Below are 57,316 nucleotides of genomic sequence, written 5' to 3' on the forward strand. Positions count from 1 at the left end.
CTCCCTCCGCAACATGCTAAGCGGTGATACGGTGACCAACATCACGCTCAACGGAAAGCCGACCGATGTGGTTCTGAAGCAGGAACTTCCTGATCTGCATTCCCTCGAGGATCTTTCCAATCAGAAAGTGAGCAACATGATCGGAGATGAAATCCCCTTAAAGGAAATCGGGCAGCTTACCGTTACGAAGCAGCCGGTGCAGATCACCCGACTCAATCAGAAGGAATACATCATGCTCAGGGGGACCATTACGGATCCCAATGCCAGCAAAGTGATCGGGGAAGCGGAAAATGCCTTAAAAAACCTATCTCTTCCGGAAGGCGTCTCTTGGTATAAGGAAGGGGCGTCGGAGGCGATGACGGAAGGGTTCCGGAACATGGGCTATGCCCTCATCCTGAGCGTTCTCTTCATCTACATCGCGATGGTGATCGCCTTTGGCGAAGCGAAGGCTCCCTTTGTCATCCTCTTTGCCATTCCCTTCTCCGCCATCGGAGCCCTCATCGGTCTTCTTCTGGTGCGAGAACCGATCGGAATGCCGGCCCTGATCGGACTCCTCATGTTAAACGGGATCGTGGTGACCAATGCCATCGTTCTCATCGACCGGGTAAAGCAAAACGAGCGTAAAGGGTTTTCCACCGAGGAGGCTCTCTTAGAGGCAGGAACAACTCGCCTTCGCCCCATCCTCATGACCGCCATCGCCACCATCGGGGCTCTCTTCCCCATGGCCCTCTCCACCGATGCAGGGATCATTTCCCGCTCCCTCGCCGCCGTGGTTATCGGAGGGCTTACCACCTCCACTTTGCTCACTTTACTCATTGTCCCTGTTCTCTACAGCCTCCTTCATTCCTCCATGACCCTTCAGACATCAATGAAACAGGGGATGTAGTAATCCCTGGCTCAAAGCGTGCAACCCTTCCTTTTATTCCACGGAGGAAGGGTCTTTCTTTTCCCGCCTTCTCACCTCGATGCCGGCCTCCTCTTCCAAGGGACGGATGAGAGCAGCCATATCCAGGGGCCCGTATCCCGCCTCTTCGGCCTTTCCGATATATTCCCCGGACACCTTTCCGACTCGGAGAGGGATGCCCAACTCCTCGGCTAGGCGAAGGGCGATTTTTATATCCTTATGTAAAAGGCGGATGCTAAAGCGCTGCGTAAAATCCCGATCCTGGATCAGATCAAGGGTCCTGTCGATCATGTAACTGTGACCCGTGCTCGCCTTGATGATTCGACGCATCACCTCCGGATCGATTCCCGCCTTCGCCCCCATGACAAAGGCCTCGCTTAGGGCAACCGTATGAATCCCCACCAAGAGATTGTTGATCAGCTTAACCACGCTGCCGCTGCCGATTTCCCCCACCCGGACGATCAGTTTCCCCATCGCTTCCAGGAGGGGCTTCACCTTCCGAAAAGCTTCCTCCTCTCCTCCACACATGATCGTAAGGGTGCCGGCTTCCGCCCCCATGGGACCGCCGCTCACCGGCGCATCCAAGTAAGAAATCCCTTTCTCTTTCCCTTTCTCGTAGATTTTACGGTTTAATGCGGGACTCACCGTGCTGTGATCGGCGATGATGAGTCCTTCCTTACCGCCTGCAATCACCCCATTCTCCCCAAGAAAAACCTCCTCCACCGTATCCGGCATCGGCAAAGCCGAGAAGAGGAACTCCACGTTTCCGGCTAGATCATAGGGGCTCTCCGCCTCCTTCGCCCCCCAGGAAATGGCCTTCTCGATGGGGCCACGGCTCCGGCTCACCACCCATACCTCATGGCCTGCCTCGATAAGACGCCTCGCCATGGGAAGCCCCATTGTCCCTAATCCGATATAACCCACTTTCACGCAACATCACTCCTTCACCAAATCTCATTTCCTAATTCATGATACCTTTCCCAAAATGAGATGAAAAGAAAAAACCATCCCTCGGATGGTTTCGATTCGAATTTGGTTACATCTCCGTGAGGAGCATCTCCCTCCGCAGGAGAGTAAGCTTTTCCTTCTCTTTCTCGATCTCCCTGAGGTTTCCGTCCGCCAAAGCTTTTGCCAACCGGTCCAAAGAAGAATCAATCTCTTCCCGGAGAAGGGGGATCTTCTCCTCAATATCCCTTCGTTTGAAAGACTCCATCACCTGCTCCATGGTGATGGTGGTCTCTTTATTCATGAGCACCTTCTTATTGGGACCATTTACCTCGGTGATGCGAACCACCTCCCCATATTGGATCTGATGGATATAAAGCACATCGGAGCGAATAATTTTTATGGTCGCATGGCCTTTACACCGCATGATTAACTCTTGAAAGAGATCGGCTACGACAGGGTCGGCAAATTGGATCACTTTATCCATCAGCTTATATCTTCCGGCCTTATAGCGGAAATGAAGAGCGCCTTCTACCAATCCGGCGATCGTAAGCGTTACCTCGGAATCCACCTCCTCCACAGAAAACGAGATGGCGTGCGACTCAAGGGTTTGCAACATTTCAAGCCAATGTTCTCTCGAAAACTGCAGTTCCACACCACTTGCTTCCAAGACATAGGTTAGCATCCCGTTCTCCTCCTTTTAAATAATCTTCCCCCATCCCTCCGATTTATGGTAGAAACCCGGCACGAGTTATTCAGTAAATTCCATTAATTTTAGTAATACCAGTTTACTCTCCTTTCTGAAGAAATGCAACTAGAAAAGAGTGGTTAAAGGGGGAGGACGAGAAAATGTAAGCCCTTACATCTGCGTAGCTTTACCCCCCTTCTTTTCTTGCCCCCCCTTCCTTTCGTCTATTAAGCCCTTAATTCCTCCCGGCGAATCACTGCGGCACAATATTCAATAATCTCTTTTCTTCGGACAATACCGATAAAGACCTCTTTATCATCAATGACGGGAACGAAGTTCTGTTCCATGGCTAAGTTAATCAAATCCTCCATATCGGCGTGGATGTGAACCGGCTGGTTCTTCACATGCTGTTCAATCTGGTCCAAGCGAACCGTATGGGCATTGGCAAACGTAAGTCCAGGCGTGTTCTTCATCTTCCATAAGAGATCTCCCTCGGTGATGGTCCCCGCATACTTGCCGTTCTGATCTACCAAAGGGATGGCGGAGTAACGATGCCTTTCCATTCGCTCCAGCGCCTGCCGCATGGTAGATCGGGGGGAGAGGTAAATCACTTCGTCCTTCGGGAGAAGAAAAAAAGCAATATTCACTGGTCTCCTCCTCTCATCCTGCTGCTACCATTATACTATACGAATCAGTCCATAATAAAGTTTCTATAAACGACTAAAGGGTTCTTTCTCCAACAAAAAAACCCCATAGGGGGGGAAGGAACGATGTTAAACTGCCATATTTCCATATTTCTCAGTAATAATACGAGAGAATTTTTTCCCTCTCTTCATTCGACATTTTCACGGGGGAGTCGAAAGGCATGATCTCTTCTCCGCCCAAATTTTCTTCATGGTAAGCACGCCTTCCTTCTTGTTGAAAGATGATCCCTGTGACCAATCCGCCAAATTGATCGATATAGGAGAGGGCTTCAAGATGGCTCTCAGGACGATAATCGGGCCGTTCGGATAGTTTTACCAAATGGTCTTTGAACCAGTCATAGGTGTTGACCTTATTAAAGGTGACGCAGGGCGAAAAGCTGTTGACGAGGGAAAACCCTTTATGCCGAATGGCCGCCTCAAAGATCTCCGTCATCTCCTTTACGTCACCGGAAAAAGCCTGGGCTACGAAACTTGCCCCTTGGGACAAGGCGAGATAGAGGGGGCGAATGGGATTCTCCGCGGCGCCGTGGGGACTCGTCTTTGACTTAAACCCTTTGGCGCTGGTCGGGGAGGTCTGCCCTGTCGTAAGGCCGTAAATGTTATTATCCATGACGATATAGGTGATGTTCACATTTCGGCGCAGGGCATGAAGGAAATGTCCCAAACCGATGCCGTAACCATCCCCGTCGCCTCCCGCGGCGATGACGGTTAAGCGGGGGTTAGCCAGTTGGACTCCTTGGGCGATCGGAAGGGACCGGCCGTGAAGCCCATGGAATCCATAAGAGCCAAAATGCTGGGAGAGCTTCCCCGAACAACCGATTCCTGTAGAAAGGACGACCTCCTCCGGTTGGAGTCCCAGATTGGCCACCGCTTTTTGAAGAGAAGCGAGGACGGTGTAATCCCCACAGCCGGGGCACCAGGTGGGACGGGCATCGACCCGAAACATCTGCATCGAAGCGTTACGGTCAGCCATGGTAAAGCGCCTCCTTCTCCCCCTGAACGGCGTCCACAATCTGTTGGACGGTAAAGGGAACCCCGTCATAACGGAGAAGGCTCTTGATCTTATCATGGTGTCCCACTTCCTGCCGCAGCAATTGGGCCAACTGCCCTGTCCCGTTGTTTTCGACGACGAGAACCTCCTTTGCTCTTTCCAGATAGGGTTTTACCCGTACAGCCGGAAAGGGCTTCACGACTTTGAGGATCAAAAGTCCCGCTTTTCTCCCTTCCCGTAGGAGCCGATCAAGGGCCTCTTCCAGTTGAACCCTGGGAGAGCCGAAACAAACCAGGAGAAGATCTCCTTCCCTCTCTCCGATCCATTCGATGGATTCAGGCCCGAAATCAAATCCCGCAAGCTTCCTCAACCTCTTGTCAAACATCCTCCTGCGGAGATCGGGGTCTTCAATTTCCACGTCTCCCTCATCATGCTCGTTGCTTAAGGCGACGTAACGACCGTTTCTCTGTCCTGGGATCGACCGGGGGGAAATTCCGTTTTCCACGCCCAGGTTATATCTTTTATACTCCCCTTTTTCCAATCGGTCCAATTCCTCCTGTGTTACCATGGAATGCCGTTTCACCTGATAGTTGGATAGGTCCAGGGAATCGGAGGATTTCTTGGACATCCCCAGATAGAGATCAGTCCCCACGATGACCGGGCACTGGTACTTCTCCGCCAGTTCAAAGGCGTGAAAGGTAAAATGGAGGCTCTCCTCAATCGTCGACGGGATGAGGACAATCCGGGGAATCTCCCCGTGGGAGCCATAAAGCATCTCATTTAAGTCCGATTGCTCCGTCTTCGTCGGCAGCCCCGTACCCGGCCCTCCCCGCTGTACATCGATAATCACCAAGGGGGTTTCTGTCATCCCCGCCAGACCGATCGCTTCCTGCATGAGGGAAAAGCCGGGACCGGAGGTGGAGGTGGCCGCCCGCACCCCGGCATAATTGGCGCCGATGGCCATGATGCAGGCGGCAATCTCATCCTCCGCCTGTACCACCCTTCCGCCGTAATTGGGCAGGAATCGAAGCATCCAATACATGATCTCCGTCGCAGGGGTGATGGGGTACGCCGCCAGGAACCTGCAACCGCCGAGAAGGGCACCAAGTCCCGTCATTTCATTCCCGGAGACGAGGGCTAATTTCTTATTCCCTCGAGGAGGAAGAGGAAAGCGTTCCCTAAAATTTTCCCGATAATACTCAAATCCCTTTCTCAACGCTTGCCGGTTTAATTCCACCACCTTCTCCCCCTTTTTGGCGAACAATTCTTCAATCACCGGTTCAAAGGTGGTGAGGGAAAGATCCATGGCCGCCGCGGAGGCACCGCAAGCAACCATATTTTTTACAATTTCATTCCCCAGTTCTTTCGCCATATGGGTGAGAGGGATGGGAGCCAAGGCGAGCCTCTTATCCTCTTTCGGGGTAATTCCCTTTTTGCTGTCGTCGTAAATGATCAGGCTTCCATCATGAAGCTCGGACCAATTCATTTCAATCGTAAGTTGATCAAAGGCAAGCAGGATATCTAATTGATCCCCGTGGTAATGAACGGGGCGGTCACGGATCCGAATCTTGTAGTAGGTATGACCTCCCTTGATGAGGGACATAAAACTTCGGTACGCAAAAATGTAATGGCCGGTTCGGTTTAATACTTTTGCCAAAATTTCCCCTGTGGAATCGATCCCTTCTCCTTGTTCACCGCCTACTTTCCAAGTTCTCTCCACATGATCCACCTCGCTATGCTAATCTCCCTATATAGCATAACCAAGGCGGGAATATTCATGAGCTATCTTACCATTTGTTTAAGGCGGGCAAATACCTCCTCCGCCTCTTTCTCCATGCGTTCAAAGAGCTCTGCCACGGTGGGAATGTCTTCGATTAAACCGGCCACCTGGCCGGCCCAGCCGAATCCCTCCTCCCATTTTCCTTGATGAATCAATTTTCGATTCGTCTCTCCGCTAATCCAATCTTTTAATCCCTCATACCCTACACCTTTTCCTTCCAATTCAAGAATTTTCTCCGTTACGGGATTCTTGAGCGCCCTGGCCGGCGTCCCCAGACTTCTTTTAATCACCACCGTATCGGTCTCCTTCGCCTTTAAAATCGCCTCTTTATAGACCGGATGGGCATGGACACACTCCTGCGTCGCAATAAAACGGGTTCCCATCTCAATTCCTTCCGCTCCCAAGGCGAGCGCGGCCACGAGCCCTCGTCCGTTATAAAACCCGCCGCTGGCAACTACAGGAATCTTAACCGCCTCAACCACCCGGGGGATCAGAACCACTGTTCCCAGGTCATCTCTGCCCAGATGGCCTCCCCCCTCTTGCCCCACGACCATAACCGCATCCGCCCCCAATTCCTCCGCCTTCCGGGCCTGTCTCACCCCGGCCACGAGAACCAACTTCTTGATCGAGGTGCCCGATAGAAAGTCAAAAAAAGGTTTTGGATTTCCCCCCGTCACCGAAACGATCCCGACCCCTTCTTCGACCACCACACTTAACATCTCTTCAAAGGGACGCCCGTGCTGTCCGATTGCAAAGTTCACCGAAAACGGATGCTTTGTGAGTTCCCTTACCTTGCGGATTTCCTGCCGCAGAGCCTCCGGGGAAGGGAGGGTCATGGCCGTAATTTGGCCCAATCCCCCCGCATTGGAGACGGCCGCCGCCAAATCGGCATAAGCTAAATAAGCTAATCCCCCCTGAATGATGGGGAGTCGAATCCCCAACAATCGGGTTAACCTCGTATCCATTTTTCCTAAATCCTCCATTTCGTCGGAAAGTAAGATTTAAAACAGGGCTATATCCTCATTCGCTCTCTTTCTCTTTTTTCCTCCTAAAAATATTCTTCTCCCCTCATTCTCTCAAAAGTTCATCTTGGTTTATTGCTTTTTTCGCTGTTTTTGATATACTTTTTGATGTTTTAATTTTTTAGAGACAGGGGGGAGCAAAAATGGATCTCTCTCGCCAGCAGGAGACCCCGCTCTTTACAGGACTCATCAATCACCGTAATCGAAATCCCATCCAGTTTCATATCCCCGGCCATAAGAAGGGGAAAGGAATGGATGAAGAGTTCCGCCAATTTATCGGTGAAAATGCCCTAAGCATAGATCTCATCAATATCAGCCCCCTTGACGACTTGCATGCACCCCATGGCATCATCATGGAAGCTCAGAAATTGGCGGCAGAGGCTTTTGGCGCCGATCATACCTTCTTCTCCGTTCAAGGGACGAGTGGAGCCATCATGGCCATGGTTTTATCCGTCGTAAAACCGGGGGAAAAGATCATCGTACCCCGAAATGTCCATAAGTCGGTCCTTTCTGCCATCATCTTTGCCGGTGCGATCCCCATTTTCATTCACCCCGTGATGGATCAAACCTTAGGTATCGCCCATGGAATTACCACCTCTGCAGTAAAAAAGGCATTAGCCCAACATCCTGATGCCAAGGCGATTCTCATGATTAATCCCACCTATTTCGGAATCGCGGCCAACCTGAGGGAAATTGTGCAATTGGCCCATCAACATGGGATTCCCGTCCTCGTCGACGAAGCCCATGGCGTCCATATTCACTTTCATCCGGATCTTCCCGACTCCGCGATGCAGGCAGGAGCGGACATGTCCGCCACCAGCGTCCATAAACTGGGGGGATCCCTGACCCAAAGCTCCATCCTTAATGTGAAAGAGGGGATTGTGAAGGGGGAGCAGGTTCAACCGATCTTAAGTATGCTCACCACCACCTCCACCTCGTACCTTCTCCTCGCTTCCTTAGACACAGCCCGAAGACAGCTCGCCCTCCACGGCAAAGAATTGCTGGATCGAACCATCGCCTTGGCGGAGAAAACCCGTAAAGCGATCAATAAGATTCCAGGTCTTTACTGCATGGGGGATGAAATATTGGGTGAAGAGGCCACCTTTGCTCTAGACCCCACAAAGCTGACAATTCACGTGAGCGAATTAGGACTGAGCGGATACCAGGTGGAAAAGTGGCTCAGGGAACATTATTCCATCGAAGTGGAATTGAGCGACCTGTATAATATCCTCTGCATCTTTACCCCGGGAGATCGGGAAGAAGATGCCGAGATCCTCGTTAGAGCTTTGCACGATCTATCCAAGACCTTCTATACCGAAGGAAAAAGGGCGCATATCGAAATTCATCTTCCAAAGATTCCCGTTCTCGCCCTAAGCCCCAGAGAAGCCTTCTACGCAGAGACAGAGAGAGTCCCCCTGCACCAGGCCGCAGGGAAGATTATGGCGGAGTTTATCATGGTTTACCCGCCGGGAATCCCCATCCTCATGCCCGGGGAGATTATCACGGAAGAGAATATCCGCTACATCGATGAGAATATCGAATCGGGACTTCCCGTGCAGGGCCCTGAAGATCCCACCCTGAAATACGTGAAAGTGATCCGGGAGTTTACCGCCGTAAAGTAGGATTGGTTCTTCCCTAGCCATTTTATAATCGAGTAAGAGGCGGGGGGGCCCCGCCGTTTCCGTGCGATTCTTATTCATAAATTGACAAACCCATCAAACGTGCCGCCGGTCTTTTGGACGACGGTGGCCGAAACCTCATTGGCCAGTTCACATGCGGCTTCCACCCCAAGTCCACTTGCGATTCCACTAATGAAAGCACCCGTATGAGAATCACCGGCACCAATGGTGTCGACAACATCCACACGCTTGGCTGGAACAACACCCAAATTTCCATCCTCCAGGTAATAACAACCTTTTTCACCCAACGTGACGACTACTACCTCCCCGGTGATTTTCTGAAGGGTTTTCATAGCTTCTTCCAGAGGCTTATTGGGAATCAATACCTCGAGCTCATCTTGATTGCAATGAACGATCGTTCCAGATTGGAGCAAATCATTCAAGATAGTTTCTTTTATGAAGGAGACCCTTGGACCCGGATCAAAAACCACTTTTGCATCAGGAGACTTTTTCCGTATCACTTGCTCGATCAATACTTCCCCTGCTGCTTCCAGTTCATAACCTGAAAGATAAATAAAATCATAGTCTCTTACATCGATCTTTTCAAACCAATCCTTTTTCCAATTCGTCTCAATTCCTGGAATCGATAAAAACGTTCGTTCCCCGCCCTTTTCGACAAAGGAAATATTCCAGCCATTATCCTCTGTATCGTCCTCTACGACAATAGGGATATTCCTTTTCCTCAATTCATCACGAATGATATCCGAATATGGGCCTACTCCAATTGGGACAAACATGGTATGCTGCAGGCCGAAATGTTGAATGACCTGCTGTACATTATAGGCACAGCCCCCGACAATCATCTGTTCAAGCCGACCATAAATATCTTCACCCGTTTTCGGCAATTTATCTACGTGAACGACAATATCGATTACTGCAGCACCAATTACGAGAATCCGTTTATCTGACATTGGCACTGATTTCATCTTTACTTCCCTCCTCTTTGAGGAAGAATCGAAGTACGGCAAAACTGATCCAGCTGAAAATAAAGGCAAGCAATAAGCCCAAACTATTATCTCTGAAAATGCCAACCGCAAACGGGCCACTGAAAAAGTCGGTATTCGTAAATAGAAAACCGATGACTGTCCCGATTGCCCAACTGATGACCCCATTTTTATTCATCTTGTTTTTTCCGGAAGAATCAAGCAATTCAAGTGCATACCCATTTTTCCGATTAAAATAGTAGTCGGCAACGAAGACGGCAGCCCAGGCAGCGATTCCGATTCCAAGCAGTCCAAGGAATAATTGAAAATTATACAAGAAATCTCGTGATATAAAAAGTACATAGATCGGTATTAATAACATGATCACTCCGTGAATCGCTAAAGAAGTCCGGTCGGAAACGTTAATATTCAATGTTTCCAAGTTAACCCGTGCCGATTTCAGACTAATAATGCATTGGGGTACCAGTCCACCAACTGCGGTGATAAAATATATAACGGTAATCCAAGATGGAAGAGCAGCACCGATGACATCAATCGGATTGGCGGATGTTGCAATATCAGGTAATGACGTGCTTAATAAAATACCGACAAACATAATAACAAATAGTGGAATAACGGCACCGAAGACAACACTCATAAAAACGGCAGAATTTTTATTACTTGGATTCTGATAGGCACTGTAATCGGCACCAGCTATCGCCCAGCTGATCCCGGTTCCAGCCATAATGATCGAAACTGCCGGAAGGAAACCGCTCAACCAGCTGCCATTAGGCATATCGATCAGCTGTTGCCAATTGGTCTCCGGTAGTAAAATGAGCAATATGACCAGGGTCAGTCCTCCAAAAACGAATGTGAAAAACGTTTGCAATTTAGCCAATTTGTTTTGATCGAGTAAGCCGGATAATAAGATGAGGGCTGTGAAGATGACTAAGCTGATAACTGTCGTTGTATTACTACTTCCGATTTGCAACACATTGGCAAGCGAAAGAAGAATCAATGTACCGGTCACAACGTTAACCGAAAGCCAGCCGACGAGGTTGAGCCAACCAAGAAAATTGGGAATCCAATTCCCTTTCGTCCCGAAAGCGGCCCTTGACAGCATAAATGTGGTAATCCCATTTTTCTTCCCGGCAATACTGATATAGCCAACCAACACAAAGGAAAATGCAGCCACCAATGCAGCAAGTGTCGACTGGATAAAGCTTAACTGAAAACCGACAATCATTGCCCCGTAAACGACACCGAGGATACCAATATTGGCAGCAAACCAAATAAAGAATAAATCTTTCGGTTTACCAACCCGTTCTTCCCGTGGCACAGTGATTTGCTCTTCAATTTTTCGCATGTTCGCTACCTCCATTTTAATGTATTTTGATAAGTGACAATTTGATCGGCATATTTCCCCATGTTTACCGAATTGCTTTGATCAATTTGGCGAATCCATGCTGGATCGATATTTGTTGCACCTTGCTTCGCCCCGCATATCGCTGTTGCCATCGCACCAATCGTATCGGTGTCTCCGCCAATATTGGCGCATAGTAACGCACAGCGCTCCACTGTTTTTGCATAATAGGCAATGCTCAGTGCGGCAGGGACAGATTCACTCGTTGCAACACCAGTACCGATCACATCGTAAATCTGTTTCGTAAAAGCTTCTTCATCATGAGCAAACTCCTCCACGTACGTAAGTCCGAGTTTCAAACGAGCCTTTAAAGAAGGGCTGAATGTTTCGGCACCATACAAAATGGCCGTATCATATACATTCATTGTATAATCGATGATCTCATCCCAATTTCTTCCTTCACAGGCAGCACTCACTGCTATGGCAATCATCGAGGCTCCCGCAATCGCAACATCAGACGTATGTGTGACCTTGCTTACTTTCCACACATAATCTACGAGATCTTTTTCATCTTCAGGGGTGAATAGACAGCCGATTGGCGCAATTCGCATCGCTGCTCCATTGGTTACCGCTCGAGCAGTGACATCGCTTGCATCTTCACCTTTTTTTACCGCGAGTAAAGCAGCTTTCGAACTCGGTCCCAATATATCATTTTCAAATGCATTCGTTTTATCGGCCCAAGCAATTAATTTATTCGCAATTATTCGGTCATCAGGACGAAATTGATTTTCGATTAAAGCATCCAATATTAATAGCGCTTGTGTTGTATCATCGGTGTACTGGCCTTTGGTAAAATTTCGAGCCACTTCATTGGATTCGGGGCCATCCAAAAAAGTATCGATCTTACCGAAATATGCCTTTACTTTTTTTCTGCTCCATAATTCCGATGGCATCCCCATCGCATCGCCAATGGCCATCCCGTAAAGTGTACCCAAAATTTTATCTTTCCTATTGTTCATCGCGTGATCGCTCATGCTATCCCTCCATGATCCAATCTTCGAAACCCGAGATTACATGTTAATAACTACATGTTAATAACAAAGTTGAAATTGGCATCCTGGCTATAAACAACATCAACCTGTTCCATGACGTTGCCTTTAGTATCAAAAACTTCACCTAGCACATTCAGTAAAGGTTGCGGAGATGATAAACCAAAATAATCCATCAATTCATCCGTTGCTAAAATTGCTTTTACACTTAGCTGGGCATTGTCCGGTTTGGTATCATATTCCGTTTTCAATGTTTCGTAAAGCGACCTTGTAGAAAAATCAATTCTATCGAGGCCGGGAAAGGCTTTCAACGACAAAACTGAAGTATCTAACGTGATCCATTGAACGTTATCCTTCCTTTTAAATCCGCGTAAACGCACAAGTTTCAAATACCTTTCATTTTGTTTAAAAAAAGTTTCGTGTGTAATCACTTTTGTAACAGGTGTTTCATTTACCTGTTTCGCATAATCGGAAAAACCGCTGAAATTCCATATATTCTTGCGCACGGAACGTAATTTGACAAACGTGCCTTTTCCATGAACCCGTTCAATAATGCCATCGTTCACCAGAATGTTCAACGCTCGTTGAATCGTCGTTCTTGTCACCCCGTATTTTTTGGTCAACTCACTTTCCGAAGGTAACAAATCCCCTTCCACGTATTTCCCCGCTAAGATCTGTTTTTTTAAATCATCTGCGATCTGTAAATAGATTGGCATAAAATTTTCCCGATTTAGAGTCATTTGTTGCCTCCTTTAACTTGTATACTCGAATAGACAAGTTGGTGTGTCAACGCTCTCATATCTAAGATATAACCTGATCAAAAAAATGTCAAGTAATAAAACGGCTGTTAGAGTAAAATAAACCCTATAGACAGCGCCCATGCCGGGCACACTATAAAAAAGGCTTTCCCGCATGGGAAGCCTTTTTGATGTGAACGTCCCGCACAACCGGGTTGCGACTCAGAGGCCATGGACGTTTGCGCTTTTCAGGATCAGTTCTTTCCTTTTCCTTAATCCTCGTCGTTCTCCCGTTCTTGATCACAGCGATGATCTTCTGAAACCGCATACAAAATCGTTACTTTTTCATCCCGCACATAATCTAACACTTGGTTGCATTTCTGACATACTATAATGCCCATAAAGATTCACTCCCCCTCTTTTTTGATTATATATTATGAAATATCATTAATTGTTGCGTCATATTTAGTTTATTAAGTTATTCTATTTATGTCAACCCCTTGATTTATTCGTCACATAAAAGCCAAAAAAATCCCTTCCACCAGGAAGGGATTTAGGAATATGGAAGGGAAAACGGTTCTCTTTAAGTGATCCTTAATACTGAGGCTCATACGGGAGAGAAGGAATATACTCCTCAAAGAAATGAACCATCCGCTCCACATCATCTTCATGGTGAATCTGGAAGGTCTTTTTGAGCCATTCCTTATTGCTCAGTTCAAAGGGACTGACCAAGACTGCCTTTCCCGTCAGCATGTCGATCACAATCGGCTTCCCGAAAAAGCGGTTGGTATAAAGGATGCCGAAGTCATATCGGGCGTGTTCTGAATGAAAACCGACAAACCGGATCTGCGTCAGCTCAGAATGATCGTACAAACCTTCAAATGCGTGCACCGTGAAACGCCTCCTTTTCATTCAGATGATGGCCATAAGCCTGCTTTACATCCATGCATAGGGGTATGGGGAAACACCTTTTGCGGTAAAGTAATAGGAGGAGGTGATTCTCTGTTGAAGAAAAAGGGTAAGGAAAGTGAGGCTAACAAGTTCTTGGTCAATTGGGGCGAAAAGATTCCTCCGGAGGAGATGGCAGGAGATTCGATCACCGATGATCTCCTACCCTACAATGATGCCGAGGAAAATCTGGAATACCGCTCTCAGCTCCCATTAGGCTACCCCTTTATGCACCCTATGCACGACGCAACCTTAGATACGTACGGCGAAGAGGGAAAATCCAAATAATTCTCGGCAGTGAGGGCTCTCCGAGGAGGAGAACCCTTTTCTATTGTTTACTATTATAGCAATTCATTCATGGGAAGTCAAGATGTTGTCTGAAAAGTCAATTTTTGTTCGTTTTTTAGCCTTTCATGGTGCCGTTCCTACCCCTTCTTGGGGTTCTCCCTTTCTTTCGGTCCTTTTATCTTCTTCCCTCGACCACTCTTCGAGGGAAAGAAAGGGATTGTCACTCCGTTTAAGCCAGGAGAGTTTCTCCTCCCCTTGAACTTCAACGGCAATGAAATCGAGGAGCTCCTTAAAGAGGGCAAGGACGGCATGACTGTACCGGTTCTCCATCGACTTAAGGGCTTTAGCCAATTGGAAGGAATGAAGATTTTGTTGATAATATTGGAGGACCAATTCCCGTCCTTCGTCGGTGATAAACACATTGACGACCCGACCATCCTGTTCACTCTTCTCAATGGTAACCAATCCCTTTTCCATCAATTTCCTAACATGAATCACAATCGATGAAGTATGCCAGAAGGTCCACTCTGCTATGGTGGTGATGCGAACCCCCCCATTACAGTAAAGGATGAAGAGAATGTTTAGCTGAATAGAAGAATCCAGGCCAAGGCGGGTGGCAGCACTTTCAAGGTCTTGTTTATTCGCCGCCGAAATCGCCCGAAATGCGTTTAAAACCAATTGCAAATCCAACCCATGATTTCGCTCCATAATCCCCAATCCCCTTCTTTTTTCCGTAGAATTTTTTATTTCTAAATCTTTATTTAAAATATATTTTATAATAAAGTGAAACGCTTGCCAATACTATTTTAATTATTACGAATTATTTTTTCTGAGATCCTGCCTCTTCTTTCTTGTTCTTCATCTTCCCGTTCTGGTATGATGAAAGAAAGCGAGCGATTTGAATCAGATGGGAGTGATAAAAAATGCCACAGAGCGCTTATATTAAGATCCTTGAACTTTCAAAGAAAGAACGTCTTACCCTGGAGGAATTAAAAGGAGCCATCGAGCATTATATTGAAATGACAACAAAAACGGGGGAACAATTGGATTGGGGCTATGAGAAGGCTGCCTTCCCTTACACGCTGGAAATGAAGGGGGAAGGGGAGAAACATTGGTTTTACCTAAAAGGGAAGAATCCCAATTTATATCGAGTCATTCTGGTCGGGTTAGGAGAGACGGAGGATGGCAAGGATGTGATCCAGATTACGCTTCCCGATCCTTCCACCCACGGAGACAAAGGCAAAGCAAACGAGTTATCCCGCTATCTGGCTAAACATTTTAAAGCAGAGCTTACACTATTTAATGGTCGGATTCAGTCTTTTCTGTGAAAATCCCTTTCATGCCGGAATGGTGTTGAAAAGGCCGGTTCATCAAACCGGCCTTTTTCCTTTAGATGATGATAAAACAAAAGTTCTTCAAACAAAATAGAGATGGCTTAAATAAGCACTTAACGTTCCTATCGTTGCTCCTACGATCACATCACTGGGATAATGAAACCCGAGATAAACCCGGGAAAAGCCAACCAGCAACGCGATGGCGAGAAAAAAAGGAGAGAAGAGCGGGAGATATAAAGCCAGAACGACCATCACCGAGAAAATGGCTGTCGTATGGCCCGAGGGGAAGGAATAATCCTTCATCGGCTTTAAAGTAAAACGGGCATTCTCTAATGCCATATAAGGACGCTGCCTTGAAAAAAGAGACTTAATCCCCTGGGCCAATAAATGGCTTCCCACCAAGGAAAAAAGAGCTTCATAGCCCATCGTGCGGATCCAGCCATGAAAGGGGAGGATCATAAGAAGAACCAACAAGACGGTAAAACCGGTTCCTCCCAGATGGGTAATCCGAGGGAGCCAACGGTCCAGCCATTCCTTTTGCATCCGCTGGTTGAAGAAGCAAAAAAGGGTCTCATCCTTATCTAAAATCCAGACAAACAAGCGATTCATCTTTTTCCCTTCCCCTTTCACCCTATAACAGTACTATTATACTTTAGTTCCAGGAGAAAGAAATAAAGAAGAGATAAAAAAATTGTAAAGAAACATTAACGAGACTCTATTTTCTTCTCTGCAATCGTGTAAAACGTCTCTCCCAACGATGGAATTTTCATCTGCAGGCGAAATTTATAGGAGCCGGCTTGATTAAAACGAGCGTTGCTTACTTGGAAGCTAATCCAGGCATCCTCCCCGCTGTTCTTCACCACACCGGGGGTTACCTTAAACTCATCCTTGCCCGCACTGCCCGGCGTATCGACGTCAAGTCTTAATTCCACGTCTTCATCGGGCAGGTTCTCAACCTCCGTATAGACGTAAAAGGAATCGAGGAATTCCCCCTTCTTCACCTTGCTGAAGGGGCCGGCGATGACGAATCGATCTTCCTTCTTTCCCACCGTCGTGGCGGTTACCATCTGCACATCCGGTTTGATCAAAGAGATGGTACGGTGGGAAGAATCCCATATCAGAACGGCATGGAGGGCATCGGCCATTTTCTTAAAGAAGGCTTGGATGCGATCCAGTTCACGGGTGAGGATAAATTGAAGGGGAGCCTTATACTCGTAAATCACCTCGTTATTCATCTTTAATTGATCCATATCAAAGGTGGGATCGGAGAATCCCCGGGCCTGAGCCAGTCCGGCAAAGAGAAAAGAAAAGAGGAGAAAGAGCAGAAAACTCTTACGCCACACGTCTGGACACCTTCTTTTTCATTTTCGGTCTCATCTGTTTATACGCATTTTTGGGAGAGAAGTTGTGGTTTGAGGGTAGGATGGCTGTACACGCTTCCGCATCGGAGGATATAATAGGGGAGATAATGAGAAAGGCCGCCCCAAAAGAATATACCCATAACAGGGGGAGCGAAAGAGGAAATAGGAGGAGAAGAAGGCAGGATGGAAAATATGGAAATCCGAAAAGTTGTAACCGATGCAGATTGGGATGCCGTCATGGGGATACGATATCAAGTCTTCGTAGAAGAACAACAGGTTCCCCTCTCCATCGAGGTTGATTCATGGGACAGACATCCACTCACCCAATTCCTCCTCGCAGTGAACGAGCGAGGAGAGGGGATCGGATGTTTGCGACTTCGCCCCTATGATGAAACAAGTAATGTGGGGAAAGTGGAGAGGGTGGCCGTAGTAAAAAAAATGCGTGGAAAGAAGATCGGAGCCAAGCTGATGGAGGAGGCGGAAAGGTTAGCCTTAAAGACCGGTTTTATGAAGCTTAAGCTAAATGCCCAGCTTCATGCCCATTCCTTCTATGAAAAGCTGGGCTATGTAAGCGTAGGCGAAGTTTTTGAGGAAGCGGGGATTCCGCACATCGCCATGGAAAAAGAGATCGGTTAAGTTCGGACGTCCGGCATCTCATTCCGCTTCCTTAAGAAAAAGCCTACCTCCTTAAAAACCGCCGTCGTCTTTGTTTGACGTGCGGCGGACAGGAAATTTTCTTATGAACATGAAATCTTTGATTTGAATGTTCCCCTTAATAGCCAAGAATGTGATACCCACTATCGACATGAATGATTTCCCCTGTAACGGCCCTGGAGAAGTCGCTTAAAAGGAAGTAAGCCACATCACCGATCTCTTCCTGGGTCACATTCCTTCGCAGGGGGGCCTTCTCTTCGATCGTATGGAGAATATCGTTAAATCCGCTTACCCCTTTCGCCGAAACCGTGCGAATCGGTCCCGCAGAAATGGCATTTACACGGATGCCCGCCTTTCCTAAGTCATTGGCGAGGTATCGAACGGAAGCATCCAGAGAAGCCTTGGCCACGCCCATGATATTATAATTCTGAACCACGCGCTCACCCCCCAAATAGGTAAGGGTAACAATGCTTCCTCCTTCCTTCATAAGGGGTTTTAGCGTGCGAGCCACCGCGATCAGAGAATAGACGCTCACATCGTGAGCGATATGAAATCCTTCCCTGGAGGTGTTGATAAACTCTCCTTCCAGCTCTTCCTTTTTAGCGAAGGCGATACAATGGGCGATCCCATGAAGTGTGCCGATATCTTCGGACAATGATCGATACAAAGCCTCAATCTCCTCATCTTTCGTGACATCACATGGATAAAGGAGGGAACCTTTCTGTTCCAACGTGGCGACCAGCTCTTCTACGTTCTCCTTCACTCGATCGCCTTGGTATGTAAAGACGAGGCGAGCCCCTTCCCGATCCAACGCTTGGGCAATCCCCCAGGCAATGCTCCTTTTATTGGCCACTCCCATGACTACATATGTTTTCCCCTCTAACGATTTACTCATCTTCATCCTCCCTTTTCAAAAGAAATACCCCTTCATAATCAAAGAGAGTATATCATATGTGGTACTCCTTTTCCATGGGGAGTCGGGGGTCGCATCGGTATTGTAGCCAAGAAAAAACACCTGTTTCCAGGTGGTTAAATGGGGGGCTCTTCTTTATCTGCTCTGTCCGTTCCTTGATTCCCCTCTTTATTCCCAAATTGCTTCACCATCTCCTGCAATTTATCCACAACTTGGGGGGCGAGATCAAGGAGACGATCAAAAAGATGCGTAGAGGATTCCAGGGGAACTAACTTTACACCGGCCGTCCCTACGACGAGAAATCCGATGGGTGTGATAGAGATCCCCCCACCGCTTCCGCCCCCGAAAGGCAAACCTTTTCCCGAATCTTCCCCGCCTCTTCCACCTTCTCGATTTTTCCCGCCATCAGGGTTCCATTCAAATTCCGTACCTCCTGCCACAAAGCCGAATCCAACCTTCGATATGGGGAGGATCACTTCGCCTCCAGGGGTTTCCACAGGGTCACCAATGATCGTAGAAACATCGACCATGTTTTTTATGTTCTCCATCGCGGTGCTCATCAAGCCCTGAATAGGATGCTCTTCCATGATTTTTCACGTCCCTTTCTTAAATTCCAGATCAGAAGGATTGCCGTTTTGATCGCCTGACCTAATGAAAAACGTAAGGTGAGATCGAGATAGGTACGAAATCTTTCTCCTGCGTAATGGGGGATCACCCGGATCTCCGGTGACTCAGTAAGGATCATAAAATGCCCTAAGCCCATGAGGGTAACGCCCTTAAGATTCCAGAGGAGACCCACCAAGATGGCCGTTAAAGCCGCATCTTCCGTTCCCAACTCGGTGTGCCATGAAAAGCGCTTCACTTTTATTTTGGCCAAAAAACCCTGAATGATACAATAAAAATCCCGGATTCGATCGATCCATTCCTTCATTCCCCTACGTATTTTTTGGATCTCCTGATAAGAGATACGGTCCGTCTTCCGGTTTCCTTCCGCAAAGGGGGAATCTGTTTCATGCCGTAGGGTGATCCCCTTTCCCCCGAGTTTTAAGAGGGGAATTTCTTTCCGGATTGGGATGAGGAAAAGAAGGCGAACAAAGATGTTTAAAGAATCGTTCTCCCCGTTCTTTTGTAATGACATATGAATATGTACCGGCGATAACCAAAAAAATATTCCTATCCCGATGATGATAAAAAGAACCAGTATAGTTCCGATCCCTGTTCACCTCCAGGTTAAAGCTCCCTCTTCCTTAGATTACCCACAATATTCCATCCCATCCAAAAAAGAACCTGCTACAATTTCTTGTAGCAGGCTAAGCGAAAGGGAGAAACTTGAAAATGGTGGTTTCAAATGACATTATACGCCATTAGGTATTTTTTTTAAAGTGCAATCATTACAAAGGACAAACTTATTTCACCTTCACCGTAACCGGATCGAGAATATAAACCGTCAACTCCTTTTTAACTCCGAACTTTAGCGCTTCCTCCAAGGAATTCATATAGAGGTCCACCTTAAGTTCCCTGATCTCGTCGCCCCGATCTGCCGCGACGGCAAAACCATAGCCGGGAATATAAAGCTGTGTTCCATACGGGATCACGGTAGGATCGACGGAGACGATTCCCTGCCGCACATCCCAGCCTAAAGCCGTGCGGTTCGAAATTTCCTTCTCTTTGTTGGAGTAGGCGGTCGCCTTAACCTTCACCTTCTGGAAATAGAGAACGGGGATATCGCTAACCTCTTCCTTCTTAATCTCCGGGAGGGATAGGCGTTGATACAAGGTTTTATAAATCAGTTGTACGGCCTCTGCCCTCGTGGCATCCTTCCGGGGATCCAGCTTCAAGTCCCTGGAACCGCTGATGTACCCTTTGGCAACCGCATAGGCGAGGAGGGAACGGAAAGGCGGATCCACCGTTTTTTCATCGGAAAATTTATCTAAAACTTTTAGGTTGGAAAACTTCTGGGCAACCACGCCCTCTCCCAGGCTTCTAAGCAGAAGATCGATCATGTTCTCCCGGGAGAGGGGAGAATCGGGATAGAAATATTCTCCTTTTCCATCGATCCACCCCATTTGGTAGGCGGTCTCAACATAAGGGCGATACCAGGCATCGGAAGGCAGATCTTTGTAAGAAAGTTGACGGGCACCAGTTGGGGTAATCCCCTTCACCGTAAGCAATATGTAAATATACTCAGCCCGGGTAATTGCTTTTTCAGGCGAAAAAACGGTTTCGTCTTTGAAGGGGAGGGCTCCCATATTGTAGAGGGCTTCCGCCGCCTCTTTTGCCCAGTGCTGCTGAAGATCCTCAAAAATGACGGCTGTGGTTTGTATTTCTTCGCCGTCTGCGGCAAAAACCGGATTGAAGGACAATAGGATAAAGAGGAGCGCTGTGATCATCATCCATCTCTTTTTCATTCTCAATCCCCCTATTGGATGAAAATAAAAGAAGCCTACAGAAAGAGAAGAAACTCTTCCCGTGGCTTCTTATCAAAAAACAAACAAGCGCATCATTTTACCTACCACGACAATCGTATCCTCTCCAGGACGCTTACGAGGTTAGCTGACGGGTTAGGACGTAAGAGTGGCCCTTCTCTAAATGAGATTCACCCCGAAATTGGATCCCCCGCTCCCAACGTATTGGGATTCAGCGATCTGACACGAAAGAAACCTTTCTTCGATTTTCATTTATTATAGCCGATTTCTCGACCTATGTAAATGGGAAAATGGCGGTTCACAAACCGCCATTTTGGAAGCAAGGTATGAAATTAGAAGCTTTTCCCAGCCATCTGTTGTTGGGCGTAGCTTACAAGACGTTTCGTGATCTCTCCCCCGACAGAACCGTTTGCCCGGGAAGTGGTATCGGCGCCTAGCTGAACCCCAAATTCGGAAGCAATCTCATATTTCATCTGATCGAGGACTTGAGATGCTTGAGGAACCAGCAACTGGTTGGTGTTACGGGAGCGGGTGTTTTCAGCCAAAATGGTTCACCTCCTTATTGATGGTGTACTATTAGAATGATCTCTTTTTCTTCTTTCATGCTAGAAATTTATACTAACTCCAGGAGGGGAGGAACTCATAAGATCGGACGAACTGCCTGAGGGTTCGTTACTGGGTGATGACGGACCCTGCCATGTGTTGTTGGGCATAGCTGACCAAACGCTTGGTGATCTCTCCCCCGACGGAACCATTGGCCCGGGAAGTGGTATCGGCTCCTAACTGAACCCCAAATTCTGAGGCGATTTCGTACTTCATTTGGTCCAAAGCCTGTGCCGCTTGTGAAACCAACAATTGATTCGTATTATTGGAACGATTCTCTTGAGCCATCGTTATCACCTCCTCTACTTGGTGTATTCATAGGATGCCCTCTATTTACAGGTTGATACTATGGAAAGATTGGAGCTTTAGGAAAATGAAAGAATCATCTCCTCCCATTCCTTGGGGGCTCCGGTAAACGTTTCGGCCCCCTGTGCAGTTACGATCACATCATCCTCAATGCGGACTCCTCCAAAGTCCGGAATGTAAATGCCCGGTTCTACCGTAAAAACATTCCCCACTTCCACAATCTCCCCATTATGACCATGGACCGAAGGGAATTCATGCACGTCTAGCCCCAGTCCATGACCCAAGCGATGGATAAAGTAAGAACCGTAACCCTCCGCCTCAATCACGCGACGGGCCTCTTCATCCAAAGATCGATACAGGATACCGGGTTTAACCATGGAGATGGCGCTTTGCTGAGCTTTAAGGACCGTTTTATAGACCATTTCATGTCTTTTTGTAGGCTTGCCTAAAAAAAAGGTGCGGGTTATGTCGGAATGATACCCTTGATAGGGAATTCCCAAATCGAAGAGAAGATACTCGCCCTCAAGAATCGGACGATCCTCCGGGATCCCATGGGGAAGGGCTGACTTCGGCCCGCTTAATACCATCGTATCAAAGGACATTCTCTGAACTCCTCGCTCCTTAGCCAGTCCCTCCAATAGGGTAACCATTTGTCTCTCCGTCATCCCCTTTTTTAATGAGCGTATCCCTTCCATCAAAATTTCATCCAGCATTTTGCCCGCTCGGCGGAGAAGATCCTGTTCTTCCCGGCTTTTTACCCCCCTCAGCTTTGCCAGAAAAGGATGAAGAGAGCGGAAAATGAGGGATGGGCTGATCTCCTTAAGCCATTCCACCCGCTCCAGGGTAATCACCTCTTTTTCCACCCCGAATACACCTTCCGTTAGATCGGTCATGATCTTTCGAATCAGAGGCAAAGGACCTTCATCATCGGTATAACTTACCACTTCTTTTAGATAGGCGTTTGCCCTTTCCCGTTCCAACTGAGGAACCAAAAATACCTCCTCAGACGATCGGAAAAGAAAAAGACCCATAAACCGCTCGTGGGGATCGGCCAAGTAACCGGTTAAATAATAAATGTTTGTGGGGTGAAGGACCAAAGCGCCCTCCATCCCCTCCTCTTCCATCCTCTTTCTTACCTGCTCCCGCCTTTTTTCAAATATTCCTTGCATTTTTTCTCCTCCCATGGCATCATTTTCATAGATAAATTCGCCGTGGCCCCCCGGATTCCCTCCATGATTCCGTTAAGCATAGTATCGGTACAGTTCCGCTTTTGACATGAAGACACGTCGGACCATGAGGGGTTCCGCTTGTCGATCCAGCCGATCTTTCCCTTGGGGGTGGACCATGCGCATCATCCACCGGAGATACCAATTTTTTATCCTCACTTTGAGCGTTAGAGGGGGAGAGTAGACGGTAAATCCCAAATTCTCCGCCCCCCGGTAAAGAAACGTGGTTCCCACAATCCCTTTGATTTGCTCGCGATTGGGGTGGTGATCAATAAAGCGGACGAGCCCCGGCAACGATCGGCGAATCTCCCTTAAAAGAATAAGTCCTAAAGCATGCGCCCCTTTTCGTTCAAATAAGATTCTGGCCAATTTATAGTTATGGATATGAAGCTTTACCACCAAATCTCCTTTTCTGATCATCGTTCCACCTCGGGTGTACAGGGGGGTTCGATCCCAGTAAGGCATTAAGACGACGCGGAAAAGATTTTCCCCTTTTTCCACATACTGAAGTCGGCTTGAATAGTAATAAATCCGGTCCCATAATCCCCAAACGCGCAATAAATAGGAATTCATCGCTTTGCCCCCTAGCCTAAACCAAGTTTAAGACGGAGAATGAACCCTGGAGAGGTGATATCCCTATGCTGATCTTACCTTTTGCAGAAAAGAATCCATTGATTCATCCGACAGCCTTTATCGCCAAAGGGGCGGTCGTGAGCGGAGATGTAGAGATTGGGGAATATACGAATATTTGGTATAATGCGGTGATTCGTGGGGATATTGCTCCCACACGCATCGGCAAGAAGGTAAGCATCCAGGATAATTCCACGTTGCACCAGAGCCCCCATCTCCCCCTGATCATCGAAGATGAAGCGATCATCGGCCATAATGCCATCTTGCATAGCGCCATTATTCGTCGGGGCGCCCTGATTGGTATGGGAGCCATCGTTTTGGACGGTGCGGAGATCGGAGAGCGTGCGATGGTGGCGGCCGGTGCCCTCGTCCCCCCGGGGAAGAAAATTCCTCCCCATACACTATGTGTCGGTTCCCCCGCCAAAGTGATTCGGGAACTTACGGAAAAAGAAGACCTGGAATGGAGGAGGATTGTTTCTTCTTATACAGAAAAAGGACAAATTTATAAAGAGTTGGAGAAAAAAATTCAGGAATGAAGATAAATCTGGTATAATGAGAGTGTAAAAAGGATTTTGAAAATGGGGAGGGTGAGGGAATTGTTTAAGAAGATTTTGGTCGCCTATGATGGTTCCGGTCCTTCAAAGAAAGCGCTTGATGTTGCCTTAGGCTTGGTTAAAGAGGAACCCGGCACAGAACTTTATCTCGTCCATATCGTGAAATATGAACCGGTCCCAGCCAATGTATACGGGGAATTGGCCGTAGCCATCTCCCAAACCAATTTTCAAGAGGCGGCACGGAAACATGGGGAAGAAATATTACAGGAGGCGATTGATATCGCAAGCAAGGAAGGGCTGCATGGACATTCAGCCCTAATCGAAGGGGATCCTGCCTCTTCCATCATCGAATATGCCAATGAGAAAAAGGTAGATCTCATCGTGATGGGGAATCGGGGCCTTTCTCCCTTCCGGGAATTCTTCCTGGGGAGTGTAAGCCATCGGGTCACTCAGATGGCCGAGACGTCTGTGTTAATCGTAAAATAATGGTAAATCCCGGAATTTAGGACGGGTTCCCGTGTTGAGGAACCCGTTTTTAAATCCTTGCTAGAACCACTCGGCCGATTTCTCATCCTCCTTTTTCTCCACATCAATTTCTAAGGTCTCCATTCCACGAATGGCGTCCCGGATCAGACGCTCCATGTCCATCCCGGATTTTTCCTCCACACGCTCCACCACTTTCGCTTTCGGCTTCGTCCTGGGGCTTTTTGGGGTAAAGATGGTGCAACAATCTTCATAAGGGAGAATGGAGGTTTCATAGGTGCCTATCCGCCTAGCCTGGTCGATGATCTCCGTTTTATCCATCGCGATCAGTGGACGCAGGATGGGCAGATGGGCGACTTGATTAATCGTGTACAGGCTGTCCAGAGTCTGGCTGGCCACCTGACCCAGGCTCTCCCCTGTGGCCAATGCCTTCGCCCCCATTTCGTCCGCCACCCGTTCAGCAATTCGCATCATATAGCGCCGCATGATGGTAATCAAGAGGTCATCAGGGCAGGTGCGGCGAATCTCGGTTTGTATCTCCGTAAACGGGACGATATGAAGGCGCATTTTCCCTCCCCATACGGAAAGGATGCGCACCAGGGAAATCACCTTCTCCTTCGCTTGCTCACTGGTGAAAGGGAAGCTATGAAAATGGATCGCCTCCACCGTTACACCTCTTTTTAGCATATACCATCCTGCCACCGGACTATCGATCCCGCCGGATAAAAGGAGCAAAACCTTTCCGTTGATTCCAACGGGGTACCCCCCCGCGCCGGGAATCACCTCTCCCAATACATAAGTTCCCTCTTTCCTTACTTCAATCTTAATTTCCAAATCAGGATGGTGAACATCTACCCATTTTTCACTCGTATGGGCCAAAAGATATCCTCCAACATGTTGGGGGATTTCCATCGAGTTCAAGGGAAAACTTCGGTCGGTTCTCCGAGCCGATACCTTAAAGCTTTTTGCCTGGGGGGTCCTCTCCAAGATGGAAAGGGCCGCTTCTTTTATTTGGCTTAATTCATTTTCCACCCGTATGCTTGGGCTAAAGGAGATGATCCCAAACACCTTTTTTAAACGGGAGGTCACTTCTTCGACAGGAGTTCCATGTAATTCCACATAGAGGCGGCCAAAGGTGCTCTTTAAGGAGACATCGGGTAAATCATGCAAAGACTTGCGAATGTTCCGCCGCAATTGTTCTTCAAAAAGCCGCCTGTTTTTCCCCTTTAACGCCAACTCCCCCAAGCGAATCAGGATCGTATCGATCTTCATCTCTTCCCTCCCAGCATCTTCACCATAAAAGGAAGTTTCCTCTTTAAGATCTCTATCGCCTTCTCGATCTCTTCATCTCGATTCATCAAAGAAAGGCTGAGGCGGATGCTGGCCAACCCCCTCTCCTTCGTCAATCCCATCGCCTTCAGCACATGGCTCATCTCTTCCTGCCTGCTGGAACAGGCAGACCGTGTAGAGACATACATTCCTTCCTCTTCTAAAGCATGGAGGAGGGTCTCCCCCTTCAACGGCGGGAGACTGAAGTTTAAAATATGGGGGGCTCCGTTCGCAGGACTATTGATCATAAGCCCGGGAATGGTTAAAAGGGCCTCACACAAACGTTTCTTCCATTCCTCCGCCTTTTGAACAAAACCGGCCTTCTTTTCTAAACTTAACCGCATGGCTTTTACCAATGCGATGATGCCGGGCACATTTACCGTTCCGGGGCGAAGCCCCATCTCTTGGCCGCCCCCTAAAAGAACGGGAGAAAGACGAACCTTTTTATTTTTATACAAAAGGCCTGTCCCCTTGGGGCCGTGAAATTTATGACCGGATAGTGAAAGGAGATCAATTCCCCATCCCTTGATGTCTAACGGGAGCTTTCCAAAGGCTTGGACCGCATCCACATGAAAGAGGACTTTCGGATATGGTTTAAGAAGCTCTCCGATTTTCGCAACAGGTTGGATGCTCCCCACCTCATTATTGACATACATCATGCTGAGTAAGATGGTTCCATCGGTGAGGGATCTTTTTACATCTTCCAGGGAGACTTCCCCTTTTTCCGAGACGGGTAAATAAGTAACCTGAAAGCCCTCCTTCTCAAGCTGCTTAAAGACCCGGAGAACAGATGGATGCTCAATCGAGGTGGTTACCACGTGTCTCCCTCGCTCCCTGTTTGCATGGGCGGAGCCATAGATGGCTAAATTATTGCTCTCCGTACCCCCGGAGGTAAAGACGATCTCTTCGGGAAGGACAGAAAGAAGGCTTGAAGCCGTCTCCCTCGCCTTCTCCAGCATCTTCCCCGCTCGTATTCCGAGGGGATGGAGGGATTCCGAATTGGCATAAAACTCCTCCATCGCCCTGGCATAGGTTTCAATCACCTCAGGGTAAGGACGTGTCGTAGCGCTATTATCCAAGTAAATCTCCATATCGAATCACCGCTCCCATCATACCACAGAGACCGCCTATAAAAAAACCCTGTACGGGCCTTCCATGCGAAAGATTCCCGTACAGGGGGTATCTAGGTGAAGAACGGAACAATAAAAAGGGCGATGATGATGGAGAGGGCGCCAATTCCCATAGCCCACATTCCCAGGCCTACACTTCCCCGCCTGTAGGCAAAAAAACCGGTGATGATTCCCGCCGCTCCGAGAACAACGGGCCAGAAAAGGAGAGAGAGAAGGGAAAGAACCAAAGCCGTAATCCCTAATCCGACTCCTCCCCTTTCTTCTTCCTCATCTCGCTCGATCCCAACCGGCCTTGAAGGAGCGAGACGCTCCGTTGAACCGGGAGGAGCAAGCTCCGCGCCTACCTCCGCATCGTTTGTCCCAAACTCTCTTTCCCGCTCATCCCTTTCCTCCCGGGAAGCCCTCACATTGACCGGATTGGGGGTAAAAGCAGGGTTGGGGTTGGTCACCGTATAGGAAGGCGCAGGCACATCCTCTTCGTCGCGATCTACCCCTGCATCATCTGCTCCATGAAGAGCCTCCGTCTTTTTCCTCTCTTCCTCCAACCTGATCCCTCACTTTCCTAGATTTACAGCGGATTTTGGTTTAAAGGTATGGCAACACGTATCGGAAGACGTCCGGCATAGGTCGTGATGTTGCGAATCATACCCAATGTCCCCGATTTCAGCATCAAATTTCTTTTTAGCATGTCGGTCAATCTCCACCATGATGATGTCCGCAGTGCAGTTGTTCCCTGCCGACCAGTAGGTGCAATTGGAGACACTACATTTGACGTCAGGCATTTCCATCCCTCCTTATTCTTAAGATGAGTTAATCTTCTCCACCTATCCCTGTTAAATTCTGAGAAATCCTCCATCCGGTAAGGGGTGAGTTTTAAACCGGAGAAAGGTGAGAAAAAGAAAAAGATGGTTCTGACCTATTCGGTCAGCCCATCTTCTAGAATAGCTCCAAACAGCAAACTTTACTCCTGGTACTTCACGCTAGACGAAAGACGATCCCATACCCGCCTTCAGGGTATTCCCATTTAATGTTCTGATAAGGGCAACCAATCCGGCAACTTCCGCACTCATGACATCCTTCATACCCGACGTGCATCCGTGTCCCTTCCCATTTATATACTTCAGCCGGACAGAAAATGGTGCAAAGTTTATCCGGACATTTGGTCGCGCAGATCTCCGGATCGAGGACGGTAAGGTGGCTCTTGTCCGACGCCTTAAAGCGGGTCAGATATTGCTTTTCCTCCAAGGTGGTATCCAGCTTGCTCATTTCATCACCCTCCAAGCCCTATACAAATCGCTAGCCGCAGCAAGCATGCTCTTTTTCCCCAAGACCGCAGAGATCATCTTCTTCTGTTTTTCCCGTTTCGGAACGCCATCCACGGTAAAGAACTGGCTCATGGCTTTATTAATTCCCGGGAGATATTCCTTAAAGTATTGGGGATACTTCTCAAAGGTATGGGCAGCATCTTTATATTTCTTTAAGTCTTGGCCGATGAAGCTCTCCATTACTTTCTTCCGGTAGGTGTCCAGCATATTCTCGGAGAAGTCTCCCGCCTGTTTCGCCAGGATCACGGTTTCGGCGGCCAGACGTCCCGAGGTCATCGCCATATTGGAACCTTCCCTATGAATTCCATTTACAAATTGGGCGGCATCCCCTACAACTAGCACCCCATTGCCTACAATCTTTGGAATCGAATGATATCCCCCCTCCGGGATCAGGTGAGCCAGATATTCCTGCGGTTCTCCATCTTTGATGAGAGGGCGAATCATGGGATGTTTTTTCAGACGGTCAAGAAGGTCGTAAGGACGAAGCTTCTCCCGAATAAGTCCGGACAGAAGCGTCCCTACCCCCAGACTAACACTCTCTTTATTGGTGTAGAGAAAGGCGGTTCCCAGAATGCCGTGGGTAGCATCGCCAAAGATTTCGTAGGTTACCCCTTGGTTCTTTTCCACGTTAAAACGTTCCTCTATCTTCTCCGCAGGGAGGTTGATCACCTCCATCACGGCAAGGGCTACCTCATCGGGGCGAAACTCTTTATGAAAACCAAGCTGTTTGGCGAGGAGAGAATTGACCCCGTCGGCCAGAATCACCACGTCGGCATAAACCTCTCCCTCCGGGCGATCCGTCCTTACCCCTATGACCCGGTTATCCTCAACGAGAACTTCCGTGACCACGGTTTCCGTAATGAGAAGAGCTCCCTGTTCCACCGCTTTATTGGCATACCATTGATCAAACTTCGCCCGGAAGACGGAGAAGCAGTTATACGGCTCCTGGGCAAATTCCAACCCTTTATATCCCACGGTGACGGCCGATTCCTTATCCATGATCATGAAACGTTGCTCCACGATGGGCCGCTCCAGGGGAGCTTCCTTCCAAAATTCAGGGATGATCTCTTCCATCTGTTTCCGATAGAGGATGCCTCCCATCACGTTCTTCGCCCCGGGGTATTCGCCTCTCTCAATCAAAATGACGTTTAATCCCGCTTTTGCCATCTCATACGCCGCCGAGGTTCCAGCCGGCCCCGCACCGACCACAATCGCATCAAATTTTTCAGGCATGTTGAACCACCCCGTATAATCTAGTTTTAAGTTCCTCAATCAGTTTCGGGACGATTTCGAAAGCATCTCCCACGATTCCATAGGTGGCCACATCAAAGATCGGCGCGTTGGGATCTTTATTAATTGCAATAATCATTCCCGAGTTTTGCATCCCCACGATATGTTGAACCGCACCGGAGATGCCGATGGCGATATAAATTTTAGGGGTTACCGTAATCCCCGTCTGTCCAATTTGATGGGGATGGGATATCCAACCTGCTTCCACCACATCCCGCGTGGCCCCCACACCGGCTCCCAGAACTTCCGCGAGTTGGTGCACCAATTGGAACCCTTTTTCATCACCCAATCCTTTTCCTCCGGCCACGATGATATCCGCTTCTTCCAGATTCGCCTTCTTATTCGATTCAAGGATGATATCGATGATCTTGGTATGAATCTCCTCTTCTTTCACATCCACCTCTTCCCGAATGATCCGTCCCTGGCGGGAATAATCGGGCTCTAACGCCTTCATCACTTTCGGACGAACGGTTGCCATCTGGGGACGGTTTGTCTTGCACAGAATCGTGGCCATGATGTTTCCGCCAAACGCCGGACGGCTTGCTTCCAAAAGGCGCTCCTCCACATTGATATCGAGGATGGTGGTGTCGGCGGTAAGACCGGTCTTAAGATCGGTGGCCACTGCACTGGCGAGGTCCTTGCCATTCGTGGTAGCTCCAAAGAGGACAATTTCCGGTTTATATTTCTCCGCCACATGGAGAAACGCTTTCATAAAAGGTTCTGTCCTGTAATGATGATAGATCGGCGCGTCTACCACATAGACGAGATCTGCCCCATAGGCAAATAGGGTAGGGGCGAGTCCCTCCACTTGATCTCCAATCAGTATACCGGCTAATTCCACTCCCAGCTTATCGGCTAAAGTTCGTCCTGCCCCGAGAAGCTCCAGGGAGACGGGCTCTACCTTACTCCCCTTCGCCTCTATGAAAACCCAGACCCCCCGATACTGTGCCAACAACTCTTGTATTCTCTGTTTCTCTAATTCCCGCTGGCGTTTCTTCTCTTCCATCGCATCCATTTCTTCTCCCTCCCTCTCCTAGGCCCGTTTTTTAATCCATTCGGGACGTTGCAATAGAATCTCCGTTAATTCTTTCACTTGATTCTCCACAGGTCCTTCCAGTTTCTTTCCACCGGTTGGCTTAGGCGGCGGAAAGATTCTTCCCACGACCGTGGGGGAACCTTTAAGTCCAAGCTGATTACGATCAATTCCCTCCAGGTCGTTAACGGACCAGATGACCGGCTGATACCGAGCCGCCCTAATCATGTTGGGTAAAGAAGCCCGTGACACCTTGTTAATCGATTTATCGACGGTGATAAGCGCAGGTAGGGTGGATTCTAAAATCTCATATCCTCCTTCTATTTTACGATGAACACGAATCTTTTTCTTCTCCACATCGATTTCTTCCACTTTCAGGATGCCTGTAAGCGGCGGAATATCAAGCCTGCGGGCAATCCCCGGTCCGACTTGTCCTGTGTCGCCGTCGATGGTCATCTTCCCTGTAATCACCAGATCGATGGGTTCATATTCCCTGGCGATCTTCTCGATCGCTTGGGATAAGGCGTAGGAAGTAGCCAGCGTATCGGCGCCGGCAAAGGCTCTGTCCGAAATCATAAATCCCCGATCGGCCCCCAATTGGACACAATGGCGCATGGTAGCAACCGCCTGAGGGGGACCCATCGTTAAAACGCTTACCGTCCCCCCATACCTCTTCTTCAGGCGCACGGCTTCCTCCACCGCATGGGTGTCATCCGGGTTGGTAATCGCAGTGGTGCTGCGACGGTCCAATGTATGCGTTACCGGGTCAAGCTTCGCATTTTTTGTATCCGGTACCTGCTTGACACAGACCAGAATGTGCATGTTTCCACTCCCCTTTCTCTTTACACTATTTCCACGTTTGAAATGATATTATTCTTAATAATATTGGGAAAAATCTCTCTTACTTCATTATACCAGCTAACAGGAAGAATTTCACCCCCATTTGCGATAAATTTCACAAAGAAAATTTTCCATCGCTCCCATCGATTATGAATGCCCATAATAAAAAGCGCCGGAGAAAGACCCCCGGTGCAAGATATCTTGACGATCCAATCTTCGATTCGTTCACTTCAAACCAAGTCCGGTACCATGGAGATCTCCCCATGATCGTACCCTACATTTAGGGTGATTACTCTCTTACGAGCTCTACAACGTCTCCGTTTTTCAACCCCGCCGCGTTTGCCTCGTCTATATCTACATGGAAATCAAGCGCATACGAAGGAGAGACCCTGGCAATCACTTCGTCAAAGATGAGGCTGCGCTCTCCGGTGGTGCGAAGGCGGATCTTTTCCTTATCTTTCACTCCAAATCTTTCCGCGTCCTGGGGGGAGAAGTGGACATGCCGTTTTGCCACGATCACCCCTTTTTCCAGCTGCAATTCCCCTTTCGGTCCGATCACCGTAATACCGGGAGTCCCCTCTATATCTCCCGACATGCGAATGACAGCCGGGACTCCCAGAATGAATGAATCGGTGATGGAGATCTCCACTTGGCTTGCTCCCCGGACGGGACCCAAGATGCGCATCTTTTGTTCTCCTTTTGGTCCACGAACGATCACCGTTTCATTGGCGGCAAATTGTCCCGGCTGCGACAACGCCTTCATCACCGTGAGCTGAAAACCTTCCCCAAAGAGATAGGCCAGGTGCTCAGGGGATAAGTGGATATGACGGTTCGATACTCCAACCGGTATTTTTAGTTCCATGTATGTTCCCTCCACGTTCTTTTTCCCCATTATTTTACTCCTCCGAATGGAATCCGACAACCCATCCTGTGATCTTACATTGGGAAGAGGGATGAACTTCTCTCTTCTTCCGGTTCGTATGGAGGAGGGACATTCACCTTTTCCCCGGCCTTGAATAGGATAGAATGTAGACCAATCTTTGTTCACCCATCTACCCGGAACCGTAGACTTCCGATTTTTTCTCCCCATGGGGGAGATTTTTTTTAGACTCGTGTCCGCCTAAAAAGACTTGTCGGCGGGATACTCCTATCTTTTCCCACATAAAATATGGTAAACTAGACAGTAGACATAGATAGGAGGAGAGAGCTTGTCCCAAGGCTATAAGATGGTTCTCATCGATTTAGACGGAACAACCCTGACGGATGACAAAAGAATCACCGCCAGGACTCAGAAGATCTTGGAACACTTGGACGCGCATGGAATACCGGTGGTGATCGCCACCGGCAGGGCGATATACTCCATCCGGGATCTCTTCCGACACATTTCCCTCCGGTCGCCGGTCATCGCGTTAAACGGATCGATCATCTATAAAGGAGTCCGCGGCAACGTTTGGGAGTATGAGGAATTTGGAAACGAGCTGTTAACCGAAATCCTTGATACGTTGAAGAAGCGTACTGAGATTGAGAACATTCTCCTCGAAGGAATTGGAGAATATTATGTAAAAAAATATGATCAAGAAATCGAGGAAACCTTCGTCCATTACCGCCACACCCTCCCCATCGAGTTCCATTCGGAAAAAGTGCCGGAATCGGTAACCAATCTCCTCATCCTCCCCAGAGAAAAGAAGGATGAGATCCATGATTGGTTGAATGAGAGGTTAGCGGGGAAAATCAAGATGATTAAAACCTCCTGGCACTGGTTGGAGGGGATGCGGGAATATGTGAATAAGGGAAGTGCCATGAAAAAAGTGGCCGATCTCTACAGGATCCCTCTCCATCAGGTGGTTGCGTTCGGGGATGAGTGGAATGATCTGGAGATGCTGGAAGAGGCGGGTCTGTCCATCGCCATGGAAAACGGCAGCGAGGAAGCAAAGGCAAGAGCGGATCTGATCGCCCCCTCCAACGACCGGGAAGGCGTCGCCGTGATGCTGGAGGAGATTTTTGCCGATCTGCTCGTGGAGACAAAATACGCTTAAGAATCCTTTCTATTTTTTCAATAAGAGATCCAAATCCCCTTTCCAGACCTTCTCATCCAAGATGATTTGGAAAGAGATGCGACGATTCTTCCGCAAGTCCTCCGGGGAATCCCCTTCCACCACAGGGTGAAACTCCGAATATCCTGTGGCCGCCAGATACTTGGCGAACTGAGACCTTCCCAAAGTGGGATTGGAAGAGAGCATCTCTTTCACCACCGCCACCGCCCGTTCGGTGGATAGGCTCCAGTTATCATAAGGAATCTTATCGGTATGCCCCTCTATCAAGATCATATAGATATATCGGCGATACTCCTCCTTTTCCAGCACCTTCTGCAAGGCAACCGAGATCTTATGAGCCACCCTCTTCCCCGATTCGCTCAATTCAGCGCTGGCAGATGGAAAGAGAATATTCCCTTCTATGGCGATGCTGTTGTTCGGTCCTCGGCTTACCTGATCTTTCCCTACCATCTTCTCCAATTCCAGTTGAAGGAGGTCGGTGATCTCCTCTTTTACTTGGCTCACCTTCCCAATCTCTTTTGTGATTCTCAAATTCTCATAGGCATCATAGATGCTTTGGATGAAGGCGATCACCGTCAAAAAGAGCATCACCAAAAAAAAGGCGGTCATCATGTCGGTGAAGGAAGGCCAGTAGCCGGTCTCCTCCGTTGCGAAATTCCCTCGCATTCTCCTCATCTGCTCTCTCCCTCATCCCTCTATCTTTCCTCATAAAACTCCCGCTCGCCCCGGACAGGCATTCCCCTGCCTTCGATCACCCGCGTCTCCGACCTGCGCAGGGTGTTGCGTCCCGTCTCATAGATGGCCTCCACCAATTGTCGTATTTCATGGGCAAAGCGATGGGACTGGTAAAACTCCCTTTCCAGAAGGACCCGTACCGACTCCATCTCCCGGGTCATCTCCCGCACACCCTTCAGGTCGTCCCGCACGGCCGACTCCCTCTCCCTGAAATGTTCCCGGGTGAGAGTGGTCATCGCCTCTCGGCGGAATCGTTCCAAGAAGTCTTGGAAGCTGCGGTCCAGATTTTCTATGCTGCGGGTAAACTCCTCCGCAGTTCTGGGCAGGGCAGGGAGGCGTTCGATGAGATAACGGTGGCTCTCCAGATTCTTCTGTCCCACCTCCTGCTGTTGCCTTAAAATGCGACCCAGTTCACCGAAGATCTGCTCCATTCCCTGGACCAACCCTCGCATCTCTTGCTGGGCCGCCTGTCTCTGTTTTTCAAAGACCTGATCGACCTGCCGGATGATTCCTTCATGGATTCCCTGCAGACGCCGCCGATCCTCTTCCCGGATGGCTTGAAACTCCCTTTTTAATCCATCCCATTCCTCCTGTTTTTTTTCCCCATCCTTCATCATGATTTGAATCCAGTTTTCCAACGAAGAGTAGCTCTCCCTGTTCTTCTCTCCCACTTCTCCGATGGCGCGGCGCAAGGCTTCTACTACTTGGGAGATACGGTTCATCTGTGAGGAGAGGTCCAGGTGATTGGTGACCAGAGCCTGAACCGTCCTCTCCATCTCTTCACCGAAACGAAGAAGTCCCTCCGCCCCATTTTCAAAGGAGGATATGATTTTCCCTTCTTGGGCGATCAATCGGTTAACCTCTTCCACATTTTCAGCCACTTTGCCGGTCATCTCGATAATGCTCTCTCCAAAGCGGGAAATCGACTGGGAGAAACTCTCCTTTATCCGGTCGACGAAGCGGTCCATCAACCCTTCGAAGCTTCCCTTTGGCTTTAGGCTGTCTACATAGGAGCGGTAATGATTATCGAGAAAATTCTCGCACTCGCTGAGAAATTGATCCCGAAGAGCTTGTGGGTTCGGAGCGATCCCTCCGCCCAGCCAGCCGGAGCTTAAACCGGTTAAGAGGAAGGAGGAGCCGAGGCCCACGATACTGGTGAGAAAGGCGAAACTCATTCCTTCAAAGGGATGGCTAATGGAAGTGATGATTTGAGAGACGAGGGGCGTCCCGCTCTGAGAGGTGAAATTGGATAAGATGGTTTGCATGCTGTAAATGGAAGAGGTGAGCCCGATAAAGGTTCCCAATAATCCCAACATCACCATCCCCCCGTTAAGGAAGGAAAAGAAACGTTCCCATCCCCCTGCGAAAACGGGAAAAATTCCCAACACTCGAATGGCTAAGCGGTGGTAGTGCCGTTCCACCAGCGCCTGGGTATTGATCTCTTCCACCCCTTTAAGACGCTGTTGTTTATACTCCCCCATCACCTCCAAAAGGAGAGGATGAGTAGATCCATAGGGCCGGCTCTCCCACTCCTTCTCTCTTCCCTCCAAATTTCGCAAGGAGGAGAGCAACTCCTGCAGATGGCCGCTTAACTGCCAATTCCCGACTAACCCCATCAGAAAGAGGAAGAACGTCCCTCCTGCAAAGGAAAAAAATAGAGGACTCATCCACATCTTGATCGATCCCTCCTTCAGCCTCCTAATACATATGTGGGAGGAAGACAAAATATGGATTGTCCTGCGAAAAAGAGAAGCATCCGCCTCTCATGATGATCATCGGTTAAATCGTTTCGATCAAATAGATGTAGAGGGTTCTACGCAAGCATTCTTTCTTTCGGATACCCTCATCATGATGAGACCTGCCCATAAGATCGATATCCCGGAGACGATGAAAAGGGAGGGAAAACCGGTTCGATCAACAACCCAACCAAACAGCGGAGGCGAGAGGATCGCTGCGAGGGAGGAAAAGAAATAATAGAACCCGGTGTAGGTTCCCACCTGCCTCTCGTTCGTGAAGCTAACCACCATGGGATAGGAATTGATGGTAAAAAGGGCGTTTAGAATCCCCGCCACGGGGAGGAGGATTTGGATCAACGTAAAATTATGTACAGAGGAAAAGAGAAGGATGAGAAGCCCCAGGAGAAGTGCTCCGGTTGTCATCGTCTTCCGTTTGCCGATGCGCGCACCGATCCAACCTGCGGGAAGGGAAAAGATCAAAAAAGAGAGGGCATAAAATCCCAAGGTAAAAGAGGATGTCCCTTCAGGAATGCCTAAAACAAGCTTGGCATAACGGGTAAAGAAGGTTTCTACGGCGCCAAAACCTGCGATCATGAAGAAAATGGCCAGCAGGGTGAAGAGGGGGACTTTCTCTTTCGCCGACACTAACCTGCCCAGAGAGCGAAATAGAGGCTCTCCCCTCCGGGTCTCCTTCTCTTTCCTATAGGCGGCCACAGGCTCCCGGATGGTGAAGAAGAGAAGGAAAGGAATGAGGAGAGAGAGAATCCCGACTAAGAGGAAAGGAGAAGAGGGTTCCATGTTGTAGAGCTGGGATCCGAGAAAAAACATAATAAGCGCCCCCAAACCACCCATAAAGTTAATAATCCCGTTCGCTTCGCTTCTCCTCGCTTCCGGCACGATATCCGGCATGAGGGCGACAACGGGGGAACGGTAGAGGGCGACGATGATGGTAAAAACCAAATCCATGGCCAATAGCCCAAAAATGGTAGGCAGCGTCGCCATATGAGGGAGAAGGATGTAGAGGAGCCCTGCGAGTGGCATCCCAATCACGATATAAGGCATCCGCCTTCCCAACCGGGTATACGTACGATCGCTCAAAGCCCCGATGATGGGGAGAAAAATAAGGTTAGCTGCATTATCCCACACCATCACAAACCCGATAAAAGTGTTACTGTCGGTATATCGCCCTAAGAAGATCGGCATATACGAGTTATAGGCGGCCCAGACCATTGAAATGACCATGAAGCCGGTCCCCAGTATAAAGATTTTCCCAAATTGAAGCCGCTCTCTCATCGCTTTTTCTCCTCGTTAATCAGGATAATAAAAGAAAGACATAAAAAAACATACTTTCTGTTTTATTGTATCATTCTAATATGAATAAATCGTAAGTTTTTGATCTCTTTTTTGTAAAAAAATCGGGGAATTCATTAATAAATGTGCAGCAAAAAAGGCCAAGCTCATCTCCGCTTGGCCCAAATCGTGATCCAAAAGGGATCGGACTATCCTACAATCTTCACCACCACACCACCCTCCACATAGAGGGTCACTTCTTCTCCAATCCGCAGGTCTCCAATTCCTTTCACCGCTCCATTGATGCGAACCTCCGCCTTGGGATCCAGTTTTAAAACCAGATTTTGACCGTTCTCCAGTCGGAGTGTCAAGCTCCCCGTCCCATTCGTCCCCACCAGGATCATGCTCTGAATCTCACCCTTATACACGATCTGCGGGTGAGAGAGAAGATCGATCCTCTTAACCAAACCGTCAAAGGTGGTGATCTCCACCGTATCCCCTTCTTTCACATCGGTAAAGCTTTTCTCCTTTCCTCCTTCAAAAACGGAAAACTGGTGAGCCAGGCCATAGGCTTTGTACACCTCTTGACCTACGCTTAAACGGATCGAGCCGCTTTGGGAGGAATCAGGTGCTTTCGTCTGTGCGACAATCCCTTTTTGTTTGGCCACGACCCCATATACCTTAATTTCCGTCACCAGCTGATCCTTTACCTTAATCTCCGCCCTCTGGTTAAGCTTAAGATCGGTCAGATGAAGGGCAAGGCCATCTGTCTTTACCACCGTCTCCCTCGTCAGGGTGAAGGTCTTATTGACGGCTCCCAAGTCAAGTTTTAATACCCCGTCTGCGGTCGCGGTCGGCAGAGTTAATTCATCGATGCTTCCCTTAACATCGACCTCTCCCCCCGTCTCATCGGAAGAGCCGTTCGAACGAAGATCGACTAAGAGGACGGAGCCGTCCTTATCGTAAATGACGGTGACCCAGTATCCTGCTTTGAGCTCGCCGTTGGTAATCAAATGCCCGTCCAGATAAAGATAAGCATCTTCATCCAGATTCACCGTGACGAGATCGCCATTCGCCTTCTTTACCACGAAGGAGTTGGCATCGGGAGCCACCAAGTAAACATTCCCCTGCACGCCAGAGATCACCCCTTCGTCGAGCCAGTCCATCCGGTCCAAAAGTGTGGCCATCTCCGCCCGGGTAACGGGTTTGTTGGGTTGAAAGGTTCCATTGGGGAAACCGGTTACGAGCCCCTTTTCTAGCGCAACCGCCACATAGCCCACCGCTCCGGCTGAAATCTTATGGGCATCCTTAAAGGGGAGGGAAGTATTCATCTTGGCGAGGGCTTCATCTTCATAGCCTAATGCTCGGACCAACAGGGTCGCCACCCATTCCCGGGCCGCCGGTTTTTCAGGCTGGAACTGATCCAAGTTGGCATCGAAAAGCCCCGACTCCAAGGCAACGGCTATGTAGCCTTCCGCCCAGCCATATTTCTGGTCGATCAAACGGGCGTCCCGGAACTGGAGGATCACATCCCCTTTGCTCTTTGCCTCCTCTTCTTTACCCATCAAACGGACGGCGGCCACAACCGCCTCTGCCCGGGTTATCGATCGGTTCGGCATGAAGTAACCTTGCCCATTGCCGATGAAAATCCCTTGCCCAGCCAACTTAATGATGGACTTGATCGCCCACTCCGCTTCCATCTCATCCTTAAAGAAGAATTTCTTCCCCGTAAGTTTACCCCCCTGCTTTAGGGAAAAGCCAACCTTTCCTTTCACATCTTTCTCCCCATGATCCTCATCCTTATTCGAATCTGCGAAAACGGGTTGAGCCAACAAGCCCACCGCTAAAGAAACAGTGAGCACTGTGGTTCCTACTCTTTTCCAAACCATCTTCTCATCTCCCTTATCCATGAATTTATGGCTCCATCATTGAATACGGATGGAGGAGAGATTTGGGGGGGGAATTGAGATCTTAAACGTGATAGAATAGAGGGGAGAAAGAAAAAAGGATCGGAAAGAGATGAACGGAAGTAGGGACAACAAAAAGGTAACAGTAGCCATCATCGGAGGAGGACCTGCGGGAATCTCCTCCGCCATTTGGTGTAAACGGTTAGGAATGGTGCCCCTCCTCTTCGAAGAAAAGGAGAGAATCGGAGGAGCCCTCCATCAAATCCATGGCCCCCTCATCGATTATCCGGGCCGATGGGGAAAAAACGGGGAGGAGTTCCTCCATCATTTGGAGGAACATCTTCACCTGCTGCAAATTCCCGTTCATAACGAGGAGAAAGTGACCTCCCTGGAAATGAGAGATAAAGGGGGAAGCATCACAACCGAGATGGGCCTATACGAAGCGGACTATGTGATTCTTGCCACCGGCACCCGGCCGCGCCGCCTGCATATTCCCGGAGAAGAAGAGATGTTTGCCAGGGGAGAGATCTACTCCACCCATCGGAATCGGGAAGCGCTCCGGGGAAAACGAGTTCTCATCGTGGGCGGAGGAGACCGGGCCGTAGAAACCGCTTTAAACCTCCTTCCCTATGCGGAAGCGATTCATCTCGTTCATCGAAGAGAGCACTTTCGGGCCCGTTCGGAATGGATGGGGAAATTGAGGGAGTCAAAGGTTTTAATCCATACGAATACGCGGCTTAAGGCGATTTTAGGAGAGGGAAAGGTAGAGGGAGCCCTTCTCAGTACTTCTCCTGCCCATGAACAACTCCTCCCCGTAGATGCCGTTCTGATCCGCATTGGGAATGAACCGGTTGTGGAGTTAATCCCTCCTTCATTGCGGAAGGGGAACGGGGCGCCACACGTGGATGAAAACGGGGCAACCCGCCATCCCCGCCTCTTTGCCGTCGGGGATCTGGTTACCCCGCCGCCCTTCTGCAGCATCGCGGTCGCAGTGGGACAGGGAATGCGCGCAGCAAAACAAATTCTGGAACAGGAGAAGGAGATCGAGCAAAGGGAAAGACCGACGTAGATTGGAGTCGTAGCGTATGTAGAAGTTGCAGCCGGCAAATGGACGGGAATGTTCAACCTGCCATAAGGTTGATTGGTTTTATATGTAAGTTTAGATTTCAGCCGGCAAGTTCACAGGAATCTCCAACCTTCGATAGGGCCGGTTCGGTTCGTTACGTAGGTGGGACTTAAACCGGAAAATGTCCGAGCAAAAAAGAAACCAAAAGAGAAAGGATAGAATGGAATGGAACGGTATGAAGACCTTCAAGGTTCTCCCCTCTTCCTCACCTTCACCCCTTCCGAATTCAGAAAACCGGGGCATGTCCTCATCCTCCCCTATTATAAAGGAAATCTCCTTTTTATCCGTCATCGGATAAGGGGCATCGAATTTCCCGGAGGAAAGATCGAACAGGGGGAGACCCCCATGGCCGCGGCAGTCCGGGAAGTGTATGAAGAAGCAGGGGCATCCCTCCGTGAAATTCATCTGATCGGACAGTACATCCTTCCGGCATACCGACCGGAACTGATCAAATCGATCTATGTGGCGACGGTAGAGCAGCTTCTTCCTCTCCCAGGGATGACGGACTCCCTGGGACCGATTCAGTTCGATCCCCTTCCCCTCGATGTGAAAGAAGACCCGCGCTTCAGCCCATACATGAAAGATGCGGTCTACCCTCGTCTCCTCCAAGTTTTGGGGATCACCGCACCCACACCGACGGAAATCTCTTGCCTGGAAGAAGGAGATGCCTAGTTTTCTTCCGAGAAAGTCTTTTCCAAAGCATAGGAAGCGGCCGCCCGACCGGCCAGGTACCCACTGGAGAAAGCAACGGTGATATTATATCCCCCTGTGTGGCCGTGCACATCCATGATCTCACCGGCAAAGTATAACCCCCGAACCAGCTTGGAAGAAAAGGTTTTCGGATCAATCTCTTTGACGCTTACCCCTCCTCCGGTGACAAACGACTCCTCCAGAGAGAGAGTTCCGGTGATGCGGACGGGCCAACCCTTAAGAAAGGAAAGAAGGGTATCCACCTCTTTCCTGGAAAGTTGGGCTCCGACCTTCTCCCCTTCAATCTCTGCATACTGAAGAAAGAGGGGAATCATCCGTTCCGGTAAAAACCCTTTTAATGAATTCTTCACCGTCTTTTTCCCATCATCTTTCACCCTTTTCCATATTTCCCGGGAAAGAATCTCCCCCGTTGACCGGGGAAAAAGATCAATGCGGGCGAGGAGCCTCTCGGAAGGATCCTTCATCAAAGCGCGGGAAACATAGTGGCCCAGCCGGAGGGCGGCAGGGCCGGAGAGTCCAAAATGGGTGAAAAGGAGATCCCCCTCCTGGGTCGTTATCCTCTTCCCATTGTGAACATATAAGGAGATCTCAATCTCCCGGAGGGAGAGTCCTTGGAGCATGCCTTTCCTGATCCACTCCTCATCGGATCGCAAAGGCACCTCGGTGGGATAGAGAGGAGTAATCGTATGTCCAAGCTCTCGGGCCCACTCATATCCGTCACCGGTAGAGCCTGTACGGGGAACCGATTTCCCACCGGTCGCCACGATGACCGCTCTTCCCGGGATGACTTCCCCATCGCGGAGCCGCACTCCCTGAATCGCTCCCTCTTTCGCCAGCACCTGCCCCACCGGCGCTTTGGTGCGCAAGGTGACTCCCCTCTCCCGGATGAAGGCGATGAGACTCTTCGCCACGGTCAAGGCACTGTCCGTCACCGGAAACATCCGCCCATGATCCTCCTCCTTCAAAAGAACCCCTAATCCTTCAAAAAAACGGATAATTTCCCGGTTGCCGAAGGTAGAAAAGGCGGAATACATAAAACGTCCATTCCCTGGGATATTGGCGATAAGGGCGTCGATCTCCTTTGCGTTGGTCACGTTGCATCGCCCGCCCCCAGAGATGATCAACTTCCTTCCCAATTTTTCCCCTTTCTCCAAGAGGAGAACTTTGGCACCCTGTGTAACCGCCCCAACGGCTGCCATCAAGCCGGCGCTCCCTCCCCCCACCACGATCACATCATACAACCGGAATCCCTTCCTTTGCCCTTTCCGTCTGCCCAACCTCCGTTCCGCACATTACGTTCTTTTTAAGAGTTTCCTGAGGCTTCTTCTCGCTTTGCGGAAACGGGGGAGCAGAACCTCCCATGCATAATAGAGAGGTTTGTGGATGATCAGATCAAATTCACCGAGGAACTCGGTAAATTCTCCTCCAAACCCTTTCTTAAACCGGTATAATCCGTACAAAGGATTCTCCGGGGACAGATCTCCCGAAATCCCTCGGAAATCATAAAGCTTGGCTCCGTTTCTCTTCGACCAGCGAATCATTTCCCATTGAATGAGGGCATTCGGCATCAAATTCCGATAGATGTTATCGCTCGCCCCGTACAAATACCAAGCCTTATCCCCAAAAATGAGGAGGATGGCCCCGGAGACGATGATGCCTTCCGGATGTGCGTTCCGTTCCTGGAGGAGGTTTCTTTTTTTCTCTTCCAACTCCTTTAACTTCTCCTCCAAAGAAAGGAGCTGGGACGAAATCTCTCTCTCACCTTCCCCCTCGTCGAGTCGCTCTTTTTTCTTTTCCAATCTCCCTCTATCCTTCAACAGGCGCTCTCTCTCCTCCTCCATCTCCGTCAACGCCTGATCCGAATTATAGCGGGCAAGGAAGAGTTTCATCATCCCCCCCGGGACAAGGGTGTCATACATCTCCTGAAAATAACGGAGGGGGCGGGTGATAAACCCATCCCGTTCGCCGGTCACCTTCATGATCTCCGTGAAGCGAACCAGATCTTCCCGTTTTCCTTCGATGATCTCAATCCCTTTTCTCTCCGCCAGCCGGATGTTATACCGGGTTTTCGGATGAAAGTGCTTAAAGATCTCCTCTTCCGGAGGGGTGATATCCAACCGAAAACAGAAGCGGGGCTGGATTCCGTCGAAATCAAGGGCGAAACCTTTGTGACGGTACCCCAATTCCCCCATCGTCCCAATCAAGTCTTCATGATTCTCCCCGCCGGGAATGGCGTTCCCCTCCGGATCCCGATCCATCCGCTTAACGTCGGGATCGATTTTCACGAAAACGGCCCCCATCTTCTTCGCCATCTTTTTGATCTCACGGGTAAAGGCTTCCAGCAAAGGGCGATCGTAAAAATCGATCACAAACCCCCGCGGGGCATAGAGGATCGGCTTTTTTACCAAAGGAAGGCTGCGGCTTAAAAGCAAGGCACACGCCTTTAATTCCCCCTTCTCCTCAAGGCCCACCCTGTGCATCTTCCATTCATGGAGGCTCTTAAATTCCCCCCATTCGCTGGATTGCAGGACATGCCCTTTCGGATGGGATGCTACAAATTGATTAAACCTGGACTTTTCCACGTTCTCGATAAAGTTCATTCTCTTCCTCTTTCCTCTTCCCAATGTAGTATCGCTCGACTTGTTCACTTACCGTTAAGATGGAGGAAGGCTTGATGAGGAGGATGCTCCCCCTCTTCACCTCCTCTTCCCGGGTCACATCAACCAAAACAAAGTTCATGAAGGGCTTTCCCACAACCTTTAAGGGGCGTCCCTGATAAAAGAAAGTGGGGGGTGGAAAAAAGGCATGGTAGAAGAGACGAAGGAATCCTTTCACTTTTTCCCTCCAATTCCCTTCGACTCTGCTTCGAATCCATCCATACCCATCCTTCGTCCCATAGGGTAATACGGCAAGGCGCATCCTTTGGTTCGCCCTGAAGGAAGCGCCATATCCCACATATTCTCCCTTTGGAACCTGGATGATCTCCAAGACCCTCCCCTTTAACTGATATACCCTGGCGAGTCCAATTCTTTTTTTGGTCGCCACCGGTCCGTAGAGGGCATTACCGATTCGCACCATATTGAAGCGGGCTTCCGGATAGTCGATGGCCATCTCGCTATTGGCCATATGTACGAGGGGGATCTCGAGTCCCTCCTTCTTAAAAGTGGAGAGGGATTCTTGAAAGATCTTTAACTGATGTGCTGCAAAACTCGCATTTTGTGCTAAGGTTACGGCAAAATGAGAATAAACCCCTTCCAGGGTGAGCTCCCTTTTCTCCCGGATAAGGGGAATCCAAGAGGGAATCTCCTGCAGGCGGATGCCGAAGCGGTTCATTCCCGTATTGATCTTCAAATGATAAGAAATACCTCTCCCCAGCAGGACCGCCGTCCCATGGAGGGAGAGGAGATCCTCTTTCTTATCGACGGTAGGGGTGAGGTTATATTGAATGACGGAAAAGGGATCAAAATAGGGGCTTAAGATAAGAATGGGAGCCCGGATCCCCTCTTTCCGGAGCATGATGCCCTCCTCCATAGAGCTCACTCCCAGATAGAACACCTGATGCTCCAGGAAACGGGCCAACTCAACCATCCCTAGCCCATACCCGTTCGCCTTCACCACCGCCATAATCTTCTGCCCAGGCATCTCCGCTTTGATGCGAGATAGGTTCTTAGCGACGGCATTTAGATCGACCTCAAGCCATAACGTTAATTTTTCCGTTTCTTCCACGCGAATGACCCGCCTCTTTGATGGATAAAATTAGTCTAACCATTGTTTGAGTATAACAAACCCAATACCCTTTGGAAACCAAATGGCAAAATCTGCTTCGATATCTTTTTTCATTTTTCACCACGTGTTGATGATCCCCGCTTCTTATACCGTCGATCCGTCCACCGACCATCATGGCTCGTTCCGAATGGGCTCCCTGCCCCTTTTCTTTTGATCCATTCGTTGATGCAATAGCTCCTTCGCCTTCCTCGCATGCTCCACCGCTTCCGTGAAGTTATTGTCCCGATAACTGTTCTCCGCCATCATCAGAAGCTGCCCGATCTGCGGATCCTGATACCTGTAAATATTTAAGTTCCGGATGATCTCTTCCGTCTCTTTCGCATGCTCAATGGTGGTGAGAATCATCTTTTCGGAGGCGGCCACCATCTCCTTCGTCTCCTCCAGTCGATGGGCAATCTTATGGAGATGGATGGGGAGCTGGTCGAATAAAACCTCCGTTCCCAAAATCATCTCTTGGCCTTCTTGAATAAGCCGATATAGTTCTTCTTGTTTTCCCGGCAAAAGGGAGCGATCCAGTTGCTGCCTAAGGAGCAATAGTCGACTTCGCAACCGTTTAATCTCTTGGGAATATACCTCTTCCTCCAGGGAAAGGTGGGAAACGCGCTGATGATAGGCGAAGAGCTGCTCCTCTACCCTCTTAACCTCATTGTATAGGGATTTCGCTCGTTCATAGGCTTCCGCATACTCTTCCCTCTCCATGCAGGATAGAATCTCCTGATATTCCCTTTGCAGAAGATCCAATTCTTTTCGGAGATTTTCCTTTTCGTCGAGGATCGGATCCCCTTCCAATTGATATTTTCGCCGCAATTTTTCTAAGAGATGGAGATCTTCTTGAAAACCTTCCTCCATCTTATTCGTCCTCTCTTCGAATTTCCGGAGAAGAAAGACGATTTGAGAGCGTGCCTCCTGTTCCAAGGTGATGATTTTCTCTCCCTCGTTGAGGAGCATTTTCACTTGCCGGATCCTTTCTTCCAGGGTGGCCAAATCTCCTTCATCCCAGAGGGAGATGAGGGAATTCCAAATCTCTTTTGATTCTTTCAAGATGGCCACCAGTTGTTCATGGTGCCCCACGCTGCCCTGGGAATGTAGTTCTTTTAATTCCTGCTCCAACGCCTTGATCCGGTTGGGCAAAAGTTCCTCCATTTCTTCCACCCAGGCTTCGCTCTTTTCGATGCGCTCGATTAGTTCTCTCATCTCGGTCACACAACGTTCCATCTCCCCTTTTGGAAAGTTTTCCTCTTCTCTTTTCAACCTTTCCTTAAAGGATTTCAGTTTCAACTCCAAGGAGGCAATCAATTCTTTCAGAGAAGAGAGATTGACCCCGAACCGGGAAGAAAGATCGTTTACCGACTTTTTTAGTGAAGAGAGGAGGCGTTCCCCTTCCATGATCGTCAGCGGAATCTCCTTCTCTTTTCTCACCAAACCCTCCTGTGCTTGCTGAAACTGATCCAAGACTTCTCCCATATCCTGTAAAGAATGATCCACATAGTGGAGGATCTCCCCGATGGAGAAAAGGCGATATCGGGAAAGCCTTGCTTCCGCCTCTTTCAGCTCCTCTTCCACCGAAGGAATGAGACGTTCTTTATAATCCTCATAGATTTTTTGCATACTGTTCTTCCGAAGATGGGATCCCTCGTCATGGGTTCGGATGGGGTGGGTTAATTTTAGTTCTTGAAGCCTTTTCTTCAAGGCCTCTTTCCGCTCAATGAGAACCCGGTACCTCGCAATAAGTCTCTTTCGCCACTGTAAATAAACATAGATGAAAAGAGCGATGACGGCGAGGAGGAAAAGCATGAAGGAGAGAGTCCCCCACTGAATCGAAGAGGTTGCTTTCCCTTCCTCCTTACTGCCGGGAGTAGTCGAGGCCGCTTCGGCAGGCGAGTCGAGGGGCGGAACCTTTATGTCATTCTTTATCTCCCTGAGAAAAAAGATAATCCCAGAAATCTTTTCCCCTTGTTTTGCCTGTGGGAGGTAATATCCGTCAATCTTTTCCTTGATCTTTTCCGGGGTAAGCCCCCCTTTTTCCAGGGCGGGACCTGGAGTGACCGAGATTCCCGTTCCTTCAGAGGAAGCAAGGATGAGCATCTCATTTTCTTTTAAACCGTTCGTAGAAAAAACGGTTTTTCCCATTTGGACAAGATCTGCATCCGCCTTGGCGGCCGTGATTAAAACTTTGACCGGAACCGGGAAAGACTTGATCTCCTCCCGCAACCGATCCAGTTCCGCAGGGGAGGTAAGCCCGGTCTCATCCTGAACGGAATCTCCTTTCCACCCTTCTATCCCTTTCGCTTGCCCCTGGGAAGGAGAGAGAAACAGCCCAAGGGCGATCAGGTAAGATAGGATGAGAAAGAAGAAGAAATGTTCTGTTTTCCGGTTTATGCATTGGAGCTTCACAGGCTTTTACCCCTCCCGCCTATTCAGGTACGTCAGTCTCTTTCTATCTCTCCCTATTATAGCAGAATGATAGACAATTTAGCACGAAAAAAGAGGGAAAACGACAGAAAACCCTCTTGATTCCGTTAGATCTCTCTTTTTCCTCGACCGGATTGCCGAACCTCTTCCCGATAAAAAGGATCATGATCTGGACGCATCATGATCCAATCGATATGACCCGATGAGACGGTCTTGACCGATTTCTTTCCTGCCATTGGTTCATCATTAAGACGGGATATCTCCCTTCAATTTCAATGTCTCGGAACGTCGTTAGGTGTAGCCTCTCTTCAACCTATTCTTTCCTGCCGCTGCCTTTGATCCCGATCCGATCCGGAATCTCTTCATCGGTGCCAAAATCCCGGAGAACCATGTCCAACTCGGAGGTTTCATAATTGGGTTCCCCTTGATCCGTATAATTGATCTGCTGACGGTAAACCAGGCGGGTAGGAAGCCCCGTCTTATTGTTATAGGAAAGAATATACTTTCCGTCGATGTTGAGGGTATTTTCAATCTGCTGAAGACCTTTGCTTGCCTCTTCCTTAAGAGACTGCAACTCACGGGCAACGCCGTCATCGCCGGCATTGCCGGTGGAGAGGCGTTCTAAGCGGGAAGTGCCGCCCCTTTGATCTTTCGACGCAAGGCGGTTTCGCACATTATCGAGAAAATCTTGTTCCAACAGTCGTGAATCCAACTCAACCACCAGGGTGGATAGATCCCCGGGCCCTTTTCGGTCATAGTAGATGCGGTGAGCCAGCCTCTTCATCCGATCAAAATGGGCGAGGGGATTCCAATGGTCGATCTCTTCATCGACAAAGGGGGTGCGGTTCGCCACCGGTTTCCATTCCACCTCATCGGCAAAGCGCATGTAAAGGTTCCGCCCGGAGGTGAAGAGATCATAATCCTCCATCGCCCCATTCGCCTCAGGTGCCGTGGCGATATTCATGTAAAGATCCCGGTTCTTCTGTACCAGTCCCGTTACCATCGCAATATTGTCCGCATAAAACTTCTCTTTTCTCAGTGAAGCGGAGCCGTCAAAAGCGAAACTGTTCTCCAGCACCTTCCGGTGCAGTCGGTCTAATTCTACCGCGGCATCCCCGGCATTCTCCCCCTGAACCCTTGGCGCACAACCGCCAAGCACGATCATGACGCAAAGGAGAAAAGAGAGGCTTTTTACCGACCTGATTCCATTTGGCACATAGCGACATGTTACCCTCATTGCAACATCCTCCCTGGTCACATCTCTTCTTAGTTAGGTTGACCAGCGGAGGAAAAAATATGCGATCGGGTTGTACATAATGTTGATTTTTCTTTTGCCGCCACTTATTTTAATGTTTCAATCCCCTTGATCGGGTCTTGGTGTTTGGAACAGGATTATCCTAAGAAACACTGGATCGACGCCGCCTGCGTGTTTCAATCCCCTTGATCGGGTCTTGGTGTTTGGAACTAATGGTTCATGGATGGATTACACGGGTCCTGGAGGTTTCAATCCCCTTGACCGGGTCTTGGTGTTTGGAACTACCCTAATGCAGTTTATTGGATGAGAGATATTAACAGGTTTCAATCCCCTTGATCGGGTCTTGGTGCTTGGAACCCCTCCGGATCCCTCCCGGTTCCCCCGTATTGGGAGAGGTTTCAATCCCCTTGATCGGGTCTTGGTGTTTGGAACTCGAAGGCGGGAGGGATGATTGCGTTTGATAAGAAGTTTCAATCCCCTTGATCGGGTCTGGTGTTTGGAACTTTAATTTTTTTACCTTTTCTTCGTGGGTTAAATTGTTTCAATCCCCTTGATCGGGTCTTGGTGCTTGGAACTATAAGCTGAAACAGCAGTATCACCGTAATGCGAGAGTTTCAATCCCCTTGATCGGGTCTTGGTGCTTGGAACTATAAGCTGAAACAGCAGTATCACCGTAATGCGAGAGTTTCAATCCCCTTGATCGGGTCTTGGTGCTTGGAACGTTCCTGCCAATATCAAGCAGGGGGTGAATATTTTGTTTCAATCCCCTTGATCGGGTCTTGGTGCTTGGAACTCACATTCCCTCGGAGATAGCCCAGGTACTGCTCCGGTTTCAATCCCCTTGATCGGGTCTTGGTGCTTGGAACGTCCGGATCTCGCGGTACGAATGATGCGCGGAAGTGGTTTCAATCCCCTTGATCGGGTCTTGGTGCTTGGAACTTCCAAACCACGGCGCCATCTGCCGGCCGGTGATGGTTTCAATCCCCTTGATCGGGTCTTGGTGCTTGGAACGGATGAAATCATCCATGTAAAAGCCATGACGCTGGAGTTTCAATCCCCTTGATCGGGTCTTGGTGCTTGGAACCGTGGTGGGGCGACGAGGTAACACCAAAGCAATTTTGTTTCAATCCCCTTGATCGGGTCTTGGTGCTTGGAACGGTCGGCGTACACAACCGCCAGCGCGGCTTCGGCAAGTTTCAATCCCCTTGATCGGGTCTTGGTGCTTGGAACGCTACCGTATCCAGGCTTCCAAAGTCGATCTTTTTAGTTTCAATCCCCTTGATCGGGTCTTGGTGCTTGGAACGGAATAAAAGGGGTAGACAGCGGGAAGGATTGGTACGTTTCAATCCCCTTGATCGGGTCTTGGTGCTTGGAACTACTTCACTGTTTATTGTGCCTCCTTCATGTTATAGTTTCAATCCCCTTGATCGGGTCTTGGTGCTTGGAACGTTCTGCGCCTGAAGTGCGTCGTTCATGATATCCTGTTTCAATCCCCTTGATCGGGTCTTGGTGCTTGGAACTGTTTGTAGCCGCTCAGAATGAGCCGCCTCATTGGGTTTCAATCCCCTTGATCGGGTCTTGGTGCTTGGAACCAGCCCCGCGGCAGCAGCATTGTAAAATTCAGTGGTTTCAATCCCCTTGATCGGGTCTTGGTGCTTGGAACCGTGATTTTTGGGATTGCTGAAGGTTTTATAGCGTTGTTTCAATCCCCTTGATCGGGTCTTGGTGCTTGGAACTTCGTCATACAGTTCTCTGTTTCGACGACTTAAACCAGTTTCAATCCCCTTGATCGGGTCTTGGTGCTTGGAACCAAATGTGTAGGATCACTTTACCGTTGTTTTCGACTGTTTCAATCCCCTTGATCGGGTCTTGGTGCTTGGAACGTGTTGAAATCACCTTCGATAATTGGTAAAATTAGTTTCAATCCCCTTGATCGGGTCTTGGTGCTTGGAACGCGACTGACTCCCGGCGAATACCTAGAGATGGTTGAGTTTCAATCCCCTTGATCGGGTCTTGGTGCTTGGAACTAATACAACTGAGGTGATAAACATGTTTCTTCCATGTTTCAATCCCCTTGATCGGGTCTTGGTGCTTGGAACGGAATATGGTTCCAGCAGATCAAGCCGGGGAAGGGTTTCAATCCCCTTGATCGGGTCTTGGTGCTTGGAACCGCGTTTCTTTTTCACTTAAAATATGAGTATTCGTGCCGGTTCCAGAACACTCACATGTAGACACTCAGCCGTTTTTTTTCGAAGATCGATGTTTTGCTCAAATTGGCAAGTCAGCCACGAAAACATTTTGATTATACCATCTCTTTCCTGGAACTTGTCAAGATTTCCTCTTTCAATTCGTACATCCAGGCCTTTTAGAGTAGAATCATGCTTTCACCGGTTTCCAAATATTTCTTCGATCCACACTCTCTCCCTTTCTTTCTGCTCCACCCGGCTTGGGATATCTAAATCATTACAATAACGGCGAAGCTCACAGGTCCAACATCTCTTCACAGATCGCGGATTTGGAAATATTTCCCCTTCCGCAATTCGACGGATCATCCGAATCGCCTTTCGCACATACTCTTTTGATTTGGGGGTAATCTCAATAAGGACCGCCTTTTCCTCAGGAATCAGATAAATAAATCCCTTTTCCACATGAGTTCCCGTCATCTCTTCCAAAGCCAAGGCATACCCAACCAGCTGATACTTTATGTTATTTCTAACACCTCGTAAGGTGTCTTTTACTTCGACCGGATAAAAGCGTTGCCCTTCTTCCGCATGGGTGTCGATCAGAATATCGATTTTACCACGGAGATTGAGGCTTTCTGCGAACACCGAATATCCGTAGAAACGTTCCCCCTCCACGAGCCGATACCTTCGTAATCCTCTCCGCCTCTCCTTTTTTACATTCTCCAGATGAGTTTCACGGGCATCTTCCATTTTAAAGGTGGGTACTTTTTTGACGGGTTGAACATATGTAAAATAAATGTAACGTGGACAGAAAATAAACTGTTTTAAATCGGTCATATTTACCTCAAACACTAAAACGTCTCCTCCAGCTCCTTAACTTCATAGAAACTCTCCATCTTAATGGTCTTCTTCACATCATCATCACTTAAAGTAAAAATAATGACGCTCCATCGTTCTCTGTCCTTCAATAACCTTTTCAACTTTTTCTGCAGCTCTTCCAGATGATTCCTGTTTAAATCGCCGAAAAAAGCGCTATACTGTACCCTCACCAACCCGTAATCTTTACAGATGCTTGCGACTTTGGTGCGTATCCGATCTTCGCTAATATCATAAATCAAGAGTCGATTCAAAAGATTTCCTCCCCTTCAAAACATTTAGCCTCATAAACCTACCTAAGTCATGCTTTCACAGGGTTATTTTTTTCTCCTCTTCACTCAAACATACGATATTACCACTTGGCGATAAACGCTTTATACGTTTTTCCCTCACGAAAATAGGAAGCAAGGCTGCGGGCTTGCAATTGAATGATTGTTTTAAGCAGATAATCCTTTCCCTTATATTTCTCCCTCGCATCGAATCTCTTAAATAGCTTTTCTTTAAAATGTTTTCGGGTTTCCATCACAAGTCCCTTTCCATCCCCCCACTCTTCCACTTCAGGTTTAAATCCCTTGGATAGCAAACTTATGACAACCCGGTCCACGATAGGTGCGCGAAATTCTTCGACAAGATCAAACCGCAGGGAGGGTTTCCCGGATCGATCTGCATGAATAAACCCTGCATAAGGCTCCAGCCCTGCCCGTACAATGGCACCAAGAACTTTTGCTCCCAATACTCCATATCCATAGTTTAGCATCATATTGACCGGGTCCTGAGCATCCCATTTCTCCCTGCCCTTAAAAGAAGGAATTTTATCCTGAATCAGCCGTTCTACCCCCCGCCAATAGTGGTGGGCCGCATGAGCCTCCAGGCTTAAAATGGTTTGCCTTACCTCCTCCAACTTTCTCTCTTCGATGCGCTTCAATTCTTTTAAATACCTCTCCATTCCTGCGATTTCAGACTCGATTTCTTCCCGTTCCATTCCTCCCCTGCTGCGAAGGAAATACTTGAGGTTGTTAATCTGGTTTTGCACCTTTCCGACGGCAAACTGCTTCGCGATATAAACGCCCCGCCCATCTGAGAGACTGGCAAACTGCTCTCTCCTCGTCTTTACGGTTCCATGGAGATAAGGGGAGTACAGCATTGCATAAGGTTCTTCCCGGTAGTCGGTGAAGTAGATTTGTATTCCATTTTCCAGCAACAACTGCAATACATCGGAGGAGATCGTCACCCCCTTTGTCATGACAATCACATCTTCCATATCCAGAATGGAATACTCTCCCAGCACTTCACCCCTTTTCTTTAATACAATCCGTTCACTCGTCTTTCCGATGGAGACGCCAAACTGGTCAACTACCAATTCCTGGAGCAACAAAGAGATTCCCCTCCTATAAACCTTCCTTCATAACCTCCATCCTTCCCAAAAAGAAGGTGAATTAGTCTCCTTCGTCTTCATTCTTCACATCCAGACCCAATCCATTCACATAATAAACATTGACAACATGAACATCCTCCAGCCCAACCGGTTTCTCCTCGGACTTATATTTATTATAAAAATATCTCGAAACAGGAACGAGCAATTGGTCCGCTTCCAGGTAAGAGCGGTTGGCAAGCGTGATATACTCCTCCATAAGATTGACGGCCAGGACAGGGATGCTGTCGAATTGTTCAAAGAACTCATCAGAAAACTCTTTATCGGCGGAATACGGGGCGAGCGAATCCAGGATTGCCCGCTTAAACCTTTCCGCCTCAAAACGATACCGTGTCAGCCAATCGTCACGCAAATCTCCGGAATAGATCCAATCAAGCCACTCATTTACCCTGCCTTCATCCAGAATGAAGCTTTCGCCGTTTTTTCGAAGAATTTCTAAGGATCGAAGGACCTCTTCCTCCCTGTATATCCCTTGAAAACGGGTAGGTGAGGTACAGATATAAAAATCACAAATCTTTTCGGGTGGAAATGGTTTCCGATTCACTCTTCCCAACCGTTGGAGCATCGCTTCTAAGGGAGCCGGATCGCTAAACCCGACCTCAAAGCTAACATCCAGGCTAACTTCAACCGCTTGGGTCGCTACCAAAACGGTAGGTATCTTTTGGGAGGAAGGCTTGTTCATTCGTTCCAGGATTTCTTTCTCCACCTGTAAACGATCCCTTCCATGCAATTTCCCATGAAGGAGCAGCAAAGTAATTTTTATTTTGCCCGCTTTTAATCGCCTGTACATCTTCATCGCCCTAGATATTGTGTTGCAGACGATCAGCACTCTCTCTCCTTTTTCTATACGGCTTTCGATGATCCGGATCGACTCATCGTCGAGCAGATCGCGGTGAATGAAATGAATATGATGCCTCCGCACTTTCTGATAAAACTCGGATGCCGGTTTAATCAATGCCTGAAAGCGAAGCTCTTCTTGCAAAACCTGCTGAAGAAGTTGTGGAAAAGTAGCTGTCATGAAGAGGAACTCAACCCCCCATTCCCTCTGCAAATACCCAAAAGCTTTTATCAACATGGCGGTCCGAACCACGTCATAAACATGAATCTCATCGACCACGATGCGATTATTGGATAGCCGGACGATTTCCGCTTCATACCCTTTGGTCCGAAAAAATACTTTCAGGATCTGATAAGGTGAAGAAACGCGAATGGGGAAGAGATGTAGGTTTACAACGTTCCGTATTTTCCTCGCTTCTTTTTCCGCGCTCTCAGTCCCGATCTCCATTTCCATCAGCCGATAATAATAAAATTGCAAATCCCTCCCATGCTTTAGAGAGACAGCCCCAGGGAAGATGGAATGAAGGCGCAAATACATGGCATTCATGCTGGCCTGATAGGGGAGAAGATAGATGAAATGTGAAAAGGATGAAGCAAAAGCCCAAAGTAAGGCCGCTTCTGTTTTCCCGCTTCCTGTGGGGGCGATGAGAAGAGCGGATCCCTTTACCTTCATCACTTGCCGTTGATGGGGATAGAGGTGATCCTCATCCAGATGAAACCGTTCCATGATCTCTCGTTGGGAAGAGACCTTTAGGGGTTGTATCTCAATCCTTCCTGCCGAAGCACGATGATCACTTGCCAGTAGGGCCCCTCGTAGGAGTATCCCGATCTTGGCTTCCGCTTTATCCAGTTTCCGCATTCCAAACTTTTGATGGATCTCACGGTCAGTTTGGTGAATTGCGGTCATAATGACATGGACTGCACGGGGGACGAAGTCTTGGAATCTGGGTGCGCGATTCCTCTTATCCCTCCATATCTCTCCCCAAAGGATCTCACCAAATCCCAATTCACGTTTCCAGACCGGCACCACCTCACGGATGAAATCCCATAGATCAGGAAAGAGATGACCGGGAAGTTCCCTCACCTGCTCCTCTATATGTTTCTCACTTACGGAAGAATAGGGAGGATAACGTTCGATCAGTTTTTCCCATTCTTTGTGATGGGTAAGAACTGCAGTAATCACATGTTTCCGCAAGATCTCTTCCGAAGGAGGGATGACCCAGTCAAGGAAAGAGAGGGAGAGGACTTCATGTCTCTCTCCCCAAGGTTCGTCAGTGGTTAACTGCCTCTGGAACCCATTAGCCATCTTGCCAAAATCATGGAGTAGTGCCGCCCAAAAAAGCTCTTCTTTAAATTCCCAGACATGCGGATGGCGATCAAGCAAATATTTTAACGCTAGGATCACGTTAAATGTATGATCCAGAAGAGATTCGGATCCTTCCGACCTTCTTTCCGACTTGGCAAGAATGGATTCCAGGTGAAGTACGGAGGGATGCGTGCGCCAATTATTGAGGGAAAAACTCATGAAAGATTACCCCCCGCCCATACCCTTTCTCTTCATCCATTTCAGGATCAAACCAAAATTTCCGATGTTGATGACCGATCTGCATCATCACATGCTTATTCGACAGACTCCTCTCCTCATTTTGAAGGGAATAAAGCCTTTGCTGGAGGATGATAAATCGGGCAAATGTCACTTGACGTTCATTGGCAGTGTCGATAAATTGAGGCATCATGACCGTTATGCCCATTCTCGTCAAGGGCCTCCATTCCCAGGGGAGAAGCGTATGTTCAAAATATACCTTATCCGACTCCTGCAGCTTTAGGATCTTGGCCGATAGAAGGGTAATCAGATCCTGGGAGCGGCCAAGGACGAGGGGGTAACGCGGCTCAAGGAATGGTTCCCTGAAATCCAGACGATCCAAGTAAAGGGTTAATTTCGGGTGATAAAGAAACTCCCTTTGAATCGGATTGATGTTTCCATCAAGATTCTTCGGTACCTTCTGTCCTTGGTAGGGAAAACTGCCACCGGAAGCGGAAACGGCATGGACATGTTCCAAATCTTCACTTTTGCTTTCATATTGAAACTGATAGGCAAACTTCATGGTGTGGGGATCCACCCAGTTCCCGATGGCCGCACTAATGAGCCCATAAATGGTGGATGGTGGCGGCATGAAATAGGTAGGTTGCCTACCCCATGTGTAATGGGGGTAGCGAAAAGAAGCCGTCATCCCTTCAAACTCAAGTTTAAGGACTTCCATCTTCTTCTCTCCTAATCAAGCCATTTGTAATGACTCTCATCGTTAAACGATGCGGCAAGTTGCAAAACCACTTCCCGGGGATGGCCGATTACATAATCTTCGAGGATATGGTTCTCCCGCAATTCATTCAGCAGGGAGACGACCTCTTCCCTTTGTCCATCCATATATCCACGCGGCCAACCCACATACAACGGAGAGAGGATCTGATCATGATAAACCCGTAATACTTCTCGCAGGGCTTCCGTATGGATAATGGGGTCTCCATCGCGATTCGCTTGTACCACATAGTTAAAAGGATGATTTCCTCCTTTGGTCACGGCAAAGAGGACAAAGCTGGGGGTTACATCGGTATAATGAAGGGATTGTTTCGCCCCGCCTTCCAAAGCCGCAATTCCTTGTAAAAGAGAAGCGATCCGCGCTCCTCTTTGGCGATCGGAAAGGCGGTATGCCTCCATGGAATCTACCGTCACCTTTTCAAGCCCGCTTTCCTGCGCCTCTTTGATGCGGACTTCATCCAAATTCTTAAAGCCCGTCTTTGAGACCGTCCAAAACGTCCCGGCGGATCGAAGGTCGAGGGATAATAGTCCTTTGAGGGTAGACCGGTAAAATTGATGTTCATGGGGAACAGGATCGCCTTCGTGACGGGCCATCACGCCGAAATCGTCCACCACGCGGGTCGGAGCTATAGCGACTAATGTGCTGACCCGAAAGGGAGAGACGCGGGTTAAGGTCGCGGTCGTTGGGGTTTCCTCCCTTTCTTCTTCCTTTTTCGCACCTTTTTTCTTCGATTCTGCGCGCATATATCCGAAGAGATCATCATCCCAATAGCGAATCGGATTGGAGTCCGTGTAAGCGATCTTCGCTTCACGGAAAATGGGGGCGTTGTGCCATTCAATCTCTCCGGAGGTTTCCAGGGTGGTGCGGAGCCAGTAACGGAATGCCTGGGCGGAAACATAGGGATAACTTTTGCTGCCAACGAAGATTTGCTTTACGCCCACCTTGTTGTCTGTCCTTTCCCCCGTTAGCGTTCCGAGATTATTTAACGCGGATGCCGATGCATCGATTAACAATAAACCTGTTAAATGGGACATTTACGCTTCCTCCTTTTCCAATTGATTTTCATCCTCTTCCGGCTCACTCTCCTTGAGGATTTCCCGATGACGGGTAAACCACTTCTTCTCATACAATTGTTCCATCATCCGTATGAGAATGAGGTCTCTTCCCACCTGCCAGTTTCCTTCATAGGGATCCTCCCAT

58 protein-coding genes, 2 CRISPR repeat arrays and 1 riboswitch (2 of these 61 only partly in view) are annotated in these 57,316 nt (G+C 48.7%); of the genes, 10 read left to right on the forward strand and 48 right to left on the reverse strand.

Annotated elements, in window-relative coordinates; genetic code table 11:
• A protein-coding gene (locus tag THEAE_RS20905) for an efflux RND transporter permease subunit (RefSeq protein WP_169729989.1) crosses the window boundary here: on the forward strand, window positions 1–886 show its 3' end. It extends 2,540 nt beyond the left edge of the window; the window shows 886 of its 3,426 coding nt (coding positions 2,541–3,426); its start codon lies beyond the left edge, outside the window; it ends in the stop codon at window positions 884–886.
• Between the two features lie 33 nt (window positions 887–919).
• Here THEAE_RS20905 and THEAE_RS0112515 read toward each other — a convergent pair whose 3' ends face one another.
• From THEAE_RS0112515 to THEAE_RS0112540, 6 genes are all read right to left on the reverse strand, one after another.
• Window positions 920–1,834, reverse strand: coding sequence for an NAD(P)-dependent oxidoreductase (locus THEAE_RS0112515; protein WP_028987714.1), 915 nt, complete (start codon window positions 1,832–1,834; stop codon window positions 920–922).
• Between the two features lie 106 nt (window positions 1,835–1,940).
• Window positions 1,941–2,534: a hypothetical protein gene (locus tag THEAE_RS22140; RefSeq protein ID WP_005581900.1), complete on the reverse strand. Its 594-nt coding sequence runs from the start codon at window positions 2,532–2,534 to the stop codon at window positions 1,941–1,943.
• Window positions 2,535–2,764: 230 nt separating this feature from the next.
• Complete coding sequence (locus tag THEAE_RS0112525; RefSeq protein WP_005581901.1) at window positions 2,765–3,184, reverse strand: CBS domain-containing protein; 420 nt, start codon at window positions 3,182–3,184, stop codon at window positions 2,765–2,767.
• Between the two features lie 151 nt (window positions 3,185–3,335).
• Window positions 3,336–4,214: a 2-oxoacid:ferredoxin oxidoreductase subunit beta gene (locus tag THEAE_RS0112530; protein ID WP_028987715.1), complete on the reverse strand. Its 879-nt coding sequence runs from the start codon at window positions 4,212–4,214 to the stop codon at window positions 3,336–3,338.
• Window positions 4,207–5,952 carry a 2-oxoacid:acceptor oxidoreductase subunit alpha gene (locus tag THEAE_RS0112535; RefSeq protein WP_052330251.1) on the reverse strand — a complete coding sequence of 582 codons (1,746 nt, stop codon included), beginning with the start codon at window positions 5,950–5,952 and terminating at the stop codon, window positions 4,207–4,209. The genes THEAE_RS0112530 and THEAE_RS0112535 overlap by 8 nt, the downstream gene beginning before the upstream one ends.
• 62 nt (window positions 5,953–6,014) lie before the next feature.
• Window positions 6,015–6,977: an NAD(P)H-dependent flavin oxidoreductase gene (locus tag THEAE_RS0112540; RefSeq protein WP_005581903.1), complete on the reverse strand. Its 963-nt coding sequence runs from the start codon at window positions 6,975–6,977 to the stop codon at window positions 6,015–6,017.
• A 200-nt stretch (window positions 6,978–7,177) separates the two neighbouring features.
• On the opposite strand from THEAE_RS0112540, the gene THEAE_RS0112545 reads away from it, so the two are divergent.
• Window positions 7,178–8,656, forward strand: a complete 1,479-nt coding sequence (locus tag THEAE_RS0112545) for an aminotransferase class I/II-fold pyridoxal phosphate-dependent enzyme (protein ID WP_005581906.1) — start codon at window positions 7,178–7,180, stop codon at window positions 8,654–8,656.
• A gap of 74 nt (window positions 8,657–8,730) precedes the next feature.
• Here the strand turns inward: THEAE_RS0112545 and THEAE_RS0112550 are convergent, their stop codons facing one another.
• The 6 genes from THEAE_RS0112550 to THEAE_RS0112580 form a co-directional block, all read right to left on the reverse strand.
• Window positions 8,731–9,639 (reverse strand): PfkB family carbohydrate kinase, encoded by a 909-nt coding sequence (locus THEAE_RS0112550; protein ID WP_028987717.1) that lies wholly within the window; start codon window positions 9,637–9,639, stop codon window positions 8,731–8,733.
• Window positions 9,614–11,002 (reverse strand): purine-cytosine permease family protein, encoded by a 1,389-nt coding sequence (locus THEAE_RS0112555; RefSeq protein ID WP_028987718.1) that lies wholly within the window; start codon window positions 11,000–11,002, stop codon window positions 9,614–9,616. Before THEAE_RS0112555 ends, THEAE_RS0112550 begins: the two co-directional genes overlap by 26 nt.
• A gap of 5 nt (window positions 11,003–11,007) precedes the next feature.
• Window positions 11,008–12,033, reverse strand: coding sequence for an ADP-ribosylglycohydrolase family protein (locus THEAE_RS0112560; RefSeq protein ID WP_245605556.1), 1,026 nt, complete (start codon window positions 12,031–12,033; stop codon window positions 11,008–11,010).
• Between the two features lie 50 nt (window positions 12,034–12,083).
• Window positions 12,084–12,788: a GntR family transcriptional regulator gene (locus tag THEAE_RS0112565; RefSeq protein WP_005581913.1), complete on the reverse strand. Its 705-nt coding sequence runs from the start codon at window positions 12,786–12,788 to the stop codon at window positions 12,084–12,086.
• 269 nt (window positions 12,789–13,057) lie between these two features.
• A complete protein-coding gene (locus tag THEAE_RS22645) occupies window positions 13,058–13,186 on the reverse strand; it encodes a GapA-binding peptide SR1P (RefSeq protein WP_084213544.1) in 129 nt (42 codons plus the stop codon).
• Window positions 13,187–13,379: 193 nt separating this feature from the next.
• Window positions 13,380–13,676, reverse strand: a complete 297-nt coding sequence (locus THEAE_RS0112580; protein ID WP_028987720.1) for a DUF3055 domain-containing protein — start codon at window positions 13,674–13,676, stop codon at window positions 13,380–13,382.
• A gap of 114 nt (window positions 13,677–13,790) precedes the next feature.
• On the opposite strand from THEAE_RS0112580, the gene THEAE_RS0112585 reads away from it, so the two are divergent.
• Entirely contained in the window at window positions 13,791–14,021 is a 231-nt protein-coding gene (locus THEAE_RS0112585) for a hypothetical protein (protein WP_028987721.1), read from the forward strand.
• A 123-nt stretch (window positions 14,022–14,144) separates the two neighbouring features.
• Here the strand turns inward: THEAE_RS0112585 and THEAE_RS20915 are convergent, their stop codons facing one another.
• On the reverse strand, window positions 14,145–14,729 hold the full coding sequence (locus tag THEAE_RS20915; RefSeq protein ID WP_028987722.1) for a MarR family winged helix-turn-helix transcriptional regulator: 585 nt from the start codon (window positions 14,727–14,729) through the stop codon (window positions 14,145–14,147).
• A 215-nt stretch (window positions 14,730–14,944) separates the two neighbouring features.
• Between THEAE_RS20915 and THEAE_RS0112595 the strand changes: the two genes are divergently transcribed.
• Complete coding sequence (locus THEAE_RS0112595) at window positions 14,945–15,349, forward strand: DUF1885 family protein (protein WP_028987723.1); 405 nt, start codon at window positions 14,945–14,947, stop codon at window positions 15,347–15,349.
• An 87-nt stretch (window positions 15,350–15,436) separates the two neighbouring features.
• On the opposite strand, the gene THEAE_RS0112600 is transcribed toward THEAE_RS0112595, so the two are convergent.
• Together THEAE_RS0112600 and THEAE_RS0112605 are read right to left on the reverse strand one after the other, a co-directional pair.
• Entirely contained in the window at window positions 15,437–15,964 is a 528-nt protein-coding gene (locus THEAE_RS0112600) for a phosphatase PAP2 family protein (protein WP_028987724.1), read from the reverse strand.
• Between the two features lie 95 nt (window positions 15,965–16,059).
• Window positions 16,060–16,698, reverse strand: a complete 639-nt coding sequence (locus tag THEAE_RS0112605; protein WP_028987725.1) for a hypothetical protein — start codon at window positions 16,696–16,698, stop codon at window positions 16,060–16,062.
• A gap of 201 nt (window positions 16,699–16,899) precedes the next feature.
• Here THEAE_RS0112605 and THEAE_RS0112610 point away from each other — a divergent pair, with 201 nt between their 5' ends.
• Entirely contained in the window at window positions 16,900–17,352 is a 453-nt protein-coding gene (locus THEAE_RS0112610) for a GNAT family N-acetyltransferase (RefSeq protein ID WP_028987726.1), read from the forward strand.
• Window positions 17,353–17,488: 136 nt separating this feature from the next.
• On the opposite strand, the gene fabI is transcribed toward THEAE_RS0112610, so the two are convergent.
• The 8 genes from fabI to THEAE_RS0112650 all read right to left on the reverse strand — a co-directional run bounded on the left by fabI (window position 17,489) and on the right by THEAE_RS0112650 (window position 23,417).
• Window positions 17,489–18,265, reverse strand: coding sequence for an enoyl-ACP reductase FabI (gene fabI, locus THEAE_RS0112615; RefSeq protein WP_028987727.1), 777 nt, complete (start codon window positions 18,263–18,265; stop codon window positions 17,489–17,491).
• Between the two features lie 134 nt (window positions 18,266–18,399).
• Window positions 18,400–18,870 (reverse strand): GerW family sporulation protein, encoded by a 471-nt coding sequence (gene ytfJ / locus THEAE_RS0112620; RefSeq protein WP_028987728.1) that lies wholly within the window; start codon window positions 18,868–18,870, stop codon window positions 18,400–18,402.
• Complete coding sequence (locus tag THEAE_RS0112625; RefSeq protein ID WP_028987729.1) at window positions 18,843–19,421, reverse strand: DUF2953 domain-containing protein; 579 nt, start codon at window positions 19,419–19,421, stop codon at window positions 18,843–18,845. Before THEAE_RS0112625 ends, ytfJ begins: the two co-directional genes overlap by 28 nt.
• Window positions 19,422–19,689: 268 nt before the next feature.
• The gene (locus tag THEAE_RS22145; protein WP_052329995.1) at window positions 19,690–20,691 is read right to left on the reverse strand and encodes an S-layer homology domain-containing protein; all 1,002 of its coding nucleotides are present in this window, start codon (window positions 20,689–20,691) and stop codon (window positions 19,690–19,692) included.
• A gap of 115 nt (window positions 20,692–20,806) precedes the next feature.
• Window positions 20,807–20,936: riboswitch (cyclic di-AMP (ydaO/yuaA leader) on the reverse strand.
• 105 nt (window positions 20,937–21,041) lie between these two features.
• The gene (locus THEAE_RS0112635) at window positions 21,042–21,254 is read right to left on the reverse strand and encodes an alpha/beta-type small acid-soluble spore protein (protein WP_005581931.1); all 213 of its coding nucleotides are present in this window, start codon (window positions 21,252–21,254) and stop codon (window positions 21,042–21,044) included.
• Between the two features lie 127 nt (window positions 21,255–21,381).
• Window positions 21,382–21,600, reverse strand: coding sequence for an alpha/beta-type small acid-soluble spore protein (locus tag THEAE_RS0112640; protein ID WP_005581932.1), 219 nt, complete (start codon window positions 21,598–21,600; stop codon window positions 21,382–21,384).
• Window positions 21,601–21,677: 77 nt separating this feature from the next.
• The gene (locus THEAE_RS0112645) at window positions 21,678–22,787 is read right to left on the reverse strand and encodes a M24 family metallopeptidase (RefSeq protein WP_039944458.1); all 1,110 of its coding nucleotides are present in this window, start codon (window positions 22,785–22,787) and stop codon (window positions 21,678–21,680) included.
• A gap of 72 nt (window positions 22,788–22,859) precedes the next feature.
• Window positions 22,860–23,417 carry a YkoP family protein gene (locus tag THEAE_RS0112650; protein ID WP_028987731.1) on the reverse strand — a complete coding sequence of 186 codons (558 nt, stop codon included), beginning with the start codon at window positions 23,415–23,417 and terminating at the stop codon, window positions 22,860–22,862.
• A 65-nt stretch (window positions 23,418–23,482) separates the two neighbouring features.
• On the opposite strand from THEAE_RS0112650, the gene THEAE_RS0112655 reads away from it, so the two are divergent.
• Together THEAE_RS0112655 and THEAE_RS0112660 are read left to right on the forward strand one after the other, a co-directional pair.
• Window positions 23,483–24,010: a gamma carbonic anhydrase gene (locus THEAE_RS0112655; protein ID WP_028987732.1), complete on the forward strand. Its 528-nt coding sequence runs from the start codon at window positions 23,483–23,485 to the stop codon at window positions 24,008–24,010.
• Between the two features lie 60 nt (window positions 24,011–24,070).
• Entirely contained in the window at window positions 24,071–24,514 is a 444-nt protein-coding gene (locus THEAE_RS0112660) for a universal stress protein (protein WP_028987733.1), read from the forward strand.
• 60 nt (window positions 24,515–24,574) lie between these two features.
• On the opposite strand, the gene thiI is transcribed toward THEAE_RS0112660, so the two are convergent.
• From thiI to THEAE_RS0112710, 9 genes are all read right to left on the reverse strand, one after another.
• Entirely contained in the window at window positions 24,575–25,783 is a 1,209-nt protein-coding gene (gene thiI / locus THEAE_RS0112665) for a tRNA uracil 4-sulfurtransferase ThiI (protein WP_028987734.1), read from the reverse strand.
• Entirely contained in the window at window positions 25,780–26,931 is a 1,152-nt protein-coding gene (locus THEAE_RS0112670) for a cysteine desulfurase family protein (RefSeq protein ID WP_028987735.1), read from the reverse strand. The genes thiI and THEAE_RS0112670 overlap by 4 nt, the downstream gene beginning before the upstream one ends.
• A gap of 92 nt (window positions 26,932–27,023) precedes the next feature.
• Window positions 27,024–27,515, reverse strand: coding sequence for a hypothetical protein (locus tag THEAE_RS0112675; protein ID WP_052329996.1), 492 nt, complete (start codon window positions 27,513–27,515; stop codon window positions 27,024–27,026).
• 9 nt (window positions 27,516–27,524) lie between these two features.
• Complete coding sequence (locus THEAE_RS0112680; protein ID WP_342665758.1) at window positions 27,525–27,758, reverse strand: DUF1540 domain-containing protein; 234 nt, start codon at window positions 27,756–27,758, stop codon at window positions 27,525–27,527.
• Window positions 27,759–27,945: 187 nt separating this feature from the next.
• The gene (locus tag THEAE_RS0112685) at window positions 27,946–28,236 is read right to left on the reverse strand and encodes a ferredoxin family protein (protein ID WP_028987738.1); all 291 of its coding nucleotides are present in this window, start codon (window positions 28,234–28,236) and stop codon (window positions 27,946–27,948) included.
• Window positions 28,233–29,528: an FAD-dependent oxidoreductase gene (locus tag THEAE_RS0112690; RefSeq protein WP_028987739.1), complete on the reverse strand. Its 1,296-nt coding sequence runs from the start codon at window positions 29,526–29,528 to the stop codon at window positions 28,233–28,235. Before THEAE_RS0112690 ends, THEAE_RS0112685 begins: the two co-directional genes overlap by 4 nt.
• Window positions 29,521–30,591 (reverse strand): electron transfer flavoprotein subunit alpha/FixB family protein, encoded by a 1,071-nt coding sequence (locus tag THEAE_RS0112695; RefSeq protein ID WP_084213654.1) that lies wholly within the window; start codon window positions 30,589–30,591, stop codon window positions 29,521–29,523. Before THEAE_RS0112695 ends, THEAE_RS0112690 begins: the two co-directional genes overlap by 8 nt.
• Before the next feature lie 27 nt (window positions 30,592–30,618).
• The gene (locus THEAE_RS0112700) at window positions 30,619–31,440 is read right to left on the reverse strand and encodes an electron transfer flavoprotein subunit beta/FixA family protein (protein WP_005581942.1); all 822 of its coding nucleotides are present in this window, start codon (window positions 31,438–31,440) and stop codon (window positions 30,619–30,621) included.
• 307 nt (window positions 31,441–31,747) lie between these two features.
• Window positions 31,748–32,350 (reverse strand): phosphate propanoyltransferase, encoded by a 603-nt coding sequence (locus THEAE_RS0112710; protein ID WP_005581943.1) that lies wholly within the window; start codon window positions 32,348–32,350, stop codon window positions 31,748–31,750.
• Between the two features lie 316 nt (window positions 32,351–32,666).
• On the opposite strand from THEAE_RS0112710, the gene THEAE_RS0112720 reads away from it, so the two are divergent.
• Window positions 32,667–33,494 (forward strand): Cof-type HAD-IIB family hydrolase, encoded by an 828-nt coding sequence (locus tag THEAE_RS0112720; protein WP_028987742.1) that lies wholly within the window; start codon window positions 32,667–32,669, stop codon window positions 33,492–33,494.
• A 9-nt stretch (window positions 33,495–33,503) separates the two neighbouring features.
• On the opposite strand, the gene THEAE_RS0112725 is transcribed toward THEAE_RS0112720, so the two are convergent.
• The 4 genes from THEAE_RS0112725 to THEAE_RS22150 all read right to left on the reverse strand — a co-directional run bounded on the left by THEAE_RS0112725 (window position 33,504) and on the right by THEAE_RS22150 (window position 39,162).
• Window positions 33,504–34,187 carry an OmpA/MotB family protein gene (locus tag THEAE_RS0112725; RefSeq protein ID WP_005581945.1) on the reverse strand — a complete coding sequence of 228 codons (684 nt, stop codon included), beginning with the start codon at window positions 34,185–34,187 and terminating at the stop codon, window positions 33,504–33,506.
• A gap of 20 nt (window positions 34,188–34,207) precedes the next feature.
• Complete coding sequence (locus THEAE_RS0112730; RefSeq protein WP_028987743.1) at window positions 34,208–35,920, reverse strand: coiled-coil domain-containing protein; 1,713 nt, start codon at window positions 35,918–35,920, stop codon at window positions 34,208–34,210.
• A gap of 120 nt (window positions 35,921–36,040) precedes the next feature.
• Complete coding sequence (locus THEAE_RS0112735) at window positions 36,041–37,276, reverse strand: MFS transporter (protein WP_028987744.1); 1,236 nt, start codon at window positions 37,274–37,276, stop codon at window positions 36,041–36,043.
• Window positions 37,277–37,482: 206 nt separating this feature from the next.
• Window positions 37,483–39,162 carry an S-layer homology domain-containing protein gene (locus tag THEAE_RS22150; protein ID WP_169729990.1) on the reverse strand — a complete coding sequence of 560 codons (1,680 nt, stop codon included), beginning with the start codon at window positions 39,160–39,162 and terminating at the stop codon, window positions 37,483–37,485.
• 130 nt (window positions 39,163–39,292) lie between these two features.
• Here THEAE_RS22150 and THEAE_RS0112750 point away from each other — a divergent pair, with 130 nt between their 5' ends.
• Both THEAE_RS0112750 and THEAE_RS20930 read left to right on the forward strand, forming a co-directional pair.
• Window positions 39,293–40,249 carry an NAD(P)/FAD-dependent oxidoreductase gene (locus tag THEAE_RS0112750; RefSeq protein ID WP_028987745.1) on the forward strand — a complete coding sequence of 319 codons (957 nt, stop codon included), beginning with the start codon at window positions 39,293–39,295 and terminating at the stop codon, window positions 40,247–40,249.
• Between the two features lie 222 nt (window positions 40,250–40,471).
• Window positions 40,472–40,978 (forward strand): NUDIX domain-containing protein, encoded by a 507-nt coding sequence (locus tag THEAE_RS20930; RefSeq protein ID WP_084213546.1) that lies wholly within the window; start codon window positions 40,472–40,474, stop codon window positions 40,976–40,978.
• Here THEAE_RS20930 and THEAE_RS0112760 read toward each other — a convergent pair.
• The 12 genes from THEAE_RS0112760 to cas8a1 all read right to left on the reverse strand — a co-directional run.
• Complete coding sequence (locus tag THEAE_RS0112760; protein WP_281169576.1) at window positions 40,975–42,294, reverse strand: BaiN/RdsA family NAD(P)/FAD-dependent oxidoreductase; 1,320 nt, start codon at window positions 42,292–42,294, stop codon at window positions 40,975–40,977. The genes THEAE_RS20930 and THEAE_RS0112760 overlap by 4 nt on opposite strands.
• 15 nt (window positions 42,295–42,309) lie before the next feature.
• Window positions 42,310–43,617: a lipid II:glycine glycyltransferase FemX gene (locus THEAE_RS0112765; RefSeq protein WP_028987747.1), complete on the reverse strand. Its 1,308-nt coding sequence runs from the start codon at window positions 43,615–43,617 to the stop codon at window positions 42,310–42,312.
• On the reverse strand, window positions 43,580–44,743 hold the full coding sequence (gene alr / locus THEAE_RS0112770; protein ID WP_028987748.1) for an alanine racemase: 1,164 nt from the start codon (window positions 44,741–44,743) through the stop codon (window positions 43,580–43,582). The genes THEAE_RS0112765 and alr overlap by 38 nt, the downstream gene beginning before the upstream one ends.
• 171 nt (window positions 44,744–44,914) lie before the next feature.
• The gene (locus tag THEAE_RS0112775; RefSeq protein WP_028987749.1) at window positions 44,915–47,197 is read right to left on the reverse strand and encodes a septation ring formation regulator EzrA; all 2,283 of its coding nucleotides are present in this window, start codon (window positions 47,195–47,197) and stop codon (window positions 44,915–44,917) included.
• Window positions 47,198–47,528: 331 nt separating this feature from the next.
• Window positions 47,529–48,452: a hypothetical protein gene (locus THEAE_RS0112785; RefSeq protein WP_028987750.1), complete on the reverse strand. Its 924-nt coding sequence runs from the start codon at window positions 48,450–48,452 to the stop codon at window positions 47,529–47,531.
• A 114-nt stretch (window positions 48,453–48,566) separates the two neighbouring features.
• A CRISPR array of direct repeats spans window positions 48,567–48,903; the repeat unit is 37 nt; unit sequence GTTTCAATCCCCTTGATCGGGTCTTGGTGCTTGGAAC.
• Between the two features lie 105 nt (window positions 48,904–49,008).
• Window positions 49,009–50,640: a CRISPR direct-repeat array (repeat unit 37 nt; unit sequence GTTTCAATCCCCTTGATCGGGTCTTGGTGCTTGGAAC).
• A gap of 214 nt (window positions 50,641–50,854) precedes the next feature.
• Window positions 50,855–51,505, reverse strand: coding sequence for a CRISPR-associated protein Cas4 (cas4, locus tag THEAE_RS0112790; protein WP_028987751.1), 651 nt, complete (start codon window positions 51,503–51,505; stop codon window positions 50,855–50,857).
• Complete coding sequence (gene cas2 / locus THEAE_RS0112795; RefSeq protein ID WP_028987752.1) at window positions 51,505–51,783, reverse strand: CRISPR-associated endonuclease Cas2; 279 nt, start codon at window positions 51,781–51,783, stop codon at window positions 51,505–51,507. Before cas2 ends, cas4 begins: the two co-directional genes overlap by 1 nt.
• A gap of 98 nt (window positions 51,784–51,881) precedes the next feature.
• Window positions 51,882–52,904, reverse strand: coding sequence for a CRISPR-associated endonuclease Cas1 (cas1, locus tag THEAE_RS0112800; RefSeq protein ID WP_052329998.1), 1,023 nt, complete (start codon window positions 52,902–52,904; stop codon window positions 51,882–51,884).
• Between the two features lie 61 nt (window positions 52,905–52,965).
• On the reverse strand, window positions 52,966–55,323 hold the full coding sequence (locus tag THEAE_RS0112805; RefSeq protein WP_028987754.1) for a CRISPR-associated helicase/endonuclease Cas3: 2,358 nt from the start codon (window positions 55,321–55,323) through the stop codon (window positions 52,966–52,968).
• Window positions 55,304–56,059 (reverse strand): type I-B CRISPR-associated protein Cas5b, encoded by a 756-nt coding sequence (gene cas5b / locus THEAE_RS0112810; protein ID WP_028987755.1) that lies wholly within the window; start codon window positions 56,057–56,059, stop codon window positions 55,304–55,306. The genes THEAE_RS0112805 and cas5b overlap by 20 nt, the downstream gene beginning before the upstream one ends.
• Before the next feature lie 11 nt (window positions 56,060–56,070).
• Complete coding sequence (gene cas7i / locus THEAE_RS0112815) at window positions 56,071–57,150, reverse strand: type I-B CRISPR-associated protein Cas7/Cst2/DevR (protein WP_028987756.1); 1,080 nt, start codon at window positions 57,148–57,150, stop codon at window positions 56,071–56,073.
• On the reverse strand, window positions 57,151–57,316 hold the 3' end of the coding sequence (gene cas8a1 / locus THEAE_RS0112820; RefSeq protein WP_028987757.1) for a type I-B CRISPR-associated protein Cas8b1/Cst1. The gene runs 1,271 nt beyond the window's last position; 166 of the gene's 1,437 nt are visible here — the last part of the coding sequence; its start codon lies beyond the right edge, outside the window; it ends in the stop codon at window positions 57,151–57,153.

Origin of the sequence: Thermicanus aegyptius DSM 12793 (assembly GCF_000510645.1) — a bacterium.
Lineage (GTDB): Bacteria > Bacillota > Bacilli > Thermicanales > Thermicanaceae > Thermicanus > Thermicanus aegyptius.

Bases quoted from the DNA above. Each gene is read 5' to 3' on its own strand.
- THEAE_RS22140 (WP_005581900.1), bottom strand. From the start codon at position 2,534: ATGCTAACCTATGTCTTGGAAGCAAGTGGTGTGGAACTGCAGTTTTCG.
- THEAE_RS0112530 (WP_028987715.1), bottom strand. From the start codon at position 4,214: ATGGCTGACCGTAACGCTTCGATGCAGATGTTTCGGGTCGATGCCCGT.
- THEAE_RS0112540 (WP_005581903.1), bottom strand. From the start codon at position 6,977: ATGGATACGAGGTTAACCCGATTGTTGGGGATTCGACTCCCCATCATT.
- THEAE_RS0112545 (WP_005581906.1), top strand. From the start codon at position 7,178: ATGGATCTCTCTCGCCAGCAGGAGACCCCGCTCTTTACAGGACTCATC.
- THEAE_RS0112550 (WP_028987717.1), bottom strand. From the start codon at position 9,639: ATGAAATCAGTGCCAATGTCAGATAAACGGATTCTCGTAATTGGTGCT.
- THEAE_RS0112555 (WP_028987718.1), bottom strand. From the start codon at position 11,002: ATGCGAAAAATTGAAGAGCAAATCACTGTGCCACGGGAAGAACGGGTT.
- THEAE_RS0112560 (WP_245605556.1), bottom strand. From the start codon at position 12,033: ATGAGCGATCACGCGATGAACAATAGGAAAGATAAAATTTTGGGTACA.
- THEAE_RS0112565 (WP_005581913.1), bottom strand. From the start codon at position 12,788: ATGACTCTAAATCGGGAAAATTTTATGCCAATCTATTTACAGATCGCA.
- THEAE_RS22645 (WP_084213544.1), bottom strand. From the start codon at position 13,186: ATGGGCATTATAGTATGTCAGAAATGCAACCAAGTGTTAGATTATGTG.
- THEAE_RS20915 (WP_028987722.1), bottom strand. From the start codon at position 14,729: ATGGAGCGAAATCATGGGTTGGATTTGCAATTGGTTTTAAACGCATTT.
- THEAE_RS0112595 (WP_028987723.1), top strand. From the start codon at position 14,945: ATGCCACAGAGCGCTTATATTAAGATCCTTGAACTTTCAAAGAAAGAA.
- THEAE_RS0112600 (WP_028987724.1), bottom strand. From the start codon at position 15,964: ATGAATCGCTTGTTTGTCTGGATTTTAGATAAGGATGAGACCCTTTTT.
- THEAE_RS0112610 (WP_028987726.1), top strand. From the start codon at position 16,900: ATGGAAAATATGGAAATCCGAAAAGTTGTAACCGATGCAGATTGGGAT.
- fabI (WP_028987727.1), bottom strand. From the start codon at position 18,265: ATGAGTAAATCGTTAGAGGGGAAAACATATGTAGTCATGGGAGTGGCC.
- ytfJ (WP_028987728.1), bottom strand. From the start codon at position 18,870: ATGGAAGAGCATCCTATTCAGGGCTTGATGAGCACCGCGATGGAGAAC.
- THEAE_RS0112625 (WP_028987729.1), bottom strand. From the start codon at position 19,421: ATGTCATTACAAAAGAACGGGGAGAACGATTCTTTAAACATCTTTGTT.
- THEAE_RS22145 (WP_052329995.1), bottom strand. From the start codon at position 20,691: ATGAAAAAGAGATGGATGATGATCACAGCGCTCCTCTTTATCCTATTG.
- THEAE_RS0112640 (WP_005581932.1), bottom strand. From the start codon at position 21,600: ATGGCTCAAGAGAATCGTTCCAATAATACGAATCAATTGTTGGTTTCA.
- THEAE_RS0112645 (WP_039944458.1), bottom strand. From the start codon at position 22,787: ATGCAAGGAATATTTGAAAAAAGGCGGGAGCAGGTAAGAAAGAGGATG.
- THEAE_RS0112650 (WP_028987731.1), bottom strand. From the start codon at position 23,417: ATGAATTCCTATTTATTGCGCGTTTGGGGATTATGGGACCGGATTTAT.
- THEAE_RS0112655 (WP_028987732.1), top strand. From the start codon at position 23,483: ATGCTGATCTTACCTTTTGCAGAAAAGAATCCATTGATTCATCCGACA.
- thiI (WP_028987734.1), bottom strand. From the start codon at position 25,783: ATGAAGATCGATACGATCCTGATTCGCTTGGGGGAGTTGGCGTTAAAG.
- THEAE_RS0112670 (WP_028987735.1), bottom strand. From the start codon at position 26,931: ATGGAGATTTACTTGGATAATAGCGCTACGACACGTCCTTACCCTGAG.
- THEAE_RS0112680 (WP_342665758.1), bottom strand. From the start codon at position 27,758: ATGGAAATGCCTGACGTCAAATGTAGTGTCTCCAATTGCACCTACTGG.
- THEAE_RS0112685 (WP_028987738.1), bottom strand. From the start codon at position 28,236: ATGAGCAAGCTGGATACCACCTTGGAGGAAAAGCAATATCTGACCCGC.
- THEAE_RS0112690 (WP_028987739.1), bottom strand. From the start codon at position 29,528: ATGCCTGAAAAATTTGATGCGATTGTGGTCGGTGCGGGGCCGGCTGGA.
- THEAE_RS0112695 (WP_084213654.1), bottom strand. From the start codon at position 30,591: ATGGAAGAGAAGAAACGCCAGCGGGAATTAGAGAAACAGAGAATACAA.
- THEAE_RS0112700 (WP_005581942.1), bottom strand. From the start codon at position 31,440: ATGCACATTCTGGTCTGTGTCAAGCAGGTACCGGATACAAAAAATGCG.
- THEAE_RS0112710 (WP_005581943.1), bottom strand. From the start codon at position 32,350: ATGGGGAAAAAGAACGTGGAGGGAACATACATGGAACTAAAAATACCG.
- THEAE_RS0112725 (WP_005581945.1), bottom strand. From the start codon at position 34,187: ATGAGGAGAATGCGAGGGAATTTCGCAACGGAGGAGACCGGCTACTGG.
- THEAE_RS0112730 (WP_028987743.1), bottom strand. From the start codon at position 35,920: ATGTGGATGAGTCCTCTATTTTTTTCCTTTGCAGGAGGGACGTTCTTC.
- THEAE_RS0112735 (WP_028987744.1), bottom strand. From the start codon at position 37,276: ATGAGAGAGCGGCTTCAATTTGGGAAAATCTTTATACTGGGGACCGGC.
- THEAE_RS22150 (WP_169729990.1), bottom strand. From the start codon at position 39,162: ATGGTTTGGAAAAGAGTAGGAACCACAGTGCTCACTGTTTCTTTAGCG.
- THEAE_RS0112750 (WP_028987745.1), top strand. From the start codon at position 39,293: ATGAACGGAAGTAGGGACAACAAAAAGGTAACAGTAGCCATCATCGGA.
- THEAE_RS20930 (WP_084213546.1), top strand. From the start codon at position 40,472: ATGGAACGGTATGAAGACCTTCAAGGTTCTCCCCTCTTCCTCACCTTC.
- THEAE_RS0112765 (WP_028987747.1), bottom strand. From the start codon at position 43,617: ATGAACTTTATCGAGAACGTGGAAAAGTCCAGGTTTAATCAATTTGTA.
- THEAE_RS0112785 (WP_028987750.1), bottom strand. From the start codon at position 48,452: ATGAGGGTAACATGTCGCTATGTGCCAAATGGAATCAGGTCGGTAAAA.
- THEAE_RS0112805 (WP_028987754.1), bottom strand. From the start codon at position 55,323: ATGAGTTTTTCCCTCAATAATTGGCGCACGCATCCCTCCGTACTTCAC.
- cas5b (WP_028987755.1), bottom strand. From the start codon at position 56,059: ATGGAAGTCCTTAAACTTGAGTTTGAAGGGATGACGGCTTCTTTTCGC.
- cas7i (WP_028987756.1), bottom strand. From the start codon at position 57,150: ATGTCCCATTTAACAGGTTTATTGTTAATCGATGCATCGGCATCCGCG.